The 56,726-nt window shown below is 60.8% G+C and carries 54 protein-coding genes (1 of these 54 running past the window's edge); 27 read left to right on the plus strand and 27 right to left on the minus strand.

The window, feature by feature from the left end; genetic code table 11:
- Positions 1 to 51 precede the first annotated feature (51 nt).
- The 6 genes from TU73_RS09550 to TU73_RS09575 all read right to left on the minus strand — a co-directional run bounded on the left by TU73_RS09550 (position 52) and on the right by TU73_RS09575 (position 6,770).
- Complete coding sequence (locus tag TU73_RS09550; protein WP_057011981.1) at positions 52 to 1,209, minus strand: phospholipase D-like domain-containing protein; 1,158 nt, start codon at positions 1,207 to 1,209, stop codon at positions 52 to 54.
- Between the two features lies 1 nt (position 1,210).
- On the minus strand, positions 1,211 to 1,792 hold the full coding sequence (locus TU73_RS09555) for a YceI family protein (RefSeq protein ID WP_057011982.1): 582 nt from the start codon (positions 1,790 to 1,792) through the stop codon (positions 1,211 to 1,213).
- Between the two features lie 171 nt (positions 1,793 to 1,963).
- Positions 1,964 to 2,722, minus strand: a complete 759-nt coding sequence (locus TU73_RS09560; RefSeq protein ID WP_057011983.1) for a helix-turn-helix domain-containing protein — start codon at positions 2,720 to 2,722, stop codon at positions 1,964 to 1,966.
- Between the two features lie 63 nt (positions 2,723 to 2,785).
- The gene (locus TU73_RS09565) at positions 2,786 to 4,228 is read right to left on the minus strand and encodes an amidase (protein WP_057011984.1); all 1,443 of its coding nucleotides are present in this window, start codon (positions 4,226 to 4,228) and stop codon (positions 2,786 to 2,788) included.
- Positions 4,225 to 5,535 carry a citrate-proton symporter gene (locus TU73_RS09570; protein WP_057011985.1) on the minus strand — a complete coding sequence of 437 codons (1,311 nt, stop codon included), beginning with the start codon at positions 5,533 to 5,535 and terminating at the stop codon, positions 4,225 to 4,227. The genes TU73_RS09565 and TU73_RS09570 overlap by 4 nt, the downstream gene beginning before the upstream one ends.
- 59 nt (positions 5,536 to 5,594) lie before the next feature.
- On the minus strand, positions 5,595 to 6,770 hold the full coding sequence (locus tag TU73_RS09575; RefSeq protein ID WP_057011986.1) for a M20 aminoacylase family protein: 1,176 nt from the start codon (positions 6,768 to 6,770) through the stop codon (positions 5,595 to 5,597).
- 334 nt (positions 6,771 to 7,104) lie between these two features.
- Between TU73_RS09575 and TU73_RS28195 the strand changes: the two genes are divergently transcribed.
- Positions 7,105 to 7,263, plus strand: coding sequence for a DUF3077 domain-containing protein (locus TU73_RS28195; RefSeq protein ID WP_082642569.1), 159 nt, complete (start codon positions 7,105 to 7,107; stop codon positions 7,261 to 7,263).
- A 58-nt stretch (positions 7,264 to 7,321) separates the two neighbouring features.
- On the opposite strand, the gene TU73_RS09580 is transcribed toward TU73_RS28195, so the two are convergent.
- Both TU73_RS09580 and TU73_RS09585 read right to left on the minus strand, forming a co-directional pair.
- A complete protein-coding gene (locus TU73_RS09580; protein WP_057011987.1) occupies positions 7,322 to 7,636 on the minus strand; it encodes a hypothetical protein in 315 nt (104 codons plus the stop codon).
- Positions 7,633 to 8,706, minus strand: coding sequence for a serine hydrolase domain-containing protein (locus TU73_RS09585; RefSeq protein WP_057011988.1), 1,074 nt, complete (start codon positions 8,704 to 8,706; stop codon positions 7,633 to 7,635). The genes TU73_RS09580 and TU73_RS09585 overlap by 4 nt, the downstream gene beginning before the upstream one ends.
- Before the next feature lie 188 nt (positions 8,707 to 8,894).
- Here TU73_RS09585 and olsB point away from each other — a divergent pair, with 188 nt between their 5' ends.
- Both olsB and TU73_RS09595 read left to right on the plus strand, forming a co-directional pair.
- Complete coding sequence (gene olsB / locus TU73_RS09590; protein ID WP_003189352.1) at positions 8,895 to 9,650, plus strand: L-ornithine N(alpha)-acyltransferase; 756 nt, start codon at positions 8,895 to 8,897, stop codon at positions 9,648 to 9,650.
- Complete coding sequence (locus tag TU73_RS09595) at positions 9,650 to 10,441, plus strand: lysophospholipid acyltransferase family protein (protein WP_057011989.1); 792 nt, start codon at positions 9,650 to 9,652, stop codon at positions 10,439 to 10,441. Before olsB ends, TU73_RS09595 begins: the two co-directional genes overlap by 1 nt.
- 119 nt (positions 10,442 to 10,560) lie before the next feature.
- On the opposite strand, the gene TU73_RS09600 is transcribed toward TU73_RS09595, so the two are convergent.
- Positions 10,561 to 11,139, minus strand: coding sequence for an acyl carrier protein phosphodiesterase (locus TU73_RS09600; RefSeq protein ID WP_057011990.1), 579 nt, complete (start codon positions 11,137 to 11,139; stop codon positions 10,561 to 10,563).
- A 154-nt stretch (positions 11,140 to 11,293) separates the two neighbouring features.
- On the opposite strand from TU73_RS09600, the gene TU73_RS09605 reads away from it, so the two are divergent.
- From TU73_RS09605 to TU73_RS09615, 3 genes are read left to right on the plus strand one after another with little or no spacing between them, the layout of a single operon-like run.
- Positions 11,294 to 11,620: an ArsR/SmtB family transcription factor gene (locus TU73_RS09605; protein ID WP_057011991.1), complete on the plus strand. Its 327-nt coding sequence runs from the start codon at positions 11,294 to 11,296 to the stop codon at positions 11,618 to 11,620.
- A gap of 14 nt (positions 11,621 to 11,634) precedes the next feature.
- Positions 11,635 to 12,801 carry an MFS transporter gene (locus TU73_RS09610; RefSeq protein WP_057011992.1) on the plus strand — a complete coding sequence of 389 codons (1,167 nt, stop codon included), beginning with the start codon at positions 11,635 to 11,637 and terminating at the stop codon, positions 12,799 to 12,801.
- A gap of 31 nt (positions 12,802 to 12,832) precedes the next feature.
- Positions 12,833 to 13,888 carry an alkene reductase gene (locus TU73_RS09615; protein WP_057011993.1) on the plus strand — a complete coding sequence of 352 codons (1,056 nt, stop codon included), beginning with the start codon at positions 12,833 to 12,835 and terminating at the stop codon, positions 13,886 to 13,888.
- 302 nt (positions 13,889 to 14,190) lie between these two features.
- On the opposite strand, the gene TU73_RS09620 is transcribed toward TU73_RS09615, so the two are convergent.
- On the minus strand, positions 14,191 to 14,823 hold the full coding sequence (locus tag TU73_RS09620) for a TetR family transcriptional regulator (protein WP_043050010.1): 633 nt from the start codon (positions 14,821 to 14,823) through the stop codon (positions 14,191 to 14,193).
- Between the two features lie 265 nt (positions 14,824 to 15,088).
- On the opposite strand from TU73_RS09620, the gene TU73_RS09625 reads away from it, so the two are divergent.
- The 5 genes from TU73_RS09625 (at position 15,089) to TU73_RS09645 (ending at position 23,271) form a co-directional block, all read left to right on the plus strand.
- Positions 15,089 to 16,237, plus strand: a complete 1,149-nt coding sequence (locus tag TU73_RS09625) for an efflux RND transporter periplasmic adaptor subunit (RefSeq protein ID WP_057011994.1) — start codon at positions 15,089 to 15,091, stop codon at positions 16,235 to 16,237.
- Between the two features lie 3 nt (positions 16,238 to 16,240).
- Positions 16,241 to 19,402 carry an efflux RND transporter permease subunit gene (locus TU73_RS09630; RefSeq protein WP_043050008.1) on the plus strand — a complete coding sequence of 1,054 codons (3,162 nt, stop codon included), beginning with the start codon at positions 16,241 to 16,243 and terminating at the stop codon, positions 19,400 to 19,402.
- Entirely contained in the window at positions 19,399 to 20,856 is a 1,458-nt protein-coding gene (gene adeC, locus TU73_RS09635) for an AdeC/AdeK/OprM family multidrug efflux complex outer membrane factor (protein ID WP_057011995.1), read from the plus strand. The genes TU73_RS09630 and adeC overlap by 4 nt, the downstream gene beginning before the upstream one ends.
- Positions 20,857 to 21,038: 182 nt before the next feature.
- Positions 21,039 to 22,289, plus strand: a complete 1,251-nt coding sequence (locus tag TU73_RS09640) for an OprD family porin (RefSeq protein ID WP_057011996.1) — start codon at positions 21,039 to 21,041, stop codon at positions 22,287 to 22,289.
- Between the two features lie 82 nt (positions 22,290 to 22,371).
- Positions 22,372 to 23,271: a polysaccharide deacetylase family protein gene (locus TU73_RS09645; RefSeq protein WP_057012195.1), complete on the plus strand. Its 900-nt coding sequence runs from the start codon at positions 22,372 to 22,374 to the stop codon at positions 23,269 to 23,271.
- 128 nt (positions 23,272 to 23,399) lie between these two features.
- On the opposite strand, the gene pcaC is transcribed toward TU73_RS09645, so the two are convergent.
- The 11 genes from pcaC to pcaR all read right to left on the minus strand — a co-directional run bounded on the left by pcaC (position 23,400) and on the right by pcaR (position 34,173).
- Positions 23,400 to 23,798, minus strand: coding sequence for a 4-carboxymuconolactone decarboxylase (pcaC, locus tag TU73_RS09650; protein WP_057011997.1), 399 nt, complete (start codon positions 23,796 to 23,798; stop codon positions 23,400 to 23,402).
- A 10-nt stretch (positions 23,799 to 23,808) separates the two neighbouring features.
- The gene (gene pcaD / locus TU73_RS09655) at positions 23,809 to 24,600 is read right to left on the minus strand and encodes a 3-oxoadipate enol-lactonase (protein ID WP_057011998.1); all 792 of its coding nucleotides are present in this window, start codon (positions 24,598 to 24,600) and stop codon (positions 23,809 to 23,811) included.
- Positions 24,601 to 24,610: 10 nt separating this feature from the next.
- Entirely contained in the window at positions 24,611 to 25,975 is a 1,365-nt protein-coding gene (locus tag TU73_RS09660; RefSeq protein ID WP_057011999.1) for a 3-carboxy-cis,cis-muconate cycloisomerase, read from the minus strand.
- A 10-nt stretch (positions 25,976 to 25,985) separates the two neighbouring features.
- Positions 25,986 to 27,281 (minus strand): MFS family transporter, encoded by a 1,296-nt coding sequence (locus tag TU73_RS09665; RefSeq protein ID WP_032893116.1) that lies wholly within the window; start codon positions 27,279 to 27,281, stop codon positions 25,986 to 25,988.
- 189 nt (positions 27,282 to 27,470) lie between these two features.
- Entirely contained in the window at positions 27,471 to 28,037 is a 567-nt protein-coding gene (pcaG, locus tag TU73_RS09670; RefSeq protein ID WP_057012000.1) for a protocatechuate 3,4-dioxygenase subunit alpha, read from the minus strand.
- 1 nt (position 28,038) lies between these two features.
- Positions 28,039 to 28,743, minus strand: a complete 705-nt coding sequence (gene pcaH / locus TU73_RS09675; RefSeq protein WP_057012001.1) for a protocatechuate 3,4-dioxygenase subunit beta — start codon at positions 28,741 to 28,743, stop codon at positions 28,039 to 28,041.
- 14 nt (positions 28,744 to 28,757) lie between these two features.
- Positions 28,758 to 29,963 (minus strand): 3-oxoadipyl-CoA thiolase, encoded by a 1,206-nt coding sequence (pcaF, locus tag TU73_RS09680; protein ID WP_173668905.1) that lies wholly within the window; start codon positions 29,961 to 29,963, stop codon positions 28,758 to 28,760.
- Entirely contained in the window at positions 29,960 to 30,739 is a 780-nt protein-coding gene (locus tag TU73_RS09685) for a CoA-transferase subunit beta (protein ID WP_057012003.1), read from the minus strand. The genes pcaF and TU73_RS09685 overlap by 4 nt, the downstream gene beginning before the upstream one ends.
- Positions 30,739 to 31,596 carry a CoA transferase subunit A gene (locus tag TU73_RS09690; protein ID WP_057012004.1) on the minus strand — a complete coding sequence of 286 codons (858 nt, stop codon included), beginning with the start codon at positions 31,594 to 31,596 and terminating at the stop codon, positions 30,739 to 30,741. Before TU73_RS09690 ends, TU73_RS09685 begins: the two co-directional genes overlap by 1 nt.
- A 248-nt stretch (positions 31,597 to 31,844) precedes the next feature.
- The gene (gene pcaK / locus TU73_RS09695; protein ID WP_057012005.1) at positions 31,845 to 33,185 is read right to left on the minus strand and encodes a 4-hydroxybenzoate transporter PcaK; all 1,341 of its coding nucleotides are present in this window, start codon (positions 33,183 to 33,185) and stop codon (positions 31,845 to 31,847) included.
- A gap of 145 nt (positions 33,186 to 33,330) precedes the next feature.
- Positions 33,331 to 34,173 carry a pca regulon transcriptional regulator PcaR gene (pcaR, locus tag TU73_RS09700; protein ID WP_043049992.1) on the minus strand — a complete coding sequence of 281 codons (843 nt, stop codon included), beginning with the start codon at positions 34,171 to 34,173 and terminating at the stop codon, positions 33,331 to 33,333.
- A gap of 563 nt (positions 34,174 to 34,736) precedes the next feature.
- On the opposite strand from pcaR, the gene TU73_RS09705 reads away from it, so the two are divergent.
- Together TU73_RS09705 and TU73_RS09710 are read left to right on the plus strand one after the other, a co-directional pair.
- Positions 34,737 to 34,937, plus strand: coding sequence for a hypothetical protein (locus TU73_RS09705; RefSeq protein WP_057012006.1), 201 nt, complete (start codon positions 34,737 to 34,739; stop codon positions 34,935 to 34,937).
- 332 nt (positions 34,938 to 35,269) lie between these two features.
- Positions 35,270 to 36,745 (plus strand): inorganic phosphate transporter, encoded by a 1,476-nt coding sequence (locus TU73_RS09710; RefSeq protein ID WP_003189291.1) that lies wholly within the window; start codon positions 35,270 to 35,272, stop codon positions 36,743 to 36,745.
- Between the two features lie 140 nt (positions 36,746 to 36,885).
- Here the strand turns inward: TU73_RS09710 and ccoM are convergent, their stop codons facing one another.
- The 3 genes from ccoM to TU73_RS09720 all read right to left on the minus strand — a co-directional run bounded on the left by ccoM (position 36,886) and on the right by TU73_RS09720 (position 37,792).
- Positions 36,886 to 37,002, minus strand: coding sequence for a cytochrome c oxidase subunit CcoM (ccoM, locus tag TU73_RS29480; RefSeq protein ID WP_017530457.1), 117 nt, complete (start codon positions 37,000 to 37,002; stop codon positions 36,886 to 36,888).
- 143 nt (positions 37,003 to 37,145) lie between these two features.
- On the minus strand, positions 37,146 to 37,304 hold the full coding sequence (locus TU73_RS29140; RefSeq protein ID WP_167347560.1) for a hypothetical protein: 159 nt from the start codon (positions 37,302 to 37,304) through the stop codon (positions 37,146 to 37,148).
- A 146-nt stretch (positions 37,305 to 37,450) separates the two neighbouring features.
- On the minus strand, positions 37,451 to 37,792 hold the full coding sequence (locus TU73_RS09720; RefSeq protein WP_057012007.1) for a hypothetical protein: 342 nt from the start codon (positions 37,790 to 37,792) through the stop codon (positions 37,451 to 37,453).
- 219 nt (positions 37,793 to 38,011) lie between these two features.
- On the opposite strand from TU73_RS09720, the gene rapA reads away from it, so the two are divergent.
- Entirely contained in the window at positions 38,012 to 40,858 is a 2,847-nt protein-coding gene (gene rapA / locus TU73_RS09725) for an RNA polymerase-associated protein RapA (protein ID WP_057012008.1), read from the plus strand.
- A gap of 747 nt (positions 40,859 to 41,605) precedes the next feature.
- Here the strand turns inward: rapA and TU73_RS09730 are convergent.
- On the minus strand, positions 41,606 to 42,952 hold the full coding sequence (locus tag TU73_RS09730; RefSeq protein WP_057012009.1) for a spinster family MFS transporter: 1,347 nt from the start codon (positions 42,950 to 42,952) through the stop codon (positions 41,606 to 41,608).
- Positions 42,953 to 43,202: 250 nt separating this feature from the next.
- Here TU73_RS09730 and TU73_RS09735 point away from each other — a divergent pair, with 250 nt between their 5' ends.
- Complete coding sequence (locus TU73_RS09735) at positions 43,203 to 43,571, plus strand: YkgJ family cysteine cluster protein (protein WP_057012010.1); 369 nt, start codon at positions 43,203 to 43,205, stop codon at positions 43,569 to 43,571.
- A gap of 138 nt (positions 43,572 to 43,709) precedes the next feature.
- Positions 43,710 to 45,974, plus strand: coding sequence for a putative bifunctional diguanylate cyclase/phosphodiesterase (locus TU73_RS09740; protein WP_057012011.1), 2,265 nt, complete (start codon positions 43,710 to 43,712; stop codon positions 45,972 to 45,974).
- 224 nt (positions 45,975 to 46,198) lie between these two features.
- Here TU73_RS09740 and TU73_RS09745 read toward each other — a convergent pair whose 3' ends face one another.
- Entirely contained in the window at positions 46,199 to 46,501 is a 303-nt protein-coding gene (locus tag TU73_RS09745; RefSeq protein WP_057012012.1) for a DUF2288 domain-containing protein, read from the minus strand.
- 341 nt (positions 46,502 to 46,842) lie between these two features.
- Here TU73_RS09745 and TU73_RS09750 point away from each other — a divergent pair, with 341 nt between their 5' ends.
- From TU73_RS09750 to TU73_RS09790, 9 genes are all read left to right on the plus strand, one after another.
- Positions 46,843 to 47,970 carry a branched-chain amino acid ABC transporter substrate-binding protein gene (locus TU73_RS09750; RefSeq protein WP_046071338.1) on the plus strand — a complete coding sequence of 376 codons (1,128 nt, stop codon included), beginning with the start codon at positions 46,843 to 46,845 and terminating at the stop codon, positions 47,968 to 47,970.
- A gap of 227 nt (positions 47,971 to 48,197) precedes the next feature.
- Complete coding sequence (livH, locus tag TU73_RS09755; RefSeq protein WP_003193535.1) at positions 48,198 to 49,121, plus strand: high-affinity branched-chain amino acid ABC transporter permease LivH; 924 nt, start codon at positions 48,198 to 48,200, stop codon at positions 49,119 to 49,121.
- Positions 49,118 to 50,371, plus strand: coding sequence for a high-affinity branched-chain amino acid ABC transporter permease LivM (locus TU73_RS09760; protein ID WP_046071337.1), 1,254 nt, complete (start codon positions 49,118 to 49,120; stop codon positions 50,369 to 50,371). Before livH ends, TU73_RS09760 begins: the two co-directional genes overlap by 4 nt.
- Positions 50,368 to 51,135: a high-affinity branched-chain amino acid ABC transporter ATP-binding protein LivG gene (livG, locus tag TU73_RS09765; RefSeq protein ID WP_057012013.1), complete on the plus strand. Its 768-nt coding sequence runs from the start codon at positions 50,368 to 50,370 to the stop codon at positions 51,133 to 51,135. The genes TU73_RS09760 and livG overlap by 4 nt, the downstream gene beginning before the upstream one ends.
- Position 51,136: 1 nt before the next feature.
- The gene (locus tag TU73_RS09770; RefSeq protein ID WP_046071335.1) at positions 51,137 to 51,838 is read left to right on the plus strand and encodes an ABC transporter ATP-binding protein; all 702 of its coding nucleotides are present in this window, start codon (positions 51,137 to 51,139) and stop codon (positions 51,836 to 51,838) included.
- A 249-nt stretch (positions 51,839 to 52,087) separates the two neighbouring features.
- The gene (locus TU73_RS09775; RefSeq protein ID WP_057012014.1) at positions 52,088 to 52,384 is read left to right on the plus strand and encodes a BufA1 family periplasmic bufferin-type metallophore; all 297 of its coding nucleotides are present in this window, start codon (positions 52,088 to 52,090) and stop codon (positions 52,382 to 52,384) included.
- Positions 52,385 to 52,407: 23 nt separating this feature from the next.
- Positions 52,408 to 53,286: an MNIO family bufferin maturase gene (gene bufB, locus TU73_RS09780; RefSeq protein WP_057012015.1), complete on the plus strand. Its 879-nt coding sequence runs from the start codon at positions 52,408 to 52,410 to the stop codon at positions 53,284 to 53,286.
- Complete coding sequence (locus TU73_RS09785; protein ID WP_057012016.1) at positions 53,283 to 54,059, plus strand: HvfC/BufC N-terminal domain-containing protein; 777 nt, start codon at positions 53,283 to 53,285, stop codon at positions 54,057 to 54,059. Before bufB ends, TU73_RS09785 begins: the two co-directional genes overlap by 4 nt.
- Entirely contained in the window at positions 54,056 to 54,541 is a 486-nt protein-coding gene (locus TU73_RS09790) for a DoxX family protein (RefSeq protein ID WP_057012017.1), read from the plus strand. The genes TU73_RS09785 and TU73_RS09790 overlap by 4 nt, the downstream gene beginning before the upstream one ends.
- Here the strand turns inward: TU73_RS09790 and TU73_RS09795 are convergent.
- A complete protein-coding gene (locus tag TU73_RS09795) occupies positions 54,538 to 55,446 on the minus strand; it encodes a LysR family transcriptional regulator (protein WP_057012018.1) in 909 nt (302 codons plus the stop codon). The genes TU73_RS09790 and TU73_RS09795 overlap by 4 nt on opposite strands.
- A 102-nt stretch (positions 55,447 to 55,548) precedes the next feature.
- On the opposite strand from TU73_RS09795, the gene TU73_RS09800 reads away from it, so the two are divergent.
- A complete protein-coding gene (locus TU73_RS09800; protein WP_057012019.1) occupies positions 55,549 to 56,148 on the plus strand; it encodes a short chain dehydrogenase in 600 nt (199 codons plus the stop codon).
- Between the two features lie 95 nt (positions 56,149 to 56,243).
- On the plus strand, positions 56,244 to 56,726 hold the 5' portion of the coding sequence (locus TU73_RS09805) for a COG3650 family protein (RefSeq protein WP_057012020.1). 189 nt of this gene lie beyond the right edge of the window; the window shows 483 of its 672 coding nt (coding positions 1–483); its start codon is at positions 56,244 to 56,246; its stop codon lies beyond the right edge, outside the window.

Genomic DNA, 56,726 nt, shown 5'->3' on the forward strand with positions numbered 1-56,726 from the left:
CCACCGCCATCGCAGGCAAGCCAGCTCCCACATTGGGTTGAGGTGACCCGCCTAGCCGCGCCGATCCAGCAAGTTCACCACCAACCGATCAATCCACCCCCACACCCGCTGCTTCACCCGCTTCCACAACGGCCGCGCCTTCCAGGCCTCCAGGCTCACTACCTGGCTTTGGGCAAAATCCACTTCGAAACTGCTCACCACCGCCGCCGTCAATCCCGGGTCCAGGGCTTCGAGGTTGGCTTCCAGGTTGAAGCGCAGGTTCCAGTGATCGAAGTTGCATGAACCAATGCTCACCCAATCATCCACCAGCACCATTTTCAGGTGCAGAAAGCACGGCTGGTATTCAAAGATCTGCACGCCTGATCGCAGCAGACGCGGGTAATAACGATGGCCGGCGTAGCGTACTGACGGGTGATCGGTACGTGGCCCGGTGAGCAGCAAACGCACATCCACGCCCCGCCCGGCCGCCCTGCGCAAGGCACGGCGGACGCTCCAGGTCGGCAGGAAGTAAGGCGTCGCCAGCCAGATCCGCCCCTTGCTGCTGTTCAAGGCGCGGATCAGCGATTGCAGGATATCCCGGTGTTGACGGGCGTCGGCATAGGCCACACGACCCAGGCCGGGGCCCATCGCAGGCACCTTGGGCAGGCGCGGCAAACCGAAATGGGTCGCCGGTTTCCATTCACGGCGCGCCGCGTTGGCGTGCCATTGACGGTCGAACAGCGCCTGCCAGTCCAGCACCAGCGGGCCGCTGATCTGCACCATCACTTCATGCCAGTCGGCGCTGTCTTGCCCTGGCGTCCAGAACTCATCGGTGACGCCCGTGCCGCCGACCACGGCGACACCCTGGTCGATCAGCAACAGCTTGCGGTGGTCGCGGTACAGGTTGCGCATCCAGCGCCGCCAGTTCAGGCGATTGTAAAAGCGCAGCTCCACGCCCGCATCGATCAAGCGCTTGCGCAGCCCGAGGGTAAACGCCAGGCTGCCGTAGTCATCAAACAGGCAGCGCACCTGCACGCCGCGCTCGGCGGCCAGCACCAGCGCCTGCACCATGGCGTCGGCACAGGCCCCGGCTTCGACCAAATACAATTCAAGATCGACCTGCTGCTCGGCCCGGGCAATGCCCACCAGCATCTGCGGGAAGAAACTCGGCCCGTCTATCAGCAATTCAAACTGATTGGCGCTGCGCCACGGGAACACTGCGCCGCTCATGTCAGCGCGCCGTGAAAATCAGTACCGCACCCACCGGCACCGACAGGCTGATCGACTTAAGCCCGGCAGCCTTGCGCAACGCCGCTACGCCCGGCGCCAGGTCGAAATCCTCGGCATGCAACACCACCGGCTCCAGGGTCACCACCTGGAAGCGCCGCTCATCCAGGCGCGTGGCGAGCAATTCGGCGCTGTAGGTCTGGGTCTTGCCGTGCAGGGTAACGCTCAGCGGCAGGCGCAATTCCAACTGCGCGCCGGGCGCCAGGTCGTTGATCGGTTGCAGATTGATCTGTGTGCTGATCTGCGCTTCGGGGAAGCTCTTGATCTGGAACAGCTCCTTGCGCATGCGCTCGTCGCGCAACGGAATACCGCTGTTGATTGAGTCCAGCTCCACTTCCAGCCGAGCCGCGCCTTTGGCGTCGACCTTGCCATGCAATACCAGGAAGCGCTGGACTTCAGCCACCTCGGTGTTTTTAGTGGTGACGAAGGACAGGCGTGAGGATTCGTTATCCAGGTACCAGTCGGCGTGGGCAGGCACTGCTGCACAGGCCAGCAGCGTGAAGACCAGAGGTTTGACGTTGAACATAGGGACTCGTGGGGCAAAAAACCTGGACGAACCTTAAGCGCAATCTCACAACCGGCGCAAATTCAATGTGGGAGCTGGCTTGCCTGCGATAGAGGTGTGCCAGGCGAGAAATGGTTGACTGATACATCGCCATCGCAGGCAAGCCAGCTCCCACAGGGTTTTGCAGTGTTTTTAATCCAGCGTTCGCTGCACTTCGCACACCGCCTGTTCAAGGCTGGCCATATGCAGGTTCAACACCCTCTCCACAGGCGCCTGATGCATCGGCCAATGCAACGCCATGCTCCCCACAAGGCGGCCATTGGCGCGCACCGGCAGCGCCACCGCCCGGATCAGGAAGGGCAAACGCACCGGGTATTCCCAATAGCCTTCGGTACGCTGGCCGAAGCCCTGGTGCTGGGATTGCTCGCATGCGCGATATTGCTCGTCTGCCGCCACATGATTGCGGCCTGCCAGGCGCTGTACTTCGTCAGCCGGCAATTGCGTCAGGCAGGCCTTGCCCATCGCCGAGTGAAACAGGCTGGCGTACTGACCGACGATCTGGCAGTTGTTCGGGTACAGCTTGCGCAACACGCTGGGAATCGCGCTCTCCATGACTTCCAGACGCTCGCCGTCGAAGCAGGACAAGTCCACCACCAAGCCGGTACGTTCGCTGAGCTCCACCAAGCACGGCGCCGCGCTTTCCACCACCTGGCGCCTGAAGCGTTGCTGGGTATCGCCGAACAAACGCCGGGCACGCAGGCGGTAGCGCCGATCACTCAGGCCGCGATAGACCCAGCCCTGTTCCTGCAAGGTCAGCAACATGCGCGACACCGTGGCCTTGGGCAGGCGCGTGAGGTAGTGCAGCTCCTCCAGCCCCAGGGCCTGGTGCTCACCCAGCAACTCGACGATTGCCAGTGCGCGCTCAACCGAGCGTACGGTGCCTGTGTCCATGTTCGATCTCCCTGTTGCCGGTGGATGATCATTTTCACAGCAAGATGCAGGCCCGGTCGCGGCTCAGCCGGTCGCTGCAAGACATTCCGGCGGCCGGCGTCGTACCCATTGGGTCAGCTGTTCATGGGCATAGGCCAATTGCAACACGGCGCGGTCCGCCTGGGCCGGGCCGATGATTTGCAGACCCATGGGCAGGCCCCGGGAGTTGAAGCCCACGGGGATACTCATGCTCGGCAAGCCGGCCAGGGTTGGGCCGATCACCACTTCCATCCAGCGGTGATAGGTATCCATTTCGCGCCCGGCCACATGACACGGCCACGCTCGTTGTGCGTCGAAAGGGAACACTTGGGCGGTAGGCAGCAGCAGGAAGTCGTAACGTTCGAATAGCTTGGTCAGGGCTCTATACCACTCGCTACGATCCACCGAAGCCTGGTACACCTGCTGGGCGCTCAAGCCCAGGCCGCCCTCCACTTCCCATTGCGCTTCGGGCTTGAGCAGTGCGCGTTTCCTGGGGTTGGCATAAGCCGCGCCGAGGTTGCCGTGCACCAGCCAATGGCGGTGTACCAGCCAGCAGCGCCACAGTCGCGCCATTGAAAAGTCCGGCTGGCAGCTTTCTACTTCGCAGCCAAGCTCGGCGAAGTCACCCAGGGCCGTTTCGCACAGGCTCATCAGGCCATCTTCCATCGGCAGATAACCGTCGTAGTCACCCAGCCAACCGAGGCGCATGCCGTTGAAGTCGCGCTGCAACGGCTGGCCCAGCACAGCGGGATCGTCCTTGGATGACAACGGCACCCGTGGGTCGTAACCGGCCTGAATGCTCAGCAACCGCGCCACATCCGTTACGCTGCGGCCCATCGGGCCTTCGGTGCCCAACTGCTGTACGAACAGTTCCGGCATCGGCCCGTGGGGCACGCGCCCCTGGGACGGGCGCAAGCCGAACACATTATTGAACGCCGCCGGGTTGCGCAGCGAGCCCATCATGTCGCTGCCATCAGCCACCGGCAGCATGCGCAGCGCCAGGGCCACCGCCGCCCCGCCGCTGCTGCCGCCGGCCGACAGGCGCGGGTCATAAGCATTGCCGGTGGTGCCGAACAGCGTGTTGTAGGTATGGGAGCCCAGGCCGAATTCCGGCACGTTGGTCTTGCCGATAATGATCGCGCCACTGGCCCGCACCCGCGCCACACTGATGGCGTCTTCATTCGGCACATGCTCGGCAAACAACGGTGAGCCCAGGGTGGTGCGCAAGCCTTGGGTCGCCGCCAGGTCCTTGATCGCCTGGGGCATGCCATGCATCCAGCCGCGGGAGTGGCCCTGGTCCAGCTCACGATCACAGGCTCTCGCCTCGGCCAGCACGGCATCGCTGTCGCGCAACGACACCAGCGCATTTACCTTGGGATTAAAACGCTGGATCTGCGCCAGGTACGCCTGCATCACCTCTTCACACGACACTTGCCGCCCATGGATCGCCCGCGACAGTTGCGTGGCATCCCAATCAACAATGCTCAAGGCTTCACCTCGCTTGAAAACGGCAGCGGTTTTTTTGCCCGCGGTGCCTCGTGCATGCAGTAAGTGCCCAGCAGCGTCAGCACGCAAGCGAACAGCACATAAAACGCCGGGGCTACGGGTGTACCCAGCACCTTGCTCAGCCAAGTCACGATCAACGGTGCAAAACCACCGAACACCATCACCGCCACGTTATAGGCCACCGACACGCCGGTGGAGCGCACCTCGATGGGAAACTGCTCGGCCAAGGCGGTCGGTGCCGGGCCGAAGAACCCGCCGATGGCGGTGCACAGCATCACTTGCATTACCAGCAAACGTTCGATGGACGGCGCGGCGGCCACCCACACATAGAGCGGGTAGACCATCACGAAGAAGGCCAGGGTGAACGCCATCAGCACCGGCCGCCGCCCCAGGCGATCCGAAAGCAGGCCGGACAACGGAATCACCACGGTCATCAGCGCCACCGCAAACATCTGCACCATCAGTACCTGATCCAACGGCAGGCCGAGGTTCTTGTGGGCGAAGGTCGGCATGTTCACCAGCACCACATAGAACGACACCGTCGCCCCACAGGCCAGGCCCATGGACACCAGGATGCTGCGGCGATGATCACGCAACACATTCATCAGGCTCGGCGCCGGGCCGGTCGCGTTTCTGCGCGCCTCAATGAACTCTTCCGGGTCTTCCATGTGCCGACGAATCCACAACCCCACCGGGCCGATCAACAAGCCCAGCACAAACGGCAGGCGCCAGCCCCACAGGTCGAGGGTTTCGGGGGAAAAGAAATGCGTGACCAGCGCCACCATCGCCGCCCCACCAAACACCGCCAGGCACTGCCCCACCAGTTGCCACGAGCCGTACAAGCCCTTGCGATGGGCCGGCGCACTTTCCACCAGGAACGCCGTGGCACTGGCGTATTCCCCGCCGGTGGCAAAGCCCTGGAGCATGCGCGCCACCACGATCAGCAGCGGCGCGCCCATGCCGATGGCGGCATAGTTTGGCGCAAAGGCGATCAGCGCGATGGACACGGTCATCAGCCGGATAATTAATTGCATCGCCGCCTTGCGGCCTTTGCGGTCGGAGTAGATGCCCAACAGGATGCCGCCCACTGGGCGCATGAAAAAGCCCACGCCAAAGGTGGCCAAGGCCATCAGCAGCGAAGCGTATTCATCCTCGGAGGGGAAGAATTGCCGGGCGATGATGCTGGCCAGAAAGCCATAGACGATAAAGTCGTACCACTCCAACGCGTTGCCGATCACGGCCGCCACCACTTGGCGGGTGCGGGAAACGCCAGGTTTTGAAGTCTGCATGAGGAACACTCCATTCAACCGATAAGGGAAAGGGTCCAGCGGCAGAAAAAGTGCGGTTGTCAGGCGGGCTTGAGCCAGCTCTCGGCCAGTGCGCCCCAATAGGCGGCGCCGGTCAGCAGGATGTCGTCGTTGAAGTCATAGGCGGGGTTATGCACCATCGGCCGCGATACGCCATTGCCGATGAACAGGTAGCTGCCAGGGCAGCGCTGCAACATCCAGGCGAAGTCTTCGCTGCCCATCAGCGTGCGGGTGTTGCCGTCCACGGCGTCGGCGCCGAGCAAGGCCACGCCGACCTGGCGGGCAAACTCGGTTTCTTCGGCATGGTTGACCAGCACCGGATAGGCCGGGCGGTGTTCGATCTGTACCGTGCAGCCGAAGCTGGCGGCCTGGGTCTGGATGATCGCGTTGACCCGCTCCAGCATTTGTTCACGCACCTTGGGGTTGAGTGCGCGCAGGCTCAGGCGCAATAACGCTTGCTGGGGAATCACGTTGGCAGCCTGGCCGGCCTGCAAGGCGCCGACGGTGACCACGGCGGCTTCCTGGGTATCGATATTGCGCGCCACTACCGTCTGCAAGGCCATGACCATACTCGCGGCAGCCACCAATGGATCGACCGTGAGGTGCGGCATGGAACCATGGCCGCCGACGCCTTCGAGGGTGACCGTGAGCAAGTCCTGGGACGCCATCATCGGGCCAACTCTTAATCCCAGATGCCCCGCCGGCAAACCCGGCATATTGTGCATGCCGAACAACCCATCACAGGGAAAACGCTCCAGCAGTCCATCCGCCAACATCGCCTCGGCACCGCCCTGGCCTTCTTCGGCGGGTTGGAAAATCAGATTCAGGGTGCCGTCAAATTGCCGCGTCGCCGCCAGGTAGCGGGCAGCGCCGAGCAACATGGTGGTATGGCCATCATGCCCGCAGGCGTGCATGCAACCGGCATGCTGGCTGGTATAGACCGCGCCGGTATTTTCGATAATGGGCAAGGCGTCCATATCGGCGCGAATGCCCAGCGTGCGCGAGCTGCTGCCGTTACGCAGCACGCCGACCACACCGGTCTTGCCGATACCGGTATGCACCTCATACCCCCACTCCCGCAATGACTGCGCGACCAGTGCCGAGGTACGGTTCTCTTCAAAGCCAAGCTCAGGATGGGCATGGATATCGTGACGCACAGCGTGCAAGTCGCTGGCGACGTCGCTGAGCCAATCCAGAATGTGCTGGTGTGGGCGCATGGTGATTCTCCTCACAGGCGGGTGTTCCCGTTCTTGTTGGCGACACACCGCCAGCTAACCGCGATGTGGGCCTGAGGACAATCAAAGGTGGTTCCACCCTGTGGAACCTAGGCCAACCATTTACTTAAAATCTCTGGAGATCAAAATGTGGGAGGGGGCTTGCCCCCGATGACTGAGTGCCAGCCAAAACATTTCTAACTGACCCGCCGCTGCCATAAGCATGCTCGCTAAACACAACAGCCATTTGCCTCGGTTTCCAGCCCGCGTACAGCTGCCACCCTTCGCCTGGAAACGTAAGTGGCAGCTCTTTTTGTTCATGCAAAAGGACTCTGCTATGCCAAATGCTCTATCAGCCGAAACCATCGGCGCCGCCACCTTCGCAGACTGCGGAGAAAACAAAAGCCCTCTGAAACTGTTCCGCGTCAACGCCGGGGTTCCGCTTGTGGAAGCCCTCAAAATCAAAGAATCAGGCGCAATACCAGCCAATACGTAAGTTGACTGACCCACCGCCTTCGCGAGCAAGCCCGCTCCCACAGGGGTAATGTGGGGTGTCAGGGAGTCAGGCGACACCCCTGCCGCTCCCCCAACCACCTAGCCGTATGCGTACGCCCCAACCCACTCGCCGTCACTTCGCTGCGCTCAGGCGTGTCGATCAGCGCACTGGTCGGCACGTACTGCTTCACATACCCACGGCAATACTGCGCAGGGTTGTTCTCCACATACCGGCACGAGCAATACTCCTTGGCGGTGTACGCCGCGATGATGTCGGGGAAGGCTTGCAGGTTGACGCGCTCGTGCCAGATCCAGCCCAGCAGGGCGAGCAACAGCAGCAGAAACAGACTGGTAAACGGCCGACGGCGGATCATGGCTGCACCGCCGCCAGTACGCGCTTGAGCAGTTCGTTATGCCGGTAGCTGCCGTCGCGATCATCGCCGTAGCGCACGATCACCAGGTGTTCGTCGGGCAGCACAAACAATGCCTGGCCCCAGTGGCCGAGAGCGGCGAAGGTGTTGGTGGGGGCATCGGGCCAAGGTCTGGGCGCGCCTGTGTTGAGCCACCACTGGCCGCCGGGGACCGCTTCATCCTGGCCGCTTTTGTATTTGTCGAACGGCTGGCGATTGAAGGCCACCCATTCTTCAGGCAGCAACTGTTGCTCGCCCCAACGCCCGTCCCGTGCCATCAGTAGCCCGACACGCGCCAAATCGCGGGCGGTGAGGTAGGCATAGGACGAGGCGACAAAGGTTTCATCAGCATCGGTTTCCCACGTCGCATTGCGGATGCCCAACGGCTTGAATAACGCATCCCACGGATAGCTCATATACGCCTTGTGGCCGAGCATGCCTTTGAGGGCCGCAGACAAGATGTTGCTGTCGCCACTGGAATAACGAAACGCCTGGCCCGGGGCAGCAGCAGCGTCGGTATTGGCGGCAAACTCGGCCATATCGCCACGGCCTCGGGTGTAGAGCATCGCCACCACCGAGGATTTCAACGGTGCGTACTCATAGTCTTCCTGCCAGTCCAGGCCCGAGGCCCAGTGCAGCAGGTCGGCCATGGTCACCTTGGGATGCTGCTTCATCGGCGGGTAGAAACGCGCAACGGGGTCGCTCAGCTTGAAGCGGTTTTCGCCGTAGGCCACGCCGAGCACGGTGGCCATCAGGCTTTTGCTCACCGACCAGGTCAGGTGCGGCGTGCTGGCGGTGGTTGGCGCGGCGTAGCGTTCGTAGATGATTTCGCCATCACGAATGACCAGCAGCGCATCGGTACGAATGCCTTGGCGGGTGGTGTCGTCACGGGGCGGGAAAGCGTAGGCGTCCAGTGCATCGACAGCGGGGCCATTGAGTGGTGTGCCCATGGCCCAATCCTTTTCGGGCCAGGTTTCGGCGCGGGCGGTAACGGTGACAAACAGCAGGGCAACGCACAACAGGCCTCGGACCATGGACGCAAACTCAAGGGGGGGCATTCAAGCCCGCGAGCCTAGCGCAGGCCAATGACAGATTTGCTACACAGGGGCTGTCATCCAACCGTCACCGTAACTTCATGGAGATGACACCGAGGCTACATAGCCTGACTTTGGACAACAAAGTCGACTGGCCGTACAACCTGGCCGGCACTCGGAGACTCGCTATGACTCAGATCGCCCGCATCAGCGACAAAGGCAATGAACGCCGTCTGCAAGCCGAACGCCTGGTGGGCGCACAGGCTTTGCAGGAAGCCCAGGCCCTGCGGTTCAACGTGTTCAGCGGCGAGTTCAACGCCAAGCTGAAAGGCGCGGAACTGGGCCTGGACATGGATGACTATGATGTTCACTGCAGCCACATCGGCGTGCGGGATTTGAACAGCGGTCGACTCGTCGCCACCACCCGCCTGCTCGACCACCAGGCCGCGAGCACCTTGGGCCGGTTCTACAGTGAAGAAGAATTCAGCCTGCATGGCCTGCTGCACTTGCAGGGCCCGATCCTCGAAATCGGCCGCACCTGCGTCGACCCGGCCTACCGCAACGGCGGCACCATTGCGGTGTTGTGGGGCGAGCTGGCCGAGGTGCTCAATCAGGGTGGCTACAGCTACCTGATGGGCTGCGCGAGCATCCCGATGCACGATGGCGGTATCCAGGCCCACGCGATCATGCAGCGCCTGCGCGAGCGTTACCTGTGCAACGAACACTTGCGCGCCGAGCCGAAAAAACCGTTGCCGGCCCTGGACCTGCCGTCCAACGTCATCGCGGAAATGCCACCGCTGCTCAAGGCCTATATGCGCCTGGGTGCAAAGATCTGCGGCGAGCCGTGCTGGGATGAAGACTTCCAGGTCGCCGACGTGTTCATCCTGCTCAAGCGCGATGAGTTGTGCCCGCGTTATGCGCGGCACTTCAAGGCGGCCATGTGATGAGCCGCCTGCGTGTATACGGGCGCATCGCCCGGGTGCTGCTGGTGGTGGCGCTGGGTTTGAGCATGGCCAGTGTGTTTGGCCTGTTCGAGCGCTTGGGTGTCGCCAACTCGATGGTGCGGCGCCAGCGTTGGTCGCGGTTCTTTATGGCGCGCCTGAGCAACGCCCTGCCCTTTCGCGTGACGGTGCACGGTGAAGTGCCGCAAACGCCGATGCTGTGGGTGAGCAATCATGTGTCCTGGACGGACATCCCGCTGCTGGGCATGGTCACGCCGATGTCGTTCCTGTCCAAGGCCGAAGTGCGCACCTGGCCGGTGGCAGGCTGGTTGGCCGCCAAGGCCGGCAGCCTGTTTATCCGCCGCGGCGCGGGCGACAGCCAGTTGATCCGCAAGCAGATGACCCGCCATCTGGAGCAACAGCACCCGCTGCTGATGTTCCCCGAAGGCACTACCACTGATGGACGCAGCCTGCGTACGTTCCACGGGCGTTTGCTGGCCAGTGCGATCGATGCGGATGTGTCGCTGCAACCGGTGGCGATCCGGTATCTGCGCGACGGCCAGGTCGACCCGTTGGCACCGTTTATTGGCAATGATGATTTGCTCTCGCACCTGATGCGCTTGTTCTCCAATGACCAGGGCGATGTGGAGATTCATGTGCTCAAACCGATTGCCTGCGCCGGACAGGAGCGTGCGGCATTGGCGTTCCAGGCGCAGCAGGCGGTGCAGAAAGCGTTGTTTGGGCCGGTGCCGGAAACTGAGCAAGTGGCTGCTCGGCCTGCATTCGCAGCCTGAAGCAATGTGAACTCAATCCAAATGTGGGAGCTGGCTTGCCTGCGATGGCGGTGGGTCAGCCATAACATTCTCAACAGGTAGGCCGCTATCGCCGGCAAGCCAGGTCCCACATTCAGATCTCATGTAGTCAGTTGAGATTGTGCAAATTTCTGCAACTCTGGGTAGAACAGTCGAAAGTCCCCACTCAGGGGCTCATACAAAACCCGCAACTCCTGCATCGCATACCCCAGTTCCTCGGGCTGTGTCAGCCGCCGCGAAATCCCGCGCAGCACCTGCTCCATCACCGCAAACTCGCGGTACGAGCCCAACCAATCATCCGCCGCCATATACGGCGCAATCTGCGCCAACCGCCCCGGTAGTGCGGGTTCGGCGGCCAGTGCCCGATATACCTGGGAGGTGAACACCTCCAGAGGCTGCTCGGCATACAGCGCCCAATCCCGCGCCAGACAATGGTCGAAAAACACATCGAGGACGATCCCGGCATAGCGCCTGCGGGTCAGACTGAAGCGCGACAACGCCTCGCCCACCAGCGGATGGCTATCGGTAAAGCGGTCGATGGAGCGATGCAACTGGATCGCCGCTTCGATTTGCGGGCTGAACTGGCCCTGCAGGCGGCCTTTGACGAAGTCGCCATAGAGGCTGCCCAGCAGTTGTGCAGGAAGTTGGCCGCCCAGGTGCAGATGTGCGAGATAATTCATGGCGCGCAGTCTACCACTGCCTTCAACGTATCGTTATAACCCGATATACCGATTCAGCCTGACCTCAGATCAAATTCATATTGGTATATCGGGATAGACCGATTTAAAGTTCGCCTCATCGCGATATAACGCTTTACGACACCGAGCACCTGCCATGTCCATTGACCTCGACGAAATAATAAAAGCCCTGGCGCACCCAGTACGACGAGACATCCTCACCTGGCTGAAAGACCCGAAGGTGCAATTCCCCGAGCAACTGCACAACCACGAATACGGCATCTGCGCCGGGCAGATCGACCAGCGCTGCGGCCTGTCCCAGTCGACCGTGTCGGCCCACCTGGCCACCTTGCAACGCGCCAGGCTGATCAGCAGCCAGAAGGCCGGGCAATGGCACTTTTTCAAACGCAACGAGGCAGTGATCCAGGCCTTTCTCGCGGCGCTCACCACTGAACTCAGCGCCGATATGAGCGCACCGCTGTAATAAAGGAAACGTAGATGCCCCTCTCGCTACTCATACTGGCCCTCAGCGCCTTCGCCATCGGCACCACCGAATTCGTCATCATGGGGCTGCTGCCCGATGTGGCGGCTGACCTGGGCGTGTCGATTCCCGGCGCCGGTTGGCTGGTTACCGGCTACGCCCTGGGCGTGGCCATCGGCGCCCCCTTCATGGCACTGGCCACCGCCAGGCTGCCACGCAAGGCGGCGCTGGTAGCGTTGATGGGCATTTTCATTATCGGCAACCTGCTCTGCGCCCTGGCCAGTGACTACAACGTGCTGATGTTTGCCCGCGTCATCACGGCGCTGTGCCACGGTGCCTTCTTCGGGATTGGTTCCGTGGTGGCGGCCAACCTGGTGCCAGCCAACAAGCGCGCTTCGGCCGTGGCCTTGATGTTCACCGGCCTGACCCTGGCCAACGTGCTCGGCGTACCACTGGGTACCGCCCTGGGCCAGCAAGCTGGCTGGCGCTCGACCTTCTGGGCGGTGACCGTGATTGGCGTGATCGCGTTGATCGGCCTGATCCGCTTCCTGCCGGCCAAGCGTGACGAAGAAAAACTCGACATGCGTGCCGAACTGGCAGCCCTCAAGGGCGCCGGCATCTGGTTGTCGCTGAGCATGACAGCGTTGTTCGCCGCCTCGATGTTCACCCTCTTTACCTACGTTGCACCGCTGCTCGGCGATGTCACCGGCGTGTCACCCAAGGGCGTGACCTGGACCCTGCTGCTGATCGGCCTGGGCCTGACCGTGGGCAACATCATCGGCGGCAAGCTGGCGGACAAACGCCTGGCGGCCACCCTGATCGGCGTGTTCATCAGCATGGCGGTGATCTCAACTGTCCTGTCCTGGACCAGCGTCGCGGTGATACCGACCGAAATCAACCTGTTCCTGTGGGCCACCGCCTCGTTTGCCGCCGTACCGGCGCTGCAGATCAACGTAGTGACCTTCGGCAAGGCGGCACCGAACCTGGTGTCCACCTTGAACATCGGCGCCTTCAATATCGGCAACGCCCTCGGCGCCTGGGTCGGTGGCAGCGTGATTGCCCACGGTTTCGGCCTGACCAGCGTGCCGCTGGCCGCCGCAGCACTGGCGATCCTGGCCCTGCTGGTGACCCTGATCACTTTCCGTCAGAGCGGCGACGCCGACCTGGCCCCTGCGACCAACTGATCAATTCACTTAAAGAGAAGGGTGTTATCCCATGACGACTATTTTCGATCCAATCACACTGGGCGACCTGGAACTGTCGAACCGCATCATCATGGCGCCGCTGACCCGCTGCCGCGCCGACGCCGGTCGCGTGCCTAACGCGCTGATGGCCGAGTACTACGTGCAGCGTGCCTCCGCCGGGCTGATCCTCAGCGAAGCCACCTCCGTGACGCCCATGGGCGTGGGCTACCCGGACACCCCGGGTATCTGGTCCAACGACCAGGTGCGCGGCTGGGCCAACATCACCAAGGCCGTGCACGGCGCGGGCGGCAAGATCTTCTTGCAACTGTGGCATGTGGGCCGCATTTCCCATGAGTCCTACCTGGACGGCGAAACCCCGGTGGCCCCCAGCGCGATCCAGGCCAAAGGTCACGTCAGCCTGGTGCGCCCGCTGGCCGACTACCCTACGCCGCGCGCCCTGGAAACCGCTGAAATCGCGGACATTGTCGACGCTTACCGCACCGGCGCCGAAAACGCTAAGGCCGCAGGGTTTGACGGCGTGGAGATCCACGGTGCCAACGGCTATTTGCTCGACCAATTCCTGCAAAGCAGCACCAACCAGCGCACCGACAGCTACGGCGGCTCCCTGGAAAACCGTGCGCGCCTGCTGCTGGAAGTCACCGACGCCGCCATCGAAGTCTGGGGCGCCGGCCGGGTGGGCGTACACCTGGCACCACGTGCCGATGCGCACGACATGGGCGACGCCAACCTGACGGAAACCTTCACCTACGTCGCCAGCGAACTGGGCAAGCGTGGCATCGCCTTCATTTGCTCCCGTGAAAAAGAAGGCGCGGACAGCCTCGGCCCACAACTGAAAAAAGCCTTCGGCGGCGTGTACATCGCCAACGAACGCTTCACCAAGGACAGCGCCAACGCCTGGCTGGCCGAAGGTAAAGCCGATGCCGTGGCTTTCGGCATTCCCTTCATTGCCAACCCAGACCTGCCGGCGCGCTTGAAGGCGGATGCAGCACTGAATGAGCCGCACCCGGAAACCTTCTATGGCAAAGGCCCGGTGGGTTATATCGATTACCCGACACTGCCGATCTAAACCTAATCCGCAAAACCAATGTGGGAGGGGGCTTGCCCCCGATAGCAGTGCTTCAGTCAACACATCAGTGACTGATACACCGCAATCGGGGGCAAGCCCCCTCCCACATTTGCCTGTTTGTAGCGCCTGCGGAAACATTGCTTCACAGAACCGCAACAAAATCTCTACAAAATACTTAGGCCGCTACCTATCAACCGCAGGCCAGCCCGTATATAAAGTCACCCCGCCAATCAGGCAAAGGGACGATTGACTGTCTCTGGTCTTTACTATTGACACAACTGGACGCAATTACGCATTTTGTCTCAATTGCGCAGGCTGGGGCTCAGGCGCAGCATGTCCAGCCCTATGTCGGCCCAACGCTCGGCGTCTTGATGCAGTTGAAAACTGTCAGGCACCAACAGCCACTGACCGATCAGACCGTGGATAAACGCATGGATGCATATGGCTCCGCGGGTGGTATCGAGCGTTTCCGGAAGCTGCCCGCGATGGACTGCGTTACGCAACGTCAAGCCGATTCGCAGGTTGCATTCGAGAGTATGGGTCTGGCGTTGGCGGCGCATGTCACACATTTCATCGGTGAACTCGCACTTATGAAACAGGATTTCGTTGATGCGCCGGGTTTTCGGGTCCAGGGCCACTTCATGATAGAGATGAATCAGCAACTTGCGCATACAGCCCAGCGGGTCGACTTCATCCTCGCTTTCACTCGCCCGGGCCAGTTCGTCCAGGGGCTCATGCAGCGTGTCGAGCAATGCCTGGAGCAAATCGGACTTATTGCTGAAATGCCAGTAGATAGCACCGCGCGTGACCCCGGCCAGCGCGGCGATGTCCGCCAGGGTGGTGCGCGCCACACCACGCTCATAGAAGGCTTGCTCGGCGGCTTGGAGAATCTGGCTGCGCGTTTCCTGAGCTTCCTCTTTGGTGCGACGAACCATGGCAGTAAAACCTCAATCGGGACACTGTGGATGGTACTTGACCATCATCTGAATAATTGTGGGACGCCGCCGTCATGGGCGCCGAACGTACTAGAATCGAGACTTGGGGCGCTGCTTTGTCAACATTGCGCACGGCCTGTCAAGAGTTTACAAACAACCATGAACGTAAGTATATTGCGTAGCAAGCTACTTATCCACTCACAGCCTGTTTTTTACCCTTCCACACTTCTTGTGCGCACTCTGCGCGCCTGACCCGAGGATCTTCATGCAACTTAAGCCAGCTGTTACCGCTCTGGTCACTGCCGTCGCCCTGGCATCGCTGCTCAGCGGATGTAAAAAGGAAGAAGCGGCACCGCCCGCTCAAACCCCTCAGGTCGGCGTGGTCACCCTTCAACCGCAAGCCTTTACCCTGACCACCGAGTTGCCAGGCCGCACCACGGCCTATCGCATCGCGGAAGTCCGGCCTCAGGTCAACGGCATCATTCTCAAGCGCCTGTTCAAGGAAGGCGCCGACGTGAAGGAAGGGCAACAGCTCTACCAGATCGACCCGTCGGTGTATGAGGCCACGCTCAAAAGCGCACAAGCCAGCCTGTCCCAGACCAAGTCCATCAGCGACCGCTACAAGCAGTTGGTCGAGGAACAGGCCGTCAGCCGTCAGGAATACGACACCGCCGTCGCCAACCGCATGACCGCCGAAGCAAACGTTCAAACCGCCCAGATCAACGTGCGCTACACCAAAGTGTTTGCGCCAATCTCCGGGCGCATTGGTCGTTCCTCGGTGACCGAAGGCGCACTGGTCAGCAATGGCCAGGCCGATGCCATGGCCGTGATCCAGCAACTGGACCCGATCTACGTCGACGTTACGCAGTCCTCGGCTGAAATGTTGAAACTGCGTCGCGACCTTGCCAGTGGCCAACTGGAGAAAGCCGGCGAAAACGCGGCCAAGGTCAAGCTGACCCTGGAAGACGGCACGCCCTACGCCCAGGACGGCAAGCTGGAGTTCTCCGAAGTGTCGGTCGACCAGACCACCGGTTCCGTGACCCTGCGTGCCGTGTTCCCCAACCCTGACCATGTGCTGCTGCCGGGCATGTTCGTGCACGCCCAGCTGCAAGCGGGTGTGAACAGCAAGGCCATTCTCGCTCCGCAACAAGGCGTGACCCGTGACCTCAGGGGCATTCCGACGGCGCTGATCGTGAACAAGGACAACAAGGTCGAGCAACGCGAACTGGTTGCCAACCGCACTGCCGGTGCCTACTGGCTGGTGGAAAAAGGCCTGGACGCCGGTGACCGCGTGATCACCGAGGGCCTGCAATTCATCAAGCCGGGTATCGAAGTCAAGGTCAAGGACGCCGACAACGCCAAACCCGCCGGTACTGCTGCAGCGCCTGCTGCCGCTGCTGGTCAAGGGGAGTAATCCATGTCGAAATTTTTTATCGACCGTCCCATTTTTGCCTGGGTAATTGCCCTGGTGATCATGCTGGTCGGGGCACTGTCGATCCTGAAGTTGCCCATCAACCAATACCCGGCCATTGCGCCAACGGCCATTGATATCCAGGTGACCTACCCAGGCGCGTCCGCACAAACCGTGCAGGACACCGTGGTACAGGTCATCGAGCAGCAGCTCAACGGTATCGACAACCTGCGTTATGTCGCCTCGGACAGTAACTCCGACGGCAGCATGACCATCACCGCGACGTTCAACCAGGGTACCAACCCGGATATCGCCCAGGTCCAGGTGCAGAACAAGCTGAACCTGGCCACCCCGCTGCTGCCGCAAGAAGTGCAGCAACAGGGTATCCGCGTGACCAAGTCGGTGAAGAACTTCCTGATGGTGATCGGTCTGGTGTCGGAAGACGGCAGCATGACCAAGGACGACTTGTCCAACTACATCGTGTCCAACATCCAGGACCCGATTTCCCGTACCTCGGGTGTAGGTGACTTTCAGGTCTTCGGTTCGCAGTACGCCATGCGTATCTGGCTCGACCCGGCCAAGCTGAACAACTACCAGCTCACCCCGGTGGATGTCAGCAACGCCATCAAGGCGCAGAACGTGCAGGTGGCCACCGGCCAACTGGGCGGCCTGCCTGCCCTGCCCGGTACCCAGCTGAACGCCACCATCATTGGCAAGACGCGCCTGCAAAGCGCTGAAGAGTTCGCCAAGATCCTGATGAAGGTGAATACCGACGGCTCCCAGGTTCGCCTGGGTGACGTCGCGCGTATCGAACTGGGCGGCCAGAACTACAGCATCAGCGCACAGTTCAACGGCAAGCCGGCCTCGGGTATGGCCATCAAGCTGGCGGCGGGTGCCAACGCACTGGACACCGGCAAGGCCATCCGCGAAACAGTGAAGTCCCTGGAGCCGTTCTTCCCGCCAGGCATGAAGGCGGTGGTGCCGTATGACACCACCCCGGTGGTGACCGAATCGATCTCCGGTGTGGTTCACACCCTGGTTGAAGCGATCGTGCTGGTGTTCCTGGTGATGTTCCTGTTCCTGCAGAACTTCCGCGCCACCATCATCACCACCATGACCGTACCGGTGGTATTGCTGGGCACCTTCGGGATCCTGGCCGCGTGCGGCTTCACCATCAATACCCTGACCATGTTCGGCATGATCCTGGCCATCGGCTTGCTGGTGGACGATGCCATCGTGGTAGTGGAAAACGTCGAACGGGTAATGGCCGAGGAACACCTGTCGCCCAAAGAAGCGACGATCAAGTCCATGGGCCAGATCCAGGGCGCCCTGGTGGGTATTGCTTTGGTACTGTCGGCGGTATTGCTGCCGATGGCGTTCTTCGGTGGTTCCACCGGGGTGATCTACCGACAGTTCTCCATCACCATTGTTTCGGCGATGGCGTTGTCGGTCATGGTTGCCCTGATCTTCACCCCGGCCTTGTGCGCCACCATGCTCAAGCCGATCGATCCGGAAAAGCACGGCCAACCCAAGCGCGGCTTCTTCGGCTGGTTCAACCGCACCTTCGACAGCGGCGTTCTCAAGTACGAGCGCGGCGTGGGCGGCATGATCAAGCACAAGATCCCGGCATTCCTGGTGTATGTGCTGATCCTGGCCGGCATGATCTGGATGTTCACCCGTATCCCGAGCGCGTTCCTGCCTGAGGAAGACCAGGGCGTGATCTTTGCCCAGGTGCAGACACCGGTCGGCTCTTCGGCTGAACGTACGCAAAAAGTCATCGATGACATGCGGGCCTTCCTGCTGCATGACAAGGAAGGCGAACCAGGCGAAGGCAAGTCCGTGAACTCGGTATTTACCGTAAACGGCTTCAACTTCGCCGGCCGTGGCCAGAGCTCGGGCCTCGCGTTTGTGATGCTCAAGCCGTGGGATGAGCGTGACTCGACCCAATCGGTATTCGAAGTCGCCAAGCGGGCCCAGGGTTATTTCTTCGGAGCCTTCAAGGACGCAATGGTATTCGCCATCGTGCCACCTTCGGTTCTTGAATTGGGTAACGCCACCGGTTTCGACGTGTTCCTGCAAGACCAGGGTGGCGTCGGCCACGACAAGCTGATGGCTGCACGTAACCAGTTCCTTGGTGCGGCGGCGCAGAGCAAGGTACTGGCAGGCGTACGTCCCAACGGTGTGAACGATGAGCCGCAATACGAGCTGACCGTCGACGACGAGAAAGCCAGCGCCCAGGGCATCAGCCTCGCCGATATCCAGCAGACCCTGGCCATTGCCCTGGGTGGCAGCTACATCAACGACTTCATCGACCGTGGTCGTGTGAAGAAGGTGTATGTGCAAGGTGACGCTGCCAGCCGTATGGCGCCGGAAGACCTGGACAAATGGTACGTGCGCAGCGAGTCCGGGAAAATGGTGCCTCTGTCGGCCATCTCGTCGGGCAAGTGGATCTATGGTTCACCGAAGCTCTCGCGATACAACGGTGTAGCGGCGATGGAAATCCTCGGTACCCCGGCGCCGGGCTACAGTACCGGTGACGCGATGGCGGAAGTCGAACGCATTGCCAAGGAACTGCCGGCCGGCATCGGCTACTCCTGGACAGGCCTGTCGTATGAAGAACGCCTGTCCGGCTCCCAGGCACCTGCGCTGTACGCACTGTCGCTGCTGGTTGTATTCCTGTGCCTGGCGGCACTGTACGAAAGCTGGTCGATCCCGATTGCGGTGATCTTGGTTGTGCCACTGGGTGTGATCGGTGCGCTGATCGCTACCAGTATGCGTGGCTTGTCCAACGACGTGTTCTTCCAGGTGGGCTTGTTGGTGACGGTGGGCTTGGCGGCGAAAAACGCCATCCTGATCGTGGAATTCGCCAAGGAACTGCATGAGCAAGGCAAAGGCATCGTCGAGGCGGCGATCGAAGCTTCGCGGATGCGTCTGCGCCCGATCATCATGACGTCCATGGCGTTCGTGCTCGGCGTACTGCCGCTGGCGATTTCCAGTGGCGCCGGCTCAGGTAGCCAACATGCAATCGGTACCGGCGTAATCGGCGGTATGATCACCGCCACCGTGCTGGCGATCTTCTGGGTGCCGCTGTTCTATGCAACCGTGTCCTCGGCTGGCGAACGCAAAAAGAAAGACACTACTGAAACTCCTAAAGAGGCTGGCCAATGAGCAAGTCGCTACTTTCCCTAGCCGTCACGGCATTCGTGCTCAGTGGCTGCTCGCTGATACCTGACTATCAGCGTCCCGATGCGCCGGTGGCCGCGCAGTTCCCGCAGGGGCCGGCGTATTCGTCGGCCCAGGCGCCGGGCCAGGCCGCTGCCGAGCAAGGCTGGAAGCAGTTTTTCCATGACCCTGCCCTGCAACAGCTGATCCAGACCGCGTTGGTGAACAACCGTGACCTGCGTGTCGCGGCCCTGAACATCGATGCCTATGCGGCGCAGTACCAGATCCAGCGTGCCGACCTGTTCCCGGCCGTGTCGGCCACCGGCAGCGGCAGCCGCCAGCGCACCCCGGCCAAGCTGTCGCAGACCGGCGAAGCAGGCATCAGCAGCCAATACTCGGCCGGCCTCGGGATCAGCTCTTACGAGCTGGACCTCTTCGGTCGCGTCCGCAGCCTGAGTGAAGAAGCGCTGCAGAAGTACTTCGCCACTGAAGAGGCGCGGCGCAGCACCCAGATCAGCCTGGTGGCCAGCGTGGCGAATGCCTACCTGACCTGGCAGGCCGACAAGGAACTGCTCAAGCTGACCCAGGACACCCTCGGTGCTTTCGAGCAGAGCTTCAAGCTCACCTCGCGCAGCAACGAAGTCGGCGTGGCCTCGGCGCTGGACCTCAGCCAGGCACGCACCTCGGTGGAAAACGCCCGGGTCCAACTGGCCCGGTATACCCGCCAAGTGGCCCAGGACGAAAACAACCTGACCCTGCTGCTGGGCACCGGCCTGCCGGCGAATATCGCCAGCAAGCCACTGTCGGATAACCTGCTCAGCGAAGTGCCTGCCGGGTTGCCATCAGACCTGCTGCAACGTCGTCCCGACATTGTGCAGGCCGAGTACAACCTCAAGGCGGCCAACGCCAATATCGGCGCGGCCCGTGCTGCGTTTTTCCCGAGCATCAGCCTGACCGCCAGCGCCGGCACCGCCAGCCCTACCCTGGGCGGCCTGTTCAAAGGCGGTTCGGGCACCTGGGCGTTCGCCCCGCAGATCAACATCCCGATCTTCAATGCCGGTAGCCTGCGCGCAAGCCTGGACTACTCGAAGATCCAGAAAGAGATCAACGTGGCCAACTACGAGAAAGCCATCCAGACCGGCTTCCAGGAAGTCTCTGACGGCCTTGCCGCACGTGCGACCTACAAGCAGCAACTGGACGCCCAACGTGGCTTCGTCGAAGCTAACCAGGACTACTACCGCCTGGCCGAGCGTCGCTACCGCATTGGTGTCGACAGCAACCTGACCTTCCTCGACGCCCAGCGCCAGCTGTTCAGTGCCCAGCAATCGCTGATCACCGACCGCCTTGCGCAGCTGAACAGCGAGGTCAACCTGTACAAGGCCCTCGGCGGTGGCTGGAACGAACAGACCGCGCAGAACGAGCCGTTGAAAGAAGAGGCACCGCCCTTGAAGTTGTTCTGATAGTGCAGGTGTGAAAAACCGCTTCCCTCACCGGAAGCGGTTTTTTTATGCCTGGATTATTACCTCGCCAACTTGCGTTCGATCATCGCCCACTACCCACCCTGCCCCGATTGAATCGCCCCCTCGCCGCCGCGCACCATGGCCGCCACCTGCATAAGCCCAATAACAACAGGTCCAACGCCATGAGCACTTTCCCACCGCGCCAGCTGTTGCTGGCGACCGCTGTCGCCAGCCTTGCCCTTCCCGCTATCGCCGAAGAACACGGCTTTCTCGAAGACGCCAGCGCCAACCTCAACCTGCGTAATTTCTTCTTCAACCGCAATTACACCAACCCGACCAAGGCCCAGGGCGGTGCGCAGGAGTGGACGCAGAGTTTCATCCTCGACGCCAAGTCCGGCTTCACCCAGGGCACCGTGGGTTTCGGCGTGGATGTGCTCGGCTTGTACTCGCTCAAGCTCGATGGCGGACGTGGCACGGGCGGCACCCAGTTGCTGCCGCTGGACCATGACGGCCGGCCGGCGGACGAATTCGGACGCCTGGGCGTGGCCTTCAAGGCGCGGTTTTCCAAGACTGAGCTGAAGGTCGGCGAATGGATGCCGGTGCTGCCGATCCTGCGTTCCGACGATGGCCGCTCGCTGCCGCAAACCCTGCGTGGCGGGCAAATCACCTCGAAGGAAATCGACGGGCTGACCCTGTATGGCGGCCAGTTCCGCGCCAACAGCCCGCGTGATGACAGCAGCATGAGCGACATGTCGATGTTCGGCAAAACCGCCTTCACCTCCGACCGCTTCAACTTCCAGGGCGGCGAATATGCGTTCAACGACAAGCGCACCCAGGTTGGAGTGTGGAACGCCCAGCTCAAGGACATCTATAGCCAGCAGTTCTTCAACCTGCTTCACAGTCAGCCCGTCGGCAACTGGACCCTCGGCGCCAACCTGGGGTTCTTCTACGGCAAGGACGACGGCAGCGCCCGCGCAGGCAGCCTGGACAACAAAACCTGGTCAGGTCTGTTCTCGGCCAGGTATGGCGGCAACACCTTTTATGTCGGCCTGCAAAAACTCACCGGCGACAGTGCCTGGATGCGCGTCAACGGCACCAGTGGCGGCACCCTCGCCAATGACAGCTATAACTCGAGTTACGACAACGCCGAGGAAAAGTCCTGGCAGGTGCGCCACGACTACAACTTCGCCGCTCTCGGCATACCCGGCCTGACGCTGATGAACCGTTATATCAGCGGCAGCAACGTACACACCGGCACCATCACCGACGGCAAGGAATGGGGCCGCGAGAGTGAGGTCGGCTATACGGTGCAGAGCGGCGCACTGAAGAATTTCAATGTGCGCTGGCGCAATTCGAGCATGCGCCGGGACTACAGCAACAATGAGTTTAATGAAAACCGGTTGATCGTCAGCTATCCGATAAGTCTGCTGTGAACCGGCGCCGTACTTACTGTATGGTGCGCGCCTGCCGCTGCTGATCCCCCCAGCAGCGGCCTTGATCGAGCCTGCGTACCTGATGAAATCCTTTGCCGCAGCGAGCGTATTGTTTGCCCTGGCCCTGAGCCTGAGCGGCTGCATCAGCGCGCCCATTGCCCTGACACCGGCAACCCAGCAACGCTTGCAAGCCCAGGCTCCTATCCGCTTCCTGCTGACCTTCGACGATGGCCCAAGCGCCTCGGGCTACAACAACCCGAGCCGTTCGGTAGTGGCCGACCTGGCCAATAACCCGGTGTTACCGGGGATCAAGGCGGTGTTCTTCCTGCAGACCGAAGCCGCTCGCTCCGGCGGCAGTTCCCGGGGCCGCAAGACCATGGAGCGTGAATTCGCCGCCGGTCATATCCTGGCCTTCCACACCGCCACCGCGTTCCACACCAATCACCGCTGGCTGAACGATGCCACGCTTGAACACACCCTTGCCGAAGGGGCCACGGACATTGCTGCCATTACGGGCAAGCCCCCCGTGCTGGTACGCCCGCCCTTCTGGAACTACGACAAGCGCACCTTCGCCGCCTACCAACGCCACGGCATGCAGGTACTGCTGACGGACTTGAGTGCCAATGACGGCAAGATCTGGGGCTTTAACGCCAGCCCGCGCCGTCGGGCCAACCTGTATCGACAATTGTCGGTGGTGCGCGAACGTATTGCCTTGGGTGAGCTACCGACGGTGGATGGCGTCATCCCCGTGGTGGTGACCTTCCATGACATCAACCGCTACACCGCCCGGCATATGCAGGAATACTTGCAGATCCTGATGGACAGCGCCCGAATCAACGGTTTGAAGACCGCTGTCGAGCCGTTCTACACCGACACTGCCATGCTGCAACGAGCCGCCCTGGCCCGCACGGTCAAGGGTGAGAACGAGCTGGTGCACCTGCCGGGGGTGTGGAATTGGGTGTGGGATGCTGATTCCCACTGATACCTTAAACCTGTGACGATCCCCTGTGGGAGCTGGCTTGCCTGCGATGCAGACAACACGGTCCCCAGTCAGACCTCGTCGCTGCAATCGCAGGCAAGCCAGCTCCCACATTTGATCGCCTTTCACATTCAGTCTTGTTGGCGAGACTCCACACCCAACTCATCCCACACTGACTCCGCCAGGTGAAACATCGCATTCGCCGCCGGGATCCCGCAATAGATCGCACTTTGCATCAGCACTTCCTTGATCTCGGCACGGGTCACGCCATTACTGGCGGCCGCACGCAAATGCAGTTTCAGTTCTTCACTGCGGTTCATGCCGATCAGCATCGCGATGGTGATCAGGCTGCGGGTATGCCGAGGCAGGCCGGGGCGGGTCCAGATGTCACCCCAGGCGTGGCGGGTGATCATTTCCTGGAACTCGCTGTTGAACTCGGTGAGGGCATTGAGGCTACGGTCGACATGGGCATCGCCCAGTACTTCGCGGCGCACCTGCAGGCCCTCGGCGTAACGTTGTTTCTCGTCCACAAATAGCTCCTCAGCGGGCCAGCAAAAATTCGATCACCCGGTCGCTGAACGCAGCACCGGCCTGAACGTTGGACAGGTGCGCCGCATAGAACTCGGCATACTCGGCACCCTGCACATGGTTCTGGATAAAGTGGCCGCCGGCTGGCGGCGTCACCGCGTCTTCGGTGCCGGCAATCACCAGGGTCGGCACCTTGATCGACGCCAGTTGCTCACGAAAATCCGCATCGCGCACGGCGCCGCAGTTGGCGGCATAACCCTCGGGCGACGTGGCCGCGAGCATGTCGGTGATCTGCTTGGCCTGGTGCGGGTTGGCGGCGGCGAAATCCGCGGTGAACCAGCGCGCAATCGACGCATCGCGCAGCGCCACCATCGCGGCTGCGCCATCACGCAGGACCATTTCGATACGCGGGTTCCACACCTCGGGCGTGCCGATCTTGGCCGCGGTATTACACACCACCAGGCGTTGCAGGCGCTCGCCGGCGTGAATGCCCAGCCATTGTCCAATCAAGCCGCCCATGGACAGCCCGCAAAAATGCGCCTTCTGGATATCCAGCGCATCCAGCAGTGCGATCACGTCGGCGCCCAGTTGCTCGATGCTGTAGGGCCCGTCGGTCACCAGGGATTGGCCGTGGCCACGAGTGTCGAATCGCAGCACACGAAAATGCTCGGTGAAGGCCGGGATCTGGATATCCCACATATGCAGGTCGGTACCCAGGGAATTGGACAGCACCAATACCGGTGCGTCGGCGGGCCCCTCGAGTTGGTAATGCAGTTCGCCCTCGGCGAGTTGTACAAAAGCCACAGCGGTCTCCTCAGGCAGTCAAAGCGAAATGTTCGGTCACCGCGCGCGTGACCCAGGTAGACGCCTGGCCCAGGTAGTGGGCCGGGTCGAGCAGGCGGTCCAGTTCAGCCGCTGACAGCTCGGCAGTGACGTGCGGCTCATCCGCCAGTACCGCGCGCAAGTGGCGCTGCTCGGCGACCGCACGTTTGCAGCACTGCTCCAGCAGACGGTGCGCAGTGTCGCGGCCCACGCGTTGGGCGAGCACGGTACTCACCGCTTCGGCCAGCACCAGGCCCTGGGTCAGATCGAGGTTCTGTGCCATGCGTTCGGCATTCACCTCCAGCCCTTCACTGACCAGAATTGCCTGGTGCAAGGCACCGGACACCAAGCGGCAAATCTCCGGCAAGGTTTCCCATTCGGCATGCCACAACCCCAGGCTGCGTTCGTGCTCTTGAGGCATAGCGCTGAACATCGTTGCCACCAGGCCTGGTACGCGGGTGGCCGCGCTGATCAGCACCGCAGCGCCCACCGGATTGCGCTTGTGCGGCATGGTGGACGAGCCACCCTTGCCCGGCGCCGAAGGCTCGAACACCTCCGCCGCTTCGGTCTGCATCAACAGGCTGATATCGCGGCCCAACTTGCCGAGGCTGCCGGCGATCAGGCCGAGCAGGCTGGCAAACTCCACCAGGCGATCACGCTGGGTGTGCCAGGGTTGCTCCGGCAAGCCCAGTTGCAACTCGGCCGCCAAGGCCTCAGCCACAGGCATGGCGTATTCGCCGAGGGCCGCCAAAGTGCCCGACGCGCCGCCAAATTGCAGCACCAACAAGCGAGGTTTCAATTCGGCCAGGCGCTGGCGACTGCGCGTCACCGCGCCCAGCCAACCGGCGATTTTCATCCCCAGGGTGACCGGCGTCGCGTGTTGCAACCAGGTGCGCCCGGCCAACGGCACGGTGGCGTAATGCTGAGCCTGGGCGGCCAACAGCTCCCCCAAGCGAGCCAGGTCGGCCTCGATCAATTCCACCCCACGGCGCAGTTGCAGCACCAGGCCGGTGTCCATCACATCCTGACTGGTTGCGCCCAGGTGTACATAACGCTCGGCGTCGGCGTCCTCACTGGCGATCAACTTGCCCAACGCCTTCACCAATGGAATCGCTGAGTTGCCCGCCGTGACAATCGCGCGGCCAAGGGCATCCACGTCATACAGCGACGCCAGGCACGCCTGGGCAATCGGTGCGACAGCGGCCTGGGGAATCAACCCGACCCGGGCCTGCGCCCGGGCCAGTGCGGCTTCGAAATCCAGCATGCCCTGCAGGCGCCCCTGGTCACAGAACACTTCGGCCATGCTGCCGGCGGTGAAGTAAGCGTCGAACAGTTGATTGCTCGTGCGCAGCGTCATAACTCATCCCTTACAGATCGTGATGCAGGTACGCCGCCTGTTTCGGCAAGCGCAAGCTGAACAGGAAGGCCACCGCCATCATCGCGGTGACGTACCAATAAAAGGTGTTTTCCATGCCGATGGATTTGAGGCTCAGCGCGACCACTTCTGCCGAACCGCCAAACACCGCGTTCGCCACGGCATAGGCCAGGCCCACACCCAAGGCACGTACCTGGGGCGGGAACATCTCGGCTTTGACCAGGCCGCTGATGGAGGTGTAGAAGCTGACAATCGCCAACGCCAGGGTAATCAGCACAAAGGCCAGGAACGGGCTGGTCACGGTTTTCAAGGTCAGCAGGATCGGCACGGTGAACAGGGTGCCAAGGCCGGCAAACCAGAGCATGGAATTGCGGCGGCCGATCTTGTCGGCCAGCATGCCGAACAGCGGCTGCATGCACATGTACAGAAACAGCGCGCCGGTCATGATGTAGCTGGACGTCTTGGCGTGCATGCCGACAGTGTTCACCAGGTACTTCTGCATGTAGGTGGTGAAGGTATAGAAAATCAGCGAGCCACCGGCGGTGTAGCCCAGCACCGTAATGAAGGCTTTGCCGTGGTCGCGAAACAGCGCGACGATACTGCCGGCGTCCTTGTCTTCGCGCATTTCCTTGCTGGTGGTTTCTTTCAGGGTGCGCCGCAGCAGCAGGGAGATCACCGCAGCAATGGCACCGATCACGAACGGGATGCGCCAGCCCCAGGCACGCAGTTCTTCTTCGGTGAGGATCTGTTGCAGGATCACCACCACCAATACCGCCAGCAACTGGCCGCCGATCAGGGTCACGTATTGGAACGAGGCAAAGAAACCGCGCTGGCCCTTGAGCGCGACTTCACTCATGTAGGTCGCCGTGGTGCCGTATTCGCCTCCCACCGACAAACCCTGGAACAGCCGCGCCACCAACAGCAACGCAGGGGCCCAGGCACCGATGTCGTTGTAAGTGGGCAGGAAGGCGATGACCAGGGAGCCGCCGCACATCATCAGCACCGAGATCATCATCGAGTTCTTGCGCCCGTGCTTGTCGGCCACCCGGCCAAACAGCCAGCCACCGATGGGCCGCATCAGGAACCCGGCGGCAAACACGCCGGCGGTGTTGAGCAGTTGCACCGTGGGGTCGTCCGAGGGGAAAAACGCCGGGGCGAAATAGATAGCGCAGAAGGCGTAGACGTAAAAGTCGAACCATTCGACAAGGTTGCCGGATGAGGCACCGACAATCGCAAAAATCCGTTTGCTGCGTTCTTCTCCGGTGTAGTGGCTGGTTTTTGTTGTCATGTTTTTTCACTCAGTGGGAACGGTTATAGCCTAGACATACTTTGCAACAACCCTGTTCCGCAAGCAGACTTTTGGATAGGTGGAGCCTGAGAGGGCCTCATCGCGGGCAAGCCCGGCTCCCACATTTTGTGTTGTGAACACATTCAAAGGTGGGAGCTGGCTTGCCTGCGATGGGGCCCTAGAGCCCACTCAATAGTCGAAGAACACCGTTTCCTTATCTGCGCCCTGCAAAATCACATTCCACTGATAAACCCCTGCCGCATCCGTCTTGGCAATCAATGTGCCATGACGTTCTGCCGGCACACACGCCAGCAACGGGTCATCGCCATTCAACGCCTCACCGTCAAAATAAATCCGCGTCAACAAGTGCTTCACCAACCCACGGGCAAACACCAGCACCACCAAGTGCGGCGCCTGGGTGGTGCCCTTGAGCCCCGGCACGCTGCCCGGCTTGATGGTGGTAAAGCGGAAACGCCCTTCGGCATCCACCGGCACGCGGCCAAAGCCTTCGAAGTTCGGGTCTAGCGCTTTGTCCTGCTCGTCTTCGGGGTGGGCATATTTGCCGGCGGCATTGGCCTGCCAGACTTCCAGCATGGCGTCGTTGACGACATCACCGTTACCGTCCACCACTTGCCCGCTGATTGCCACGCGCTCGCCAAGGGTGGCGGTGACAGTCAGGTCTTCACGGTTCAGCCAGGTCAGACCGATGTGGTAATACGGCCCGACGGTGTGGGACGTGGTCGCGTTGAGTGTCATCTCATTTCTCCATCGGCGTGGCGTCGCGGCCGCGCAGGACGATGTCCCAGCGGTAGCCGAGGGCATAGGAAGGAATGGTTTTTTCCAGGTCGAATCGCGCGATCAGGCGCTCCTTGGCACTGGTATCCGGCACGCAGTTGTAGATCGGGTCGTATTCCAGCAACGGATCGCCCGGGAAATACATTTGCGTCACCAACCGCGTCAGCACACTGGGGCCGAACAGCGAAAAGTGAATATGCGCCGGGCGCCAGGCGTTGTGGTGGTTGCCCCAGGGGTAGGCACCGGGCTTGATGGTCTGGAACTGGTACCAGCCATCGGCGTCGGTGACAGTACGCCCGGTGCCGGTAAAGTTCGGGTCCAGCGGTGCGTCGTGCAGGTCGCGCTTGTGGTTGTAGCGACCGGCGGCGTTGGCCTGCCAGATCTCCACAAGGATGCCCGGCACCGGCAGGCCGTTCTCATCGAGTACCCGGCCATGAATGATGATGCGCTCGCCTTGGGGCTCGCCTTCATGCTGGGCCGTCAGGTCGTTGTCCTTGTCATTGATACGCTCGGCGCCGATGGTCGGGCCAGTGATTTCCGACAAGGAATGGGGCAGGAACACCAATGGCTGGGACGGCGAACGCAGGTTCGTCGACTGGTAGGCCGGGTGCAGGTAATCAGGTTGGGTGCCCGCGCGCGGGCGCCGGTAACCGGGCTTGTCACTCATGGAGCAATCCTCTCTTATTGGACGCGTTCAATCGCCAGGGCCAGCCCTTGGCCGACACCCACGCACATGGTCGCCAAGCCTTTGCGGCCACCGGTTTTTTCCAACTGGTGCAGGGCCGTCAGGACCAGCCGCGCACCGCTCATGCCCAGGGGGTGGCCGAGGGCAATGGCGCCACCGTTCGGGTTGACCTGGGGGGCATCGTCGGCAAGCCCCAGCTCGCGCAACACCGCCAGACCTTGGCTGGCGAAGGCTTCGTTGAGTTCGATCACGTCAAAGTCAGTGACCGCCAACCCCAGGCGCTCCACCAGCTTGCGCACCGCCGGCACCGGGCCGATGCCCATCACACGCGGGGCGACACCGGCACTGGCCATGCCCAGCACGCGGGCGCGGGCGGTGAGGCCGTGTTTCTTTACTGCTTCGGCAGACGCGAGGATCAATGCCGCAGCGCCGTCGTTCACGCCCGAAGCATTGCCGGCAGTGACGGTCTTGTCCGGGCCGTTGACCGGCTTGAGCTTGGCCAGGGCTTCCAGGTGCGTGTCCCGTGGATGCTCATCGTGCTCCACCACCGTTTCACCTTTTTTATGGGCGACCCGCACCGGCACGATTTCCTCGGCGAAGAAGCCGGCAGCTTGCGCGGCGGCAGTGCGCTGCTGGCTGCGCAGGGCGAAAGCGTCCTGGTCGGCGCGGGAAACCTGGTAGTCGTCGGCGACATTGTCGGCGGTCTGTGGCATGGCATCCACGCCGTACTGGGCCTTCATCAGCGGGTTGATAAAGCGCCAACCGATGGTGGTGTCCTCCAGCTTCATGTTGCGCGAAAACGCCGCATCAGCCTTGCCCATCACGAACGGAGCACGGGACATCGACTCGACGCCACCGGCAATCGCCAGCTCCATTTCGCCGCTGGCGATGGCGCGGAAAGCCGTGCCGATGGCATCCATGCCCGAGGCGCACAGACGATTGAGGGTCACGCCTGGAACGCTGTCCGGCAGCCCCGCCAGCAACAGTGCCATGCGCGCCACATTGCGGTTGTCTTCGCCGGCTTGGTTGGCGCAGCCGAGGAACACCTCGTCCACTGCGTTCCAGTCCACCGAGGGGTTGCGCTCGATCAGCGCCTTGATCGGCAGCGCCGCCAGGTCATCGGTGCGTACAGTCGACAAGCCGCCACCAAAACGGCCGATAGGCGTGCGAATGGCATCGCAGATAAATACGTCGCGCATCAGGCTTCTCCCGGCGCTTGGCCGTGGGCCGCGGCGGTGCGTGCTTCGAGATCACGCAGGGCGGTCAGTTCTGTCTCGGTGGGCTCAGCAGTGACGCTGACCTGTTCGGCAAAGCGAATCGCCCAGCCGGTGGCGGCCACTACCTGTTCACGGGTCACGCCGGGGTGCAACGCGGTGACCACGAATTCATGGCTGCCCTCCTCCGGTTCCATGATGCACAGGTCGGTAATGATGCCTACGGGTCCTGCGCCGGGCAGGCCAAGACGCTTGCGTGAGTCGCCGCCTTCGCCGTGACCGACAGAGGTGACGAAGTCCAGCTTGTCGACAAACGAACGGGACGATTGCTTAAGGATGATCAGCACGCTCTTGGCCGAACCGGCGATCTCCGGCGCGCCACCGGCACCGGGCAAACGCACCTTGGGCTGGTGATAGTCACCGACCACGGTGGTGTTGATATTGCCGAAACGGTCGACCTGGGCCGCGCCGAGAAAGCCGACGTCAATGCGCCCGCCCTGCAGCCAATAGCGAAAGATCTCACCGGTGGGCACCACGGTGTCGGCGGTCTCCGCCAACTCGCCATCGCCGATGGACAGCGGCAGCACGCTGGGCTTGGCCCCAATCGGGCCGGACTCGTAGATCAGCACCACGTCGGGCGACGAAGTCAGGCGCGCCAGGTTGGCGGCCTTGGACGGCAGACCAATACCGACGAAGCACACCGAGCCGTTCTGTAGGCGGCGTGCAGCGGCGACAGTCATCATTTCATTGGTGGAGTAAGCCATTACTTGGCCTCCTGCGCGGTAGCCAGCTTGGCCTGGAATTCATTGAAATCGGCGGTGCCGTGGATGTATTCGTCGATCCAGGCGCTAAAGGTTTCACGGTCGCGGGCAATCGGATCCCACGCCTGGTAGAAACGGTTATCGCGCTCGTTGTAGCCGTGGGCGTAGGACGGATGTGCACCTCCGGGTACGTGGCACACCGCCGTCAGCGCCCAGGTCGGCAACACGCAGCTGTTCATCGGCGCATTCAGGTCATCGACGATTTCCTCGACGGTGACGATGCAGCGCTTGGCCGCAAGGGCCGCTTCCTTCTGCACACCGAGAATGCCCCAGAGCAGCACGTTGCCCTTGCGGTCGGCTTTCTGTGCGTGGATCACGGTGATGTCCGGACGTACCGACGGTACCGCCGCCAGCACTTCGCCAGTGAACGGGCAGGTAACGGTCTTGATCAGTGGATTGACCTTGGGCAAGTCAGAACCGGCGTAGGCACGCAGCACCGCGAACGGTAGACCCGATGCCCCGGCGACGTAGGCATTGGCCAGGTCGGCGTGGCTGTGTTCTTCAATCTCCAAAGGCTGCGGCCATTGCTTCTCGACCGCGTCGCGCAGGCGATGCAGGGAGCCCACACCCGGGTTGCCGCCCCAGGAAAAAATCAACTTGCGCGCACAGCCGGCACCGATCAACTGGTCGTAAATCAGGTCAGGGGTCATACGTACCAGTGTCAGGTCTTTCTTGCCCTGACGAATGATTTCATGACCTGCGGCCGTGGGGATCAGGTGGGTAAAGCCTTCGAGCGCGACGGTATCGCCGTCGTTCACGAAGCGCTTGACCGCATCACGCAGGGTGAGGATTTCAGCCATGGGGTTGGGCTCCCGGTGTTGATCGAAAAAGGCGCTGAGGGGGGCGCCGAAGTGCTTGAAGGTTAAGCCGGGGATAGAGGCCAAACAATCCGATAATCGACTCAGTGTTCGATTATCGAACCGATTGTTGCTTAACTAACATCTGCAAGAACACGGTCAATGTGGGAGCTGGCTTGCCTGCGATGATGCCAGTGGATTCAGCACCGCTATCGCAGGCAAGCCAGCTCCCACAGGAATAGTGATCGGTTTCAGGTCGCATCGGCATGGCTGACCATGCCTTTGATCAACACCGCGGTCGTGGCCAACGCCGCCGGAATCACCAGTGCCGTAAGCACCTGCTCGAAACTCCAACCCAGGCCCAGCAAGGTGGCGCCCATCCATGCGCCCAAAATTGCGCCGAAGCGGCCAATGCCAAGCATCCACGACACACCAGTGGCACGCCCTTGGGTTGGGTAGAACCGTGCGGCCAGGGACGGCATCGCCGATTGCGCACCGTTGACGCACATCCCGGCGATCAGCACGAGGGTCGCCAGTAGCGTGATATTGCCCAGGCTCTGCCCGACCGCGTAGGCAAACACTCCGGCCAACAGATAGAAGGTACCGATCACTTTGTGCGGGTTGAACCGGTCCATCGCCCAGCCCACGCCCACTGCACTCAACACCCCGCCAAACTGGAACAACGCGCCGATAAACGCGGCCTGTTCCATGCTGGCGCCGCTGTCGCGCATCAACGTGGGCAGCCAACTGGTCAGCAGGTACACAATCACCAGGCCCATGAAGTAAGTGAGCCACAACAGCAAGGTGCCGACGCTGTAGGTGCCCGAGAAGATCACCGCGAACACATTGCGGGCCTTGACGGTTTTTTGCTCCGGCACGCTGAAAGCGCTGGCTTGGGCCACGATACCGGGCTCGATGGGCGCAAGGGTTTTGCGCACCTTGTCGGTGCCGCGATTGCGTACCACCAGGTAACGCGCCGATTCCGGCAACCACAGCAACAGCACCAGCGCCAGGATCAATGGCAGGATGCCGCCGATCAGCAACAGACTGTGCCAGCCGAAGGCCGGAATCAGCTTGGCCGAAATAAACCCACCGCCAGCCATGCCCAGGTTGAAGCCGCAGAACATGCTGGTCACCAGCAACGACTTATGGCGCTCGGGGGTGTATTCGGAGAGCAAGGTAGTGGCATTCGGCATGCCGGCGCCCAGACCCAGCCCGGTGAGAAAGCGCAGCACCAGCAACTGATCGACATTACTGCTGTAGGCAGATGCCAAGCTGAAAGCTCCAAACACCACCACCGCGCCTACCAACACGACTTTACGACCAAAGCGGTCGGCCAGCGGGCCGGAACCCAATGCGCCGAACACCATGCCGATCAACGCGGCGCTCATCACCGGGCCGAGGCTGGCGCGGTCGATGCCCCAGTCCTGGGACAGTGCCGGTGCGATAAAGCCCATGGCCGCCGTATCGAGGCCGTCAAGAAAGACAATCAGGAAACATAGAATGACCACGCGCCACTGATAGCGTGACAGTGGCTGAGTATTGATGAAGGACTGCACGTCCAGGGTGGTACCGACAGAAGGCTGATTCATTATTTTTATTCCACACCGATGGCGGGCTGACGACCTCAGGTCATCATTATTATTGGGCAGCTCCTCAGAGCGCTGCCGCACATTAATAAGCCAGGGGAAACACCGTCAATCGAGCCAACCGGGATCTGTGCGGTCACCGAACAGCTTAGGCAAACAACTGCGCACTCAACTCGCGGCTGGCGCTGAGCATGCTCGGCAAAAAGCGCTGTTCCAACTCACTGCGGCTGACTCGTCCGGCATGGGTGCTGACATTGAGCGCGGCCAGTACCTGGCCAGATGCGTCATACACCGGTACGGCAATAGAACGCAGGCCTTGCTCCAGTTCCTGATCGACAATGCACCAGCCTTGCTGACGGACCTGTTGCAGGCATTCGAACAGGGCCTCAGGCGTGGTCAAGGTACGGCTGGTCTTGGTTTGCAGGTCGGCATGCTGGAGATAGTCCTGCAACGAAGCATCGTCGAGGGCGGCCAACAGGATGCGGCCCATGGACGTGCAATACGCCGGCAAGCGCCCACCCACCGACAAATCAACGGAAATCAGCCGCTGGGTAGTGGCCGAGCGGGCGATATAGAGGATGTCGTCGCCTTCGAGAGTGGCCATGTTGCAGGCTTCATGCAGCTGCTCGCTCATGCGGTCCAGATAGGGTTGGGCCGACACGGCCAACGGTGTGGACGACAGATAGGCATGACCGAGGGTCAGAACCTTGGGCAGTAACGAGTAAGTGCGCCCATCCGTGGTCGCGTAGCCAAGCTTGATCAAGGTATGCAGGCAGCGACGCACGGCGGCCCGAGGGATTTCGGTGCGATGGCTGATCTGGGCGATGGTCAGGTGCCGCTTGCGCTCCTGGAACGCCTGCACCACGGCCAGGCCACGGGCCAGGGAGGTCATGAAATCCGGATCACCGGTGAAGGCCTGGATGCGCTTGGCCGGTGAAGCCACGATCGGCGGCGCCACTGATGCAAAGGAGTTGCGCAATTGATCGTTCATTTCAGGGATCCTTTCTCTTGTTTTCACCACGGGGAGGTTGGCCGCCATTACAAGCCGTGCCGGTCGCGATGCACAAGACAGCGCCGGCAACATTGGGCGATTATCGGACGATCATGCGATTATCGCAATTTGACCAGCGCTGGCGCGAACCCCGTGGTCAACGTTCCAGATTTGCCTGATAAACCTGAAAAATGTGGGCGTTTACCCTGCTATTTAGAATGAACCTAGAAATCCGAATGACGGCGTTCACACATACTGGCACCCACATGTAATAAAACTCTCACACAGCGTTGACGCTTTTTAACTTCGTAGTGATAGTGTTATTCAAATGCGCCGCTATAATGCAACCTGTGCAGAGGTCAGCCCGGTACCACTATCGGAATTGGAGCTCGCCAGGCGCTGCGGGATGTATGCAGCGTCGGTCACAATACCCGCTTAAAAGAACTGCCCTCAGGTCTGCGTTCCAAGTTAAACAGTTCGACTGTTCAACCTGAAACCATCCGAGGACGACTTTCAGGCATGACACTGTGCAATCAATAAACTTAACTCAATTAGGTAATACTGTGACGAAAGATGAACTGCGCGCGGAACTTGAGCGCCAGGAGCAACGTTACAAGGACGTCTACGGCGGGGAAGTCACCACCTACGCCGCGCAACCTGAGCCAGAACGCAAGCCATGGCGCAAGCGAGCCAATCTGCTCGACCAAGCCTTTGCCCAGGAAATCCAAAAGATAGAACAGGAACTCAAGACGCAAGAGCCATAAGCACTTGCGTTCGAGCTTCCAGGGTCTGCTGTCTCTGCCGGTCCACCACTGGCAGAGGGCTCCATGGCGCAACGCCCGCTGGTCAGTAACCTACAGCCGCCAACGAAATTTCATACAAATGTTTCAGGCATGACATTTTCATGACCAATGCCGGTCTTTTCCGGCCTGAGCTTTATAAATCAAAGACTTGCCAAAGCCCCGGAAACCCTGGGATGCGTCCGTCCTGGCAGCGGTTTTTCAATGAAGATTGTTACCGATGAGCAGCTAATGCATCGATTACCGATGTTTTCTGGCATAATCGCGCCCCCTTACGACCGGGTCAGAAAACCTTCATGATCGATTTATTCAGCGGACTGGATGCTTGGGTTCTAGTGAGCCTGTTGCTCGCCCTGGCCTTTGTCCTCGCCTTCGAGTTCATCAATGGCTTTCATGACACCGCTAACGCGGTGGCCACAGTCATCTATACCAAAGCCATGCCGCCACACCTGGCCGTGTTCTTCTCCGGGGTATTCAATTTCCTCGGCGTATTGCTCGGCGGTGTCGGAGTCGCCTACGCCATCGTGCATTTGCTGCCGGTAGAGTTGCTGATCAATGTGAATACCGGCCACGGCTTGGCGATGGTCTTCTCTTTATTGGCTGCGGCGATCACCTGGAACCTGGGCACCTGGTACTTCGGTATCCCCGCCTCCAGCTCCCATACCCTGATCGGCTCGATCCTCGGTGTCGGCCTGGCCAATGCCCTGATCAACGACATCCCCCTGGCTGACGGTGTGAACTGGCAAAAAGCCGTGGATATCGGCGCGTCCCTGGTGTTCTCGCCGATGGCCGGCTTCCTGGTCGCAGCCCTGGTGCTGATCGGCCTGAAGTGGTGGCGCCCGCTGTCGAAGATGCACAAGACTCCGGACCAGCGCCGCAAGCTCGACGACAAGAAACACCCGCCGTTCTGGAACCGCCTGGTCCTGGTGATTTCGGCCATGGCCGTCAGCTTCGTGCACGGCTCCAACGATGGCCAGAAAGGCATCGGCCTGATCATGCTGGTGCTGATCGGTATCGTGCCGGCGCAGTTCGTCCTTGACCTGGGCAGCACCACTTACCAGATCGAGCGTACCCGCGACGCGACCCTGCACCTGAACCAGTTCTACCAGCGCAACCATGAGACCCTGGGCGAGTTCCTGGCCCTGGGTAAAAGCGTGAAGGATGACCTGCCGGGCAAGTTCCGCTGCAACCCGCAGCAGACCGAACCGACGATCAATGCGCTGCTGGGTACCTTGAAAGGCGTTTCGGACTACCACTCGCTGACTGCCGACCACCGCATTGAAGTACGTCGCTACCTGCTCTGCCTGGACGACACTGCGAAGAAAGTCGGCAAGCTGCCAGGCCTGGATTCCCGTGAGAAGTCCGACCTCGACAAGCTGCGCAAAGACCTGACCGCTACTACCGAGTACGCCCCGTTCTGGGTGATCCTCGCGGTCGCACTGGCCCTGGGCCTGGGCACCATGGTGGGTTGGAAGCGCGTGGTACTGACCATCGGCGAGAAGATCGGCAAGCAGGGCATGACCTATGCCCAGGGCATGTCGGCCCAGATCACCACCGCCACCATGATCGGCTTCGCGAATATCTTCGCCCTGCCGGTGTCCACCACCCATGTGCTGTCCTCGGGCGTGGCGGGCACCATGGTTGCCAACAAGAGCGGCCTGCAAGGCGGCACCGTCAAGACCATCCTGATGGCCTGGGTATTGACCCTGCCGGCCACCGTTGGCCTCTCGGCCGGGTTGTTCTGGTTGGCGTCCAAGGCATTGGGCAACTGATAGCCAGCCGGCCATAAAAAAGGTGCGATCCGCGAGGGTCGCACCTTTTTTTATATTCGCGGTTAGAGAAAAGCAGAATAAAAAAAAGGGCGACCGAAGTCGCCCAAAATGCCTTGCGTGCTCATGTAATCCGGAAAAACCTAAGGTTTTTTACGCTTGTTCGCGTCTTTCCAGATAAAAAATCCAAACCCTACAAAAAACAGCACCATGAGGCTTACAGTCAGCACTCCGGCAAAAACCACATTATCGATAAACATGACCGGCCTCCTGCACTTGCCCTGTTGCGATAGGGCTAAGTTAATGGAGAAGGCGCGGTGGGAAATTGATCAGGATCAATGTCGCCCGTAACGGGGCGTAAAGAAGGGTAATAACTGACCTGCATCAATGGATGCAGGCTGTTTCAACGCTTTTTCGGTTTGTTTTTCGACTTCTTCTTGGTTTTTCCCAAGGGCATGGCTTGTTCAAACGCTTGGCGCACTTCATTCAAGCGCTTGTCATTGAGGTCGTGTACACGCTTGGCGCGTTCTGCATTCAGGTCAATCAGCTTATCGTCACTCATGGCTTGGCTTACGTCGTGGCGGGAATGCCCCAATAATGCGGCCTGCCCCGCCCGACGGCAAATCAGCGGGCGACAAAATGCAGGGCATCGACCAAAATCGGCACCTTCCACGAGCGGCTGATGACGGCCCTGGTTGAACTGAGCGACTAAACCTCGATATCCACCCACAAGCCCTGGCGCGGCGCGTCTTCGATCAGCGGCGCCACGGGAACGGTGTTGTCCGCATTGAGCAGGTCGCCGGGAATGGGCAAGTGCTGCTGCGCCTCATCGTCCGCTTCGCGCCGGCGTTTCTGCTGCTCTTGCTGGCGGCGTTGTTCTTCGCGCAGCAAAAAGGTCGATTGCTCGGCATCGCCCTTCTTCAGGTCGATGGTGCTCTCGTTGGAGCCCGGTTGAACGGGTACCACCGGCGGAATATCCGGCTTCTGGCGTGCCGGATCGAGTTGCGACGTGACCGGCACAACACTGACGGGCAGCATGGGTGGAAGCATGATAGTTATTCTCCTGATCAACAGGCTGTCGGCGGGTGGCAAGGCGACTTGAGCACCGGCGTGCCAAGCTGTGACCCAGTCGACACTCGCAAGTGCCCGCCATCCGTCGATTCAACTCCCGGCGCACCTCACAAACCGCGTAGTTTTTGTCAGAGTCCTTGGGCGCAGGGGCTTGTTCCGTTAAGATAGTCGGCTTTTTCACGGCGGGAGTCAGGCAGCATGGCGCAGCAGTATCAACCGGGGCAACGCTGGATTAGTGACAGCGAAGCAGAGCTGGGGTTAGGCACCGTTCTGGCACAGGACGGGCGCTTGTTGACCGTGCTCTATCCGGCCACTGGCGACACCCGCCAGTATGCGCTACGGAATGCGCCCCTCACTCGCGTGAGGTTTTCGCCGGGTGACACCATCACCCATTTCGAAGGCTGGAAAATGACCGTACAGGAAGTCGACGACGTCGATGGCCTGCTGGTCTACCACGGCCTGAATGGGCAGAACGAGCAGGTCACCCTGCCGGAAACCCAACTGTCCAACTTTATCCAGTTCCGCCTGGCCAGCGACCGTCTGTTCGCCGGGCAGATCGACCCGCTGGCCTGGTTCTCGCTGCGCTACCACACCCTGGAACACACCAGCCGCCAACTGCAGTCCTCGTTGTGGGGCCTGGGTGGCGTGCGCGCGCAACCTATTGCGCACCAATTGCACATTGCCCGTGAAGTCGCTGACCGTATCGCGCCGCGGGTATTGCTGGCTGACGAAGTGGGCCTGGGCAAGACCATCGAAGCGGGCCTGGTGATCCATCGCCAACTGCTCTCGGGCCGTGCCAACCGCGTGCTGATCCTGGTCCCGGAAAACCTGCAGCACCAGTGGCTGGTGGAAATGCGCCGCCGCTTCAACCTGCAGGTCGCGCTGTTCGACGAAGAGCGCTTTATCGAAAGCGATGCCACCAACCCGTTCGAAGACACCCAGCTTGCACTCGTTGCGCTGGAATGGCTGGTGGATGACGAGAAGGCCCAGGACGCGCTGTTCGCGGCGGGCTGGGACTTGCTGGTGGTCGATGAAGCCCACCACCTTGTATGGCATGAAGACAAGGCCAGCGCCGAATACAGCCTGGTCGAGCAGCTTGCCGAGGTTATCCCAGGCGTGCTTCTGCTGACCGCCACCCCGGAACAACTCGGCCAGGACAGCCACTTTGCGCGCCTGCGCCTGCTCGATCCAAACCGTTTCCACGACCTGCAAGCCTTCCGCGCCGAGAGCGAGAACTACCGCCCGGTGGCCGAGGCCGTGCAGGAACTGCTGGACAAGGGCCGCCTGTCACCGGCCGCGCACAAGACTATTCAGGGTTTCCTCGGTAACGAAGGCGAAGCCCTGCTCACCGCCGTCAACGATGGCGACAGCGAAGCCAGCGCCCGCCTGGTGCGTGAACTGCTCGATCGCCACGGCACCGGCCGCGTGCTGTTCCGCAACACCCGTGCCGCCGTGCAAGGCTTCCCCGAGCGCAAGCTGCACGCCTACCCCCTGCCGAACCCGGATGAATACCTCGAATTGCCTTTGGGCGAACACGCCGAGTTGTACCCGGAAGTCAGCTTCCAGGCGCAACCGGACATTGAGGAAGAAAACCGCTGGTGGCGCTTCGACCCACGGGTCGAGTGGCTGATCGACCAACTGAAAATGCTCAAGCGCACCAAGGTCCTGGTGATCTGCGCCCACGCCGAAACCGCCATGGACCTGGAAGACGCGCTGCGCGTGCGCTCCGGCATCCCGGCCACGGTGTTCCACGAGGGCATGAACATCCTCGAGCGTGACCGCGCCGCCGCCTACTTCGCCGATGAAGAGTTCGGTGCACAGGTGCTGATCTGTTCGGAAATCGGCAGTGAAGGCCGCAACTTCCAGTTCTCCCACCACCTGGTGTTGTTCGACCTGCCGTCCCACCCCGACCTGCTGGAACAGCGTATCGGCCGTCTGGACCGGATCGGCCAGAAACATGTGATCGAGCTGCACGTACCGTACCTGGAAACCAGTCCGCAACAGCGCCTGTTCCAGTGGTATCACGAAGCACTGAATGCCTTCCTCAACACCTGCCCGACCGGCAACGCCTTGCAGCATCAGTTCGGCCCGCGCCTGCTGCCATTGCTGGAAGCTGCCGACGACGGCGAGTGGCAAGCCCTGATCGACGAAGCCCGTGCCGAGCGCGAACGTCTGGAGCAGGAGCTGCACACCGGTCGTGACCGCTTGCTGGAACTCAATTCCGGCGGTGCCGGTGAAGGCGATGCGCTGGTCGAAGACATCCTCGAGCAAGACGACCAGTTCGCCCTGCCGATCTATATGGAAACCCTGTTCGACGCCTTCGGCATCGACAGCGAAGACCATTCGGAAAACGCGCTGATCTTGAAGCCCAGCGAAAAAATGCTCGACGCCAGCTTCCCCCTGGGTGACGACGAGGGTGTGACCATCACCTACGACCGTAACCAGGCACTGTCGCGCGAAGACATGCAGTTCATCACTTGGGAACACCCGATGGTGCAAGGCGGCATGGACCTGGTACTGTCCGGCTCCATGGGCAACACCGCCGTGGCGTTGATCAAGAACAAGGCGCTCAAACCGGGCACTGTGTTGCTGGAATTGCTCTATGTCAGCGAAGTGGTGGCGCCGCGCTCGCTGCAACTGGGCCGCTACCTGCCACCGGCCGCCCTGCGCTGCCTGCTGGACGCCAATGGCAATGACCTGTCGGGGCGCGTGTCGTTCGTGACCTTGAACGACCAACTGGAAAGCGTGCCACGGGCCAGCGCCAACAAGTTCGTACAGGCCCAGCGCGACCAGCTCACGCCGCGCATCAACGCCGGTGAAGAGAAGATCGCCCCGCGCCACGCCGAGCGTGTGGCCGAGGCCAAGCGGCGCCTGGCCGCAGACACCGACGAAGAACTGGCGCGCCTGACCGCGTTGCAAGCGGTCAACCCCACCGTGCGTGACAGCGAGTTGGTCGCCTTGCGCAACCAGCGCGAGCAAGGCCTGGCCATGCTCGATAAAGCGGCACTGCGACTGGAAGCGATTCGGGTGTTGGTGGCGGGTTGATTACTGCCTGAATAAGAAAGGCCCGCATACAATGCGGGCCTTTTTTATGTGCCTTCAGGGCCCATCGCGGCATAGGTATCTACACAACTCTATAGCGCTCAACGGTAACCACGATGCGAAGCGAGCCGCTCTTGATCTTGATCTCAGGCGCCCCGTTAAACCACGCTGGCCGGAATTCGACAGGGATTTGGGGGGTAAACCGGCAGGGATGCCGGTTTAGCCGCCCCGCGCCATGGATGGCGCGTGGCGGCGACCCCCCAAATCACTGGCGAATTACGGGCACACCGAGCCTAGGCGAGGTGCAGAGTGGTGGGGCAAGAGCCCTTTGGTTACTTTGGGGCTCTTTTCCAAAGTGACCCGCTGTCAGAGCGGAACCCTAAGTGGCCGTTACCGCAGGAATGGATATGTACCCGGTATAGCTGTGTCGCCTGTCAGGCCGCCTTCGCGAGCAAGCCCGCTCCCACAGTTTGATTGCGGGGTGTCAGGTAGATTGGCATCGGCTGGCAGGCCGTCATCGCAGGCAAGCCAGCTCCCACATTTGGATCGCGGTGCGTCAGCTAGATCAGCGTCGGCTGTCAGGCCGTCACGGGAGCAAGCTCCCTCGCCACAGATTTAGCCTCGTGCCGAAGTTGTGTAGATACCTATGCCCATCGCGGGCAAGCCCGGCTCCCACAGCTGACCGAGCAAGGTTCAGTCAACTCGGTCAAAGGTGGGAGCTGGCTTGCCTGCGAAGGGGTCACCGCGGTCTCACGCCGTTGCCGCAGCCGCCGGCACCTCAACCGCACTCAACCCTTCCTTCATGCGCTTGGCATCACGCACAAAACTGCGTGATGCCTGGAACAGAAACAGCATGGTCAAGAACAGCGCCACCGGAATCAGGTACATGGCGTCATGCAACCCCACGGCTTTATAAGCCTCAGTCATCTGCTCCGCTCCCGCCGCATACATTGCCGCATGGGCAAAGTGATCAGACAGCCCGCCCACCACGATCGGTCCCATCCCGCCGCCCAGCAAATACAACCCGGCAAAGAACAGCGCCATTGCCGTAGCGCGCAAGCGTGGTTCGACCACGTCCTGGATCGCCGTATAAACGCAGGTGTAGAAGTTGTAGGCAAACAACCAGCCCACACTGAACAGCGCGACAAACACGCCAATTTCTATACGCCCGGCATGCAAGGCCCAGGCGGTAGTCACTGTGGAGATAATCAAGCTGCACGCGGCAAACAGCAGGCGACCATTGGCGACCCGCTGATGGATCTTGTCGGCGATCCAGCCACCCAGGGTCAAGCCCACCAAGCCGGTCAAGCCGACAATCACACCGGTCGCGACAGCCGCATCCTGCAATGGCATCAAGAAATACCGTTGCAGCATCGGCACCAGGAACGAGTTGCACGCATAGGTGGCAAAGTTAAAGCACAACCCGGCCAGCACCAGCCACAGAAAGGTCGGCACAGCCAGCACGCGACGGATCGGGCGGTCGACGCGCTCCTGGGAGACTTGCACGGTTTCCGCCGCGCCGCGCTTGGGTTCTTTTATATAGAACATGAACACCGCCAGGATCAGCCCCGGCACCGCCGCGATAAAGAACGGCGCGCGCCAGCTGTCGAACGCCTTGACCATCGCACCGATCGTAAAGAACGCCAGCAACAGCCCCAACGGCAAACCAAGCATGAAAATGCCCATGGCGCGCGCGCGGCGGTGGGCGGGAAACAGGTCGCCAATCAGCGAATTGGCAGCCGGTGCATAGCTGGCCTCGCCAATGCCAATGCCCATGCGCACCAGCAGGAAGGTCCAGAAACTGCCGACCAAGCCGTTGACCGCCGTCAGCCCGCTCCAGGCGAACAGGCCCCAGCCCATCAATTTGCTGCGTGAGCCGGTATCGGCCAGGCGCCCGAGCGGCAGCCCGGCGATGGCGTAGACAATGGTAAAGGCGGTGCCGATGATCCCGAGCTGGAAGTCGCTCAGGTGCCATTCCATACGGATGGGCTCGATGATGATCGCGGGGATGGTGCGATCGAAGAAATTGAACAGGTTGGCGAGGAACAGCAGGAACAGAATGCGCCAGGCATTCGCCGCTTGGGTCGAGTTCTGCATGGGTCCGTCTCTTTTATTGTTATGAGAGCTGCGATGCCCGACGCATCCTGCCCGGTTCCTGCAACATAATCAGGCTGGCAGCGGTTGTCTGTAATGATTCGTAAAGCTGATAGGGCATGATTTCGCCCGGTAACGCGGGATTTCACCCACAAAAATATAAGTGCTTGCCCCCCTTCCCAATGGCCTTGGCACGGATAGAATGGCGAGCCTTCCGTAGTACCCCCCTCTTACCTTCTTATCGATGACGCCCATGTCCGAAGCCAGTCCGTGTCTGAATTGCGGTGCCTGCTGTTCATACTTTCGTGTGTCTTTCTTTTGGGGTGAGTGCGCCTCATCCGGGGGTACGGTGCCCGATGACCTGGTGGTGCAGATCAACCCCAGCCGAGTGGCGATGATCGGTACCGACCAGAAGCCCGCACGGTGTTGCAGCCTTGAAGGTGAGGTCGGGCAGGCAACCAGTTGCTCGATCTATGAACAGCGTTCCAGCGTATGCCGCGAGTTCGATTCTTCCTGGAGCCAGGGGGTGCAAAATGTCGACTGCGATGCGGCGCGCGCCGCGTTCGGCCTGGCACCCCTAGAGGAGCAACACTTCGAACTGGCATTGCCCATCAGCGCTTAGCACCAAACGCTATGTGCGACATGCCAAAATCATTGAAATCAAAGTGCCATTATTCATGGCAAATACCACGAGGCTTCTATACTCGACGTCATAGGTCATCGCTTCTGGCAGTGACGTGGCTTCAAGACGGGATAAGCTATGGAATGGCTGGGTCAGCATTTTTTTACCGACCTTCCAGACAGCGGGCATTTATTACTCAATTGCAGTCATAACCCCTTTCTGGTGCTGCTCGCCTACCTGGTCGCCTGTGCAGCGGGTTTCGGTACGCTGGACATGGCCGAACGCGTCGGCCATGTCGAAGACCCCACCGCCCGCCGTCATTGGTGCTGGCTGGGAGCGGGTTGCCTGGCGGGCGGAATCTGGTCGACCCACTTCATCAGCATGCTGGCCTTCCAGGCCCCTGTCGCTATTCACTACGAATTGCTCACGACCTTCGCTTCGCTGCTGATCGCCCTGATCGCTGCGCTATTGGCCATGCAAACCCTCAGTCATGCCCATTTGCGGCTCCATCAATACCTGCTGGCCTCAGTGTGGATGGGCCTGGGCATCGCACTGATGCACTACGTGGGCATGGCAGCCATGCGCTCCCAGGCCCAGGTGTACATTGAATCGCGGCTGTTCATGGCGTCGGTGGCGATTGCCATCGGTGCCAGCCTGGCGGCATTACTGCTGTCCAGGTACCTGCGCAACGGTGCCGGGGTCTTTCATCAATTGCTCAAATACGCCGCCAGCCTGGTGCTGGGTGCAGGAATCCTGACCATGCATTTCACTGGCATGGCCGCCATGCAAATGCTGGTACTCAATGATGCGGACCTGTCGCTGCCGGTGGATAACAACCCGATTCAACTGGGCCTGTCGGTGGCGGTGATTACCTTGCTGGTGATCGGCAGCAGTGTCAGCGCAGCCCTGGCGGACAAAAAACTGCAACACAAGGAGCATGACCTGCGCCGGGTCAACGCGCTGCTCAGCGAACTGGACCAGGCTCGCGCCTCGCTGCAGCAGGTGGCCCACTTCGACGCATTGACCAATTTGCTCAACCGCCGCGGGTTCAATCAGATCTTCGCGGAAAAAGTCGTAGAAAAAACGCGAAATAAAGGGATGATGGCGGTGATCTTCCTCGATATAGATCACTTCAAGCGAATTAATGACAGTCTTGGGCACGATGCCGGCGACCAGTTGCTCACCGTATTGGCCGGGCATATCAAAAGCTCGGTACGCAGCCATGAGGATGTGGTCGCACGGTTTGGTGGCGATGAGTTCTGTATCCTGATCAATATCCATCACCGCGACGAAGCACGGCATATGGCCCTGCGCATCATGCAGAAAATGAAAGAACCCATCGAACTGGCCGGCCGACGCATGGTGATGACCACCAGCATCGGCATCAGCCTGTTCCCGGATGATGGCCAGACCTGCGAAGAGCTGCTTAAAACAGCGGACCTGGCGCTTTATCAATCCAAGGACGCCGGGCGCAACAGCCTACACTTCTTCAGCTCCAACCTGAAAAACCGCGCGTTCCTGGAACTGCAGTTGGAAGAAGAGCTGCGCGCTGCCCTGCGCGCACGCAGTGGGTTGGTGCTGTTCTATCAACCGATCTTCGACATGAAGCTTGCCAAGGTCACGCGCCTGGAAGCCCTGGTGCGCTGGCAGCATCCGCAGCACGGGCTACTGGCACCGGACCGCTTTATCGGCATCGCCGAGAATAACGGGCTGATCGCGGAGCTTGACCACTGGGTACTGCGCCAGGCCTGTCATGATCTGAGCCTGCTGTCTGACCGAGGCTACACCGAACTGACCATGGCGGTGAACTGCTCGGCGCTGAACCTGGCCCGGGACGAGCTGGCCGATGAGATCGAAGCCGCCCTGCGCTTCGCCGCTGTGGCTGCCAACCGCCTGGAGCTGGAAGTCACCGAAAATGCACTGATGGGCAATATCAGCAGCACCCTGGCGCTGTTGCGGCAAATCCGTGCGTTGGGCGTCTCCCTGGCGATCGATGATTTCGGCACTGGCTATTCATCCCTGGCCTACCTCAAGCGCTTGCCGCTCAACACCTTGAAAATCGACCGCTCGTTTATCCAGGACATACCGAGGTCCAGAGCAGACAGCGAAATCGTCCAGGCGATTATCGGCATGGCCCACACCCTGCACTTGCAGGTGGTCACAGAAGGTGTGGAAACCCAGGAGCAATTCGAGCTGCTACTCAAACATGGCTGCGACTATATCCAGGGCTACCTGCTCAGCCCGGCGGTGCCCTTCAACGAGATCATCGGCGTGATTCAAGGCATTGCGCTGCGCAACCCGCTTCACCCATTCAGCGTGGAAGGCGCCACGGCCCCCCCACCGCCGAACGACCCTGCGCCGGCGCGCATCGGCCCGCCTTCAATCGTCAGGTCAATTCGCTGAGACCGAGCGTTCGAATGGACAGTCCAGTCGCTGAATCCAGCGCCCTGGCACACCCGGGAACAATTCGTCCTCGATTTCCGGTCGGTATCAACTGTTCCCGTGACGTTTACGTCACCGTCGGCTGTGACCTTTCTCTACGGCAAGATGCCATCACCGGCCGGGCGGTTACTCCGCTACACACTTGCAGAGGTAGAAAAGGCGCACCTTTTTAGTGCGGTCAATTCTTACGCTGCCCTTTCCTGGATCAGGATCCAAGGCGACACGACCACCGCCCACAGGCTCGGGTCGCGCCCCACCAAGTCCAATGCCCGCGTTGCAGACACTTCGCCAAGGCTCCCCGCAGCCAGCCAGGCGGCGACTTTCTCACGGTTGTCCTCGGCCATTCCCTCAGCCGCTTCGATCAGATCCAGGCCGGCGTCGACCCACAATAGGGCACCCTTGGCAAAGAACGGCTCGAGCTCCTTCCAGGAAATTTCGGCGGTTTCACCGAGCAGCTTGGCATAGAGGGTGCTAGGTTCTTGCGTCATGGGAGTTCACCTGAGTAAAAAATCGGCGCAATCATAGCCTCGTAACCCAGGCAGAAAAACCCAGTAGCAAATGAGGTAGCGATTGAAAGTGCCAGGAAAGCCAAGGAATGCCTTAAAGGCTGATATGAACCCGCCGCAATTCTGTCTTTTTCTTTCATTTAAGCGACATAGCGGTGGTATGCCCCCAGCTGCCAGCTTTTCAAGCGATCAACCGGCGCTCTACACTGTACCGGTACAGTTGCCAGGGCAATGCCGGGGGGATATCCGCGATATCTGATCCGGTTCTGCAGCTCACAAGGCCGCTAGAACTATAAAAAATACAACAGTAAGAGTGGAGCACTATGAATAAGGCTACTAAGCAGATTTCCAAACTGTTTGCCGCTATGGTCCTGGCTGGGGTTGCCGGCCATTCGTTCGCAGCCGACACCATCAAGATCGGCATCGCCGGTCCCAAGACCGGTCCGGTAACGCAATACGGCGACATGCAATTCATGGGTGCCAAGCAGGCAATCGCCGACATCAACGCCAAAGGCGGCGTAGACGGCAAAATGCTTGAAGCCAAGGAATACGACGACGCCTGCGATCCGAAGCAAGCCGTGGCCGTCGCCAACAAAGTGGTCAACGACGGCGTCAAGTTCGTAGTCGGTCACCTGTGCTCCAGCTCCACTCAGCCAGCGTCGGATATTTATGAAGACGAAGGCGTCATCATGATTACCCCAGCCGCCACCAGCCCGGAAATCACCTCCCGTGGCTACAAGCTGATCTTCCGCACCATCGGCCTCGACAGCGCGCAAGGCCCAGCGGCCGGCAACTACATCGCCGACCACGTGAAGCCGAAGATCGTTGCCGTGCTGCACGACAAACAGCAATACGGTGAAGGCATCGCCAGCGCCGTGAAGAAAACCCTTGAAGAGAAAGGCACCAAGGTTGCCGTCTTCGAAGGCCTGAACGCCGGTGACAAGGACTTCTCCTCGATTATCCAGAAACTCAAGCAAGCCAATGTCGACTTCGTCTATTACGGCGGCTACCACCCTGAGCTGGGCCTGATCCTGCGCCAAGCCAAGGAAAAAGGCCTGAACGCCAAGTTCATGGGCCCTGAAGGTGTCGGCAACGACTCCATCTCGCAAATCGCCCAGGGCGCTTCCGAAGGCCTGCTGGTGACCCTGCCGAAATCCTTCGACACCGACCCTGCCAACAAAGCCATCGTTGAAGAGTTCGCCAAGAACAAGCAGGACCCAACCGGTCCGTTCGTGTTCCCGGCCTACTCGGCCATTGAAGTCATTGCAGGCGGCATCAAGGCGGCCAAGAGCGAAGACACCGCCAAAGTGGCCGAGGCCATCCACGCGGGTACCTTCAAGACCCCTACCGGCGACCTGAGCTTCGACGCCAAGGGCGACCTGAAGGACTTCAAGTTCGTGGTCTACGAATGGCACTTCGGTAAACCAAAAACCGAAGTTTCCCCTCAGTAAGCCAGGCATTACTGGTCAACAAGCCCACTGTGCAAGCAGTGGGCTTTGTTTTACGAGGTTTATGGGCCATGTCACCCGCGATCCGGGCGCTGGCTCACCTGAAAATCTTAAAACCGTCACCAGCGGTTCGCTGGCAAACGCTTTGTGCAACCTGCTCACAGAACAGGGCACCGAGCCGGAAATGACTCCACCAGTGAAATGCGTATCGGGTTTTTAGGAGCGCTGTAATGCCTGAGATCTATCATTTTTTCCAACAGCTGGTTAATGGCCTGACCATTGGCAGCACCTATGCCTTGATAGCCATTGGCTACACAATGGTTTACGGCATCATTGGAATGATCAACTTCGCCCATGGCGAGGTGTACATGATTGGTTCCTACGTGGCCTTCATCGCCCTCGCCGGGCTGGCCATGATGGGGATCCACTCCCTGCCGCTGTTGATGACCGCTGCGTTCCTGGCATCGATCATCGTGACCAGTGCCTATGGCTACAGCATCGAGCGGGTTGCCTATCGTCCCTTGCGTGGCAGCAACCGTTTGATCCCGCTGATTTCTGCCATCGGCATGTCGATTTTCCTGCAGAACACCGTATTGCTGTCCCAGGACTCCAAGGACAAGTCCATTCCCAACCTGATCCCGGGGAGCATCTCCTTCGGCCCGGGTGGCGCACAAGAAGTGCTGATTTCGTACATGCAGATCCTGGTCTTCGTCGTCACCCTGGTGGCCATGCTGGGCCTGACCCTGTTCATCTCCCGCTCCCGTCTGGGGCGCGCCTGCCGGGCCTGCGCCGAAGACATCAAGATGGCCAACCTGCTGGGCATCAACACCAACAACATCATCGCCCTGACCTTCGTCATTGGTGCCGCACTGGCGGCCGTGGCGGCCGTGTTGCTGAGCATGCAATACGGCGTGATCAACCCCAACGCCGGTTTCCTGGTGGGCCTGAAGGCCTTTACCGCAGCGGTATTGGGCGGCATCGGCAGCATTCCGGGCGCCATGCTCGGCGGGCTGGTGCTGGGAGTGGCCGAAGCCTTTGGCGCCGATATCTTCGGTGACCAGTACAAGGACGTCGTGGCGTTCGGCCTGTTGGTTCTGGTGTTGTTGTTCCGTCCGACCGGCATCCTGGGTCGTCCGGAGGTTGAGAAAGTATGAGCAGATATCTTAAATCGGCGTTTTTCAGCGCCTTGCTGGTATGGGCCGTGGCCTTTCCGGTACTCGGTCTCAAGCTGAGCATTGTCGGCATCAACCTGGAAGTGCATGGCACCGGTCCCGTGACCCTGGCGGTCATCGCCCTGTGCTCGGTGCTGATGTTCCTGCGCGTGCTGTTCACCCAGCAGGTCGGTGCCTTGTTCAAGGGCAATCGTGGTCCATTGGTGTCGCCCAAGGTCAGTCAATTCCTTACCCTGCCGCGCACCCAGCGCTACATCATCATCGGCCTGATTATCGCCGCGCTGATCTGGCCGTTCTTCGGCTCCCGCGGTGCGGTCGATATCGCCACCCTGATCCTCATCTACGTGTTGCTGGGCCTGGGCCTGAACATCGTAGTGGGCCTGGCCGGCCTGCTCGACCTGGGTTATGTGGGCTTCTACGCCGTGGGTGCCTACACCTACGCGCTGCTCTCACATTACCTGGGCTGGAGCTTCTGGATCTGCCTGCCACTGGCCGGTATGGCGGCGGCGACGTTCGGCTTCCTGCTGGGCTTCCCGGTGCTGCGCCTGCGCGGTGACTACCTGGCGATCGTGACCCTGGGCTTTGGTGAAATCATCCGTCTGTTCCTGCGTAACCTCACCGATATCACCGGTGGCCCCAACGGTATCAGCAGCATCCCCAAGCCGACGTTCTTCGGGTTGTCGTTTGACCGTACCGCAGCCGAAGGCATGCAGACCTTCCACGAGTACTTCGGGATTGCCTACAACCCGGTCAGCAAAGTGGTGTTCCTGTACCTGGTGGCGCTGTTGCTGGCGCTGGCGGCACTGTTCGTGATCAACCGCTTGCTGCGCATGCCCATCGGCCGCGCCTGGGAAGCGTTGCGCGAAGATGAAATCGCCTGCCGTGCCCTGGGCCTGAACCCGACCATCATCAAGCTCTCCGCATTCACCCTGGGTGCCGCGTTCGCTGGTTTTGCCGGTAGCTTCTTCGCCGCCCGCCAAGGCCTGGTAACCCCCGAGTCGTTCACCTTCATCGAGTCGGCGATCATCCTCGCCATCGTGGTGCTCGGTGGCATGGGCTCGCAACTGGGCGTGATCCTGGCGGCGATTGTGATGATCCTGCTGCCGGAAATGATGCGTGAGTTCAGCGAATACCGCATGTTGATGTTCGGCGCCTTGATGGTGCTGATGATGATCTGGCGCCCTCAGGGCCTGCTGCCCATGCAACGTCCACACATGGAGCTGCGCAAATGAGCCGCGAGATCCTGAAAGTCGAAAACCTGAGCATGCGCTTCGGCGGTTTGCTGGCGGTCAACGGCGTAGCCCTGACCGTGAAAGAGAAACAGGTTGTAGCACTGATCGGCCCCAACGGCGCCGGTAAAACCACAGTGTTCAACTGCCTTACCGGCTTCTACAAGCCCAGCGGTGGCAGCATCCTGCTGGACGGCCAGCCGATCCAGGGCCTGGCCGGCCACGAAATCGCCCGCAAGGGCGTGGTGCGCACCTTCCAGAACGTGCGGCTGTTCAAGGACATGACGGCAGTCGAGAACCTGTTGATCGCCCAGCACCGCCATTTGAACACCAACTTCTTCGCAGGCCTGTTCAAGACCCCGGCGTTCCGCAAGAGCGAGCGCGAGGCCATGGAATACGCGGCGTACTGGCTGGACAAGGTCAACCTGACCGAGTTCGCGAACCGCCCCGCCGGCACCCTCGCCTATGGGCAGCAGCGTCGCCTGGAGATCGCCCGTTGCATGATGACCCGCCCGCGGATCCTGATGCTCGACGAACCCGCCGCCGGCCTGAACCCCAAGGAAACCGAAGACCTCAAGGCGCTGATCAGCGTGCTGCGTGAGGAGAACGACGCCACGGTGCTGTTGATCGAACACGACATGAAACTGGTCATGAGCATTTCCGACCACATCGTCGTGATCAACCAGGGCACGCCGCTGGCCAACGGGACGCCGGAACAGATCCGCGACAATCCTGAAGTGATCAAAGCCTACTTGGGGGAAGCGTAAAATGCTGCAATTCGAAAACGTTTCCACTTTCTACGGCAAGATCCAGGCCCTGCACGACGTCAATGTGGAAGTGCGCCAGGGTGAGATCGTCACCCTGATCGGCGCCAACGGCGCCGGCAAATCGACCCTACTGATGACCCTGTGCGGTTCGCCCCAGGCCCACGGCGGCAGCATCCGCTACATGGGTGAAGAGCTGGTGGGCAAGCACTCCGCCGAGATCATGCGCAAGAGCATTGCCGTGGTACCGGAAGGTCGTCGGGTGTTCTCGCGACTGACCGTGGAAGAGAACCTGGCCATGGGCGGGTTCTTCACCGACAAGGGCGACTACCAGGAGCAAATGGACAAGGTGCTGCACCTGTTCCCGCGCCTCAAGGAACGCTTCAGCCAGCGCGGCGGCACCATGTCCGGCGGTGAGCAGCAAATGCTCGCCATCGGCCGGGCGCTGATGAGCAAGCCCAAGCTGTTGCTGCTGGACGAGCCCTCCCTGGGCCTGGCACCGATCATCATCCAGCAGATCTTCGACATCATCGAACAGCTGCGCAAGGACGGGGTGACGGTGTTTTTGGTGGAGCAGAACGCCAACCAGGCGCTGAAAATCGCTGACCGTGCCTATGTGCTGGAGAATGGCCGGGTGGTGATGCAGGGGACTGGCGAGCAACTGCTGACGGACCCGAAGGTGCGGGAGGCGTATCTCGGCGGCTAAGACCCGGTAACTGAGTAAACCGGATCTAAATGTGGGAGGGGGCTTGCCCCCGATGGCAGGCTGATAGTCACTGCATCTGGTGACTGAACCACCGCTATCGGGGGCAAGCCCCCTCCCACATTTTTTGTGTGAACCGAAAGATTCTGGAATTATTTTCGAACTCTTTGTAACGAACTCACCCCCCCTCTCTCTAGTGGTGCAAGCAGGCAATCAAGCCCGCTCATTCAACCCACTGCTGGAGTTATACCCATGACTACCAAACTGTCCGCCGCCTCCCTCATCCTGGCCCTGGGCTCGGCCCTGAGCCTGTCCGCCCTGAGCACCACTGCCCACGCGGCCGACGACATGCAGAAATGCTTCGGCGTGGCTGAAGCCGGCAAGAACGACTGCGCCGCAGGCGCCGGCACTTCCTGCGCCGGCACCTCCAAAACCAAAGACCAGGCCAACGCCTGGAAACTGGTGCCCGCCGGCACCTGCACCCAGACCCCAAGCACCACTTCGCCGACCGGTTTCGGCCAGGAAGCCGCCTTCACCGCCAAGTCCTGATCCCGTCGCGAGCCTGAGTACTGATGATGACGCCAACACCCGACTCCATGGTCTCACCGGCTCAGGCACCTGGCCTGCCCTTGCGGGCCGGGCTGGGGCTGAAGACCGAGCACTTTACCCAGGTGCTCGAGACCTGCCCCGACATCGGTTTTTTCGAAGTGCACGCCGAAAACTACATGGTGGCCGGCGGCCCGTTTCATCACTACCTGGGCTTGATCCGCGCACAGTACCCACTGTCACTGCACGGCGTGGGCCTGTCCATCGGCGGCGAAGGCCCACTGGACCGTGAGCACCTGGCACGCCTGGCCACGCTGATCGAACGCTATCAACCCCAGTCTTTTTCCGAACACCTGGCCTGGTCCAGCCACGGCCCGGTGTTTCTCAACGACTTGCTGCCCCTGGCCTACGACGCCAGCACCCTGAGCCGGGTATGCGCCCACGTCGATCAGGTACAAAGCACCCTCAAGCGGCCGATGCTGTTGGAGAACCCCTCGACCTACCTGCAGTTCCAGCGCTCCACCCTGGACGAGACCGACTTCATCGGCGAGATCATCCGCCGTACCGGTTGCGGCCTGCTGCTCGATATCAACAACGTCTATGTCTCCTGCATCAATCACCAGCGCGACCCACTTGCCTATATCGACGCCCTGCCATTGCGCGCAGTCGGTGAAATTCATCTGGCCGGTTTTGCCGAAGACACCGACAGCCTGGGCGACCGCCTGCTGATCGATGACCACGGCGCGCCTATCGATAACGCCGTGTGGCAGCTGTACGAACAGGTGCTGGCACGGACCGGGCCGGTAGCCACGCTGATCGAACGGGATAACCAGGTGCCGGCGTTCAGCGTGCTGAAGGCAGAGGCCCAGCAAGCCCAATGGTATTTGTCGCAGGTGGCCCGATGAGTATTCAACAGGCATTTGCCCAGGCCTTGCTGGCGACCGATGCAGTCTGTCCCGAGGGTTTGTTCAGCAGCAACGGTGCCGACCCGGCAAGCCGCTTCGCGGTGTATCGCAATAATGTCCACAGCTCGCTGATCGAGGGGCTGGCATCCGCCTATCCGGTGGTGCGACGACTGGTCGGCGATGAGTTTTTCCATGCCATGGCCGGCCTGTACGTCCAGGCTTATCCGCCCATTAACCCGTTGATCAGCGAATACGGCAGCTCTTTGGCTGACTTTATCCAAGGGTTTGAGCCGGCTTCGAGCGTGCCTTACCTGGCAGATATAGCGCGATTGGAACGCCTGCGGGTTCGCGCCTACCACGCGGCGGATCGCCAGGCGCTGGACCAGCCCAGCGTTCTTCAACAACTGCAAGGCGCAGAGCAACTGGGGCACCTGCGTGTGCAACTGCACCCATCGCTCGCCACGCTGAACTCCCCCTACGCAATCGTCGCGGTATGGGCCGCGCATCAGGCCGAGGACGCTATCGCCATGTTGAACCCCTGGCATGCCCAGGGCGCACTGGTCTTGCGCCAAGGGCTGGCGGTCAAGGTTTTCGCCATCGACAGTGGCTCGGTCATCTTTATCAATAGCCTCAAGCACGGCGCCAGGCTAGAGGTGGCCGTTACCAATGCGCTTGAAAACGCGACCGAATTCGACCTGCACCAATGTCTCACGCTGCTGATCAGCCATGACGCCATCACTCATTTGCATCTGGATCAAAAGGTATCGCCATGAACACGCCCGCTCCCTGCCTGGTAAAACGGGCCGTCGCCCTGTTCGAAAACATCCCCTACAGCCTGATCGCGTTTATTGCGCGCTTCTCCATTGCAGCAGTCTTCTGGAAATCCGGGCAAACCAAAGTCGAAGGCTTTGCCATTGACCTGGTCAGCGGCACATTCCAATGGGGCGAGCCCAAGCTTGCTGCGTCGGCGTTGTGGCTGTTTCGCAGCGAGTACCACGTGCCGTTGCTGGCACCGGAAGTGGCCGCGCATATGGCGACCTTTGCCGAGCATTTTTTCCCGGTGCTGATCCTGCTGGGGTTGGCTACGCGCTTCTCGGCCCTGGCCCTGATTGGCATGACCTTGATCATCCAGTTGTTCGTCTACCCTGAAGCCTATCCGATACACGGCACCTGGATTGCGCTGCTGTTGCTGCTGCTCGCCAAGGGACCGGGCAACCTGTCCATCGACCACTTGATCGCCCGTCGCTTACGTTAAAGTCGATCCAACGCCTCGCCGCTGCGCCTGAACCAGTCCACCAGGTAATCGGCCAATACCTGGGTACGCCGCGGCAGGCCACCCTGGTAGGGATGCACCAGGTACATCGGCATGCTGCGCGTCTGATAGTCGCGCAGGAGCCAGCGTAACCGGCCGTCAGCCAGTTCCTTCGGTAATACGTAGGACGGCAGGCGCGCGATACCGGCGCCTACCAGCGCGGCTTTTTTCAACAGGTTGTAGTGGTTGGAGGCAAACGTGCCGCTTACCCGCACCCGCAGCAATTCGTGTTGCTGGTGATACAACCATTCCTCGCGGCCGCTGTAGTGACTGTTGAGCAAACAGATGTGTGTCGCCAGGTCCGCCGGGGTCAGTGGTTCGCCGTGCTGTTCCAGATAGGCCGGGCTGGCGCAGGTCATCTCGCGCCACGCCAGCAGAGGCTTGGCCACCAGGCGTTCATGTTCGATGGCACCCGAGCGTACGCCCAAGTCAAAACCATCCCGGGCCAAGTCGCGGTAACTGTTGTCAAGCTCCAGTTCGACCTGCACCTGCGGGTATTGCTTGGAGAACTCCAGCAATAAGCCATCAAAGAAGGTCTCACCCAACGAGACCGGAACGGTCATGCGCACAGGGCCGGTCAAATCATCTTTGAGCCGCGCCAACGCCTGGCGAGCGCGCTCCACTTGCACCACCAGCGCTTGTGCCTGGGGCAGCAACGCCGCGCCGGCAGCGGTGAGGCTCAGTTTGCGCGTCGTACGGTGCAGCAGCACCACGGCAAACTGCGCTTCCAACTGGCTGATGCGCTTGGACAGCTGCCCCTTGCTGCAACCCAATTGCTCGGCCGCCAAGGTGAAGCTGCCAGCTTCAATCAGCACCGCGAAGGCCACCAGGTCATCTATCTCGCTCATGGATTGTTTCCATTTGAGAACCAAAGGTTGCCTATTAGCGCGTTTATCCGCTGAAAAAGCCACACTAGACTGAACCTTCACTTACCTTGGAGGAACAGCACGATGAAAATCCTATTGATTGGTGCCAGCGGCACAGTTGGTTCGGCGGTGAAGGCGGAACTGGTCCAGCGTCACGAAGTGATCAGCATCGGTCGCACCAGCGGCGATTTCCAGGTGGACATCAGCGACAGCGCTTCGATTCGTAAATTGTTTGAACAAACCGGCAAGTTCGACGCACTGGTTTGCGCAGCGGGCAGCGTCAATTTCGTAGCCTTGGGCGAGATGAGCGAAAGCGACTTTGAACTGGGCCTGCGTGACAAGCTGATGGGCCAGGTCAATCTGCTGCTGATCGGCCGTGAGTATGCCAACGATGGCGCTTCGTTCACCTTCACCAGCGGCATCCTGAACCGTGATCCGATCCGCACCGGCGCCTCGGCGGCGTTGGTCAACGGTGCACTGGACGCATTCGTCAAAGCGGCGGCCATTGAATTGCCACGTGGCCTGCGTATCAATGCTGTGAGCCCGACCGTTCTACTGGAAGCCATGGGCAGCTATGCACCGTATTTCCGTGGCTACAAACCAGCTCCAGCTGCCGATGTGGCACTGGCTTACGCAAAAAGCGTCGAGGGCCTACAAACCGGCCAAACCTTTATCGTAGGCTGAATTTGATATCTGTCAGAAACACCTGAAGCCGGCGAGCGGGCTTGTGATGCAGCGCCAGCCTGCGTAACGTGGCGGCACTTGTTTGGAGACCCAATATGCGTGCCGCCCGTACCCTCGCCCTGTGTGCCTTGCTTCCTTTGTTCGCCGCTTGCCAGCTGTTCGAAAGCGAGCCAGCCAAACCGTCTACCGTCGGGCTGACCCGCATGCAGGGTGAACTGACCGCGGTGGACGGCAAGCTGTTGTTCCAGCCGTGCGGCGACCAGCGTAACTACGCGGTCAAGGATACCGGCGGCACCAGCATCCTGCAGGAAGCGGCCTCCCTGGCCGGCCAGCAAGGCGCACTGTTCGCCGACCTGCGCGGCAAGTTTTCCGGGGTTGCCACCGGCACCCAGGGCGAAGTCGAGCTACAACAGCTGTACCGCGTCGAACGTTCGACCTCCGCCTGTGCCGACCCGGACTTCAAGCGCATGATCCTGCGCGCCAACGGCCATAAACCGGCCTGGGCGATGAACGTCACGGCCAAGGGCATGGTGCTGGAACGTGAGGGCCAACCGCCGCTGGCAGTGCCGTACGTCGAA

Source organism: Pseudomonas libanensis, from assembly GCF_001439685.1.
In the GTDB taxonomy this organism is placed as follows: Bacteria; Pseudomonadota; Gammaproteobacteria; order Pseudomonadales; family Pseudomonadaceae; genus Aquipseudomonas; species Aquipseudomonas libanensis.

Excerpts from the sequence above, each read along its gene's own strand:
- TU73_RS09555 (WP_057011982.1), bottom strand. The coding sequence starts at position 1,792 with ATGTTCAACGTCAAACCTCTGGTCTTCACGCTGCTGGCCTGTGCAGCA.
- TU73_RS09615 (WP_057011993.1), top strand. The coding sequence starts at position 12,833 with ATGACGACTATTTTCGATCCAATCACACTGGGCGACCTGGAACTGTCG.
- TU73_RS09585 (WP_057011988.1), bottom strand. The coding sequence starts at position 8,706 with ATGGTCCGAGGCCTGTTGTGCGTTGCCCTGCTGTTTGTCACCGTTACC.
- TU73_RS09660 (WP_057011999.1), bottom strand. The coding sequence starts at position 25,975 with ATGACGCTGCGCACGAGCAATCAACTGTTCGACGCTTACTTCACCGCC.
- TU73_RS09605 (WP_057011991.1), top strand. The coding sequence starts at position 11,294 with ATGTCCATTGACCTCGACGAAATAATAAAAGCCCTGGCGCACCCAGTA.
- TU73_RS09600 (WP_057011990.1), bottom strand. The coding sequence starts at position 11,139 with ATGAATTATCTCGCACATCTGCACCTGGGCGGCCAACTTCCTGCACAA.
- pcaK (WP_057012005.1), bottom strand. The coding sequence starts at position 33,185 with ATGAATCAGCCTTCTGTCGGTACCACCCTGGACGTGCAGTCCTTCATC.
- adeC (WP_057011995.1), top strand. The coding sequence starts at position 19,399 with ATGAGCAAGTCGCTACTTTCCCTAGCCGTCACGGCATTCGTGCTCAGT.
- TU73_RS09580 (WP_057011987.1), bottom strand. The coding sequence starts at position 7,636 with ATGATCCGCCGTCGGCCGTTTACCAGTCTGTTTCTGCTGCTGTTGCTC.
- TU73_RS28195 (WP_082642569.1), top strand. The coding sequence starts at position 7,105 with ATGCCAAATGCTCTATCAGCCGAAACCATCGGCGCCGCCACCTTCGCA.
- TU73_RS09595 (WP_057011989.1), top strand. The coding sequence starts at position 9,650 with ATGAGCCGCCTGCGTGTATACGGGCGCATCGCCCGGGTGCTGCTGGTG.
- TU73_RS09575 (WP_057011986.1), bottom strand. The coding sequence starts at position 6,770 with ATGCGCCCACACCAGCACATTCTGGATTGGCTCAGCGACGTCGCCAGC.
- TU73_RS09735 (WP_057012010.1), top strand. The coding sequence starts at position 43,203 with ATGTCCGAAGCCAGTCCGTGTCTGAATTGCGGTGCCTGCTGTTCATAC.
- TU73_RS09550 (WP_057011981.1), bottom strand. The coding sequence starts at position 1,209 with ATGAGCGGCGCAGTGTTCCCGTGGCGCAGCGCCAATCAGTTTGAATTG.
- TU73_RS09710 (WP_003189291.1), top strand. The coding sequence starts at position 35,270 with ATGATCGATTTATTCAGCGGACTGGATGCTTGGGTTCTAGTGAGCCTG.
- rapA (WP_057012008.1), top strand. The coding sequence starts at position 38,012 with ATGGCGCAGCAGTATCAACCGGGGCAACGCTGGATTAGTGACAGCGAA.
- pcaH (WP_057012001.1), bottom strand. The coding sequence starts at position 28,743 with ATGAGTGACAAGCCCGGTTACCGGCGCCCGCGCGCGGGCACCCAACCT.
- TU73_RS09625 (WP_057011994.1), top strand. The coding sequence starts at position 15,089 with ATGCAACTTAAGCCAGCTGTTACCGCTCTGGTCACTGCCGTCGCCCTG.
- TU73_RS09645 (WP_057012195.1), top strand. The coding sequence starts at position 22,372 with ATGAAATCCTTTGCCGCAGCGAGCGTATTGTTTGCCCTGGCCCTGAGC.
- TU73_RS09785 (WP_057012016.1), top strand. The coding sequence starts at position 53,283 with ATGAGTATTCAACAGGCATTTGCCCAGGCCTTGCTGGCGACCGATGCA.
- TU73_RS09770 (WP_046071335.1), top strand. The coding sequence starts at position 51,137 with ATGCTGCAATTCGAAAACGTTTCCACTTTCTACGGCAAGATCCAGGCC.
- ccoM (WP_017530457.1), bottom strand. The coding sequence starts at position 37,002 with ATGTTTATCGATAATGTGGTTTTTGCCGGAGTGCTGACTGTAAGCCTC.
- TU73_RS09685 (WP_057012003.1), bottom strand. The coding sequence starts at position 30,739 with ATGGCTTACTCCACCAATGAAATGATGACTGTCGCCGCTGCACGCCGC.
- pcaG (WP_057012000.1), bottom strand. The coding sequence starts at position 28,037 with ATGACACTCAACGCGACCACGTCCCACACCGTCGGGCCGTATTACCAC.
- TU73_RS09560 (WP_057011983.1), bottom strand. The coding sequence starts at position 2,722 with ATGGACACAGGCACCGTACGCTCGGTTGAGCGCGCACTGGCAATCGTC.
- TU73_RS09720 (WP_057012007.1), bottom strand. The coding sequence starts at position 37,792 with ATGCTTCCACCCATGCTGCCCGTCAGTGTTGTGCCGGTCACGTCGCAA.
- TU73_RS09740 (WP_057012011.1), top strand. The coding sequence starts at position 43,710 with ATGGAATGGCTGGGTCAGCATTTTTTTACCGACCTTCCAGACAGCGGG.
- bufB (WP_057012015.1), top strand. The coding sequence starts at position 52,408 with ATGATGACGCCAACACCCGACTCCATGGTCTCACCGGCTCAGGCACCT.
- TU73_RS09750 (WP_046071338.1), top strand. The coding sequence starts at position 46,843 with ATGAATAAGGCTACTAAGCAGATTTCCAAACTGTTTGCCGCTATGGTC.
- pcaR (WP_043049992.1), bottom strand. The coding sequence starts at position 34,173 with ATGAACGATCAATTGCGCAACTCCTTTGCATCAGTGGCGCCGCCGATC.
- TU73_RS09610 (WP_057011992.1), top strand. The coding sequence starts at position 11,635 with ATGCCCCTCTCGCTACTCATACTGGCCCTCAGCGCCTTCGCCATCGGC.
- TU73_RS29140 (WP_167347560.1), bottom strand. The coding sequence starts at position 37,304 with ATGAGTGACGATAAGCTGATTGACCTGAATGCAGAACGCGCCAAGCGT.
- TU73_RS09795 (WP_057012018.1), bottom strand. The coding sequence starts at position 55,446 with ATGAGCGAGATAGATGACCTGGTGGCCTTCGCGGTGCTGATTGAAGCT.
- TU73_RS09775 (WP_057012014.1), top strand. The coding sequence starts at position 52,088 with ATGACTACCAAACTGTCCGCCGCCTCCCTCATCCTGGCCCTGGGCTCG.
- livG (WP_057012013.1), top strand. The coding sequence starts at position 50,368 with ATGAGCCGCGAGATCCTGAAAGTCGAAAACCTGAGCATGCGCTTCGGC.
- olsB (WP_003189352.1), top strand. The coding sequence starts at position 8,895 with ATGACTCAGATCGCCCGCATCAGCGACAAAGGCAATGAACGCCGTCTG.
- TU73_RS09790 (WP_057012017.1), top strand. The coding sequence starts at position 54,056 with ATGAACACGCCCGCTCCCTGCCTGGTAAAACGGGCCGTCGCCCTGTTC.
- TU73_RS09620 (WP_043050010.1), bottom strand. The coding sequence starts at position 14,823 with ATGGTTCGTCGCACCAAAGAGGAAGCTCAGGAAACGCGCAGCCAGATT.
- TU73_RS09745 (WP_057012012.1), bottom strand. The coding sequence starts at position 46,501 with ATGACGCAAGAACCTAGCACCCTCTATGCCAAGCTGCTCGGTGAAACC.
- TU73_RS09800 (WP_057012019.1), top strand. The coding sequence starts at position 55,549 with ATGAAAATCCTATTGATTGGTGCCAGCGGCACAGTTGGTTCGGCGGTG.
- TU73_RS09640 (WP_057011996.1), top strand. The coding sequence starts at position 21,039 with ATGAGCACTTTCCCACCGCGCCAGCTGTTGCTGGCGACCGCTGTCGCC.
- TU73_RS09730 (WP_057012009.1), bottom strand. The coding sequence starts at position 42,952 with ATGCAGAACTCGACCCAAGCGGCGAATGCCTGGCGCATTCTGTTCCTG.
- TU73_RS09690 (WP_057012004.1), bottom strand. The coding sequence starts at position 31,596 with ATGGCTGAAATCCTCACCCTGCGTGATGCGGTCAAGCGCTTCGTGAAC.
- TU73_RS09570 (WP_057011985.1), bottom strand. The coding sequence starts at position 5,535 with ATGCAGACTTCAAAACCTGGCGTTTCCCGCACCCGCCAAGTGGTGGCG.
- TU73_RS09760 (WP_046071337.1), top strand. The coding sequence starts at position 49,118 with ATGAGCAGATATCTTAAATCGGCGTTTTTCAGCGCCTTGCTGGTATGG.
- TU73_RS09630 (WP_043050008.1), top strand. The coding sequence starts at position 16,241 with ATGTCGAAATTTTTTATCGACCGTCCCATTTTTGCCTGGGTAATTGCC.
- livH (WP_003193535.1), top strand. The coding sequence starts at position 48,198 with ATGCCTGAGATCTATCATTTTTTCCAACAGCTGGTTAATGGCCTGACC.
- TU73_RS09665 (WP_032893116.1), bottom strand. The coding sequence starts at position 27,281 with ATGACAACAAAAACCAGCCACTACACCGGAGAAGAACGCAGCAAACGG.